A 56928-nucleotide genomic window follows, 5' to 3' on the forward strand; every position below is an offset into this window, starting at 1 on the left:
CCGAGGGGCGCAGCTGGACCCGGATGCCGTGCCGGTCGGACAGCCGGCCGACCACGAACAGGCCCATGCGCTGGGAGATCGCGGCGTCCACGGTCGGCGGGTTGGCCAGCTTGTGGTTGATGTCCGCGAAGTCCTCGGCGGTCAGGCCGATGCCCTTGTCGTGGATCTCGACCATGACACGGCCGTCGGGCAGTCGGGTCGCGGTGACCTTGACCTTGGTCTGCGGCGAGGAGAACGTGGTGGCGTTCTCCAGCAGCTCGGCCAGCAGGTGCACGAGGTCGGTGACCGCGCGGCCGTGGATCTCGGCGTCCGGGACACCGGACAGCTCGATGCGCTCGTACTGCTCCACCTCGGAGGAGGCGGCGCGCAGCACGTCGACCAGCGGCACCGGCTGGTCCCAGCGGCGGCCGGGCTCCTCGCCGGCGAGGACCAGGAGGTTCTCGCCGTTGCGGCGCATACGGGTGGCCAGGTGGTCCAGCTTGAAGAGGTTCTCCAGCTGGTCCGGGTCGGCCTCGTTGTTCTCCAGGTCGGTGATCAGGGTCAGCTGGCCCTCGATCAGCGACTGGTTGCGGCGCGACAGGTTGGTGAAGATCGCGTTGATGTTGCCTCGCAGCAGGGCCTGCTCGGCGGCGAGGCGGACGGCCTCGCGGTGCACCTGGTCGAAGGCGCGGGCTACCTCGCCGATCTCGTCCTTGGTGTGGATCGGGATCGGGGCCACCCGGGTGTCGACCCGGCCGGGGTCGGTGCGCGAGAGCTGGTCGACCAGCATCGGCAGGCGCTGCTCGGCGATACCGAAGGCCGCGTTGCGCAGCTGGCGCATCGAGCGGCTCATCTGCCGGGCGACCGCGCCGGCCAGGAGGAAGGCGAACAGCAGGGCGATGACCACGATGGTGCCGGTGATGATCGCGGAGGTGCGGGCGTCGTCGGCGATGCCGGACGCCTCGTTCACGGCCTTGTCGGCCATGTCCGCCTCGATCTTGCGGTACGCCTTGTACTTGAGGGTGTTGACCGCGAACCAGTTCTGGGCGCTGACACCGTTCGCGGCGAGCGCGTCACGGGTGGCCGGGCTGGTGTCCTTCATGGTGGCCAGCAACGAGACCATGGTGCTCGGGTTGCTCGGCGGCGGCACGTAGTTCGGGTCGTCCAGCTTGGCCTGCGCGGCCTCGGCCTTGGCGTCCTCCTGGACCTTCTTCTGCGCGGCGGCCAGGACCTGCGAGTCCTGCGCGGTGCCACCGCCCTGGTACTCCTCGATCGCGATGCGCTCAAGGTAGGCGTAGGAGGCCAGGGAGACCCGCTGGGTGGAGAGGTTGGGCGCGTCCGGACCCGGCTTGACCAGCAGGTGCATGCCGATGGAACGCTCCAGCGACAGCGCCGCCTTGGTCAGCGACATGGCGTAGACGGTACGGCCGTACGAGGTGATGTTGCCGGTGCCCAGACCGAGCTCGTTGGCGAACTCCATCAGCGGGTGGGCGACCTCGACGTACGCCTCCTCGGTCTGCACGCCGGTGAGCTTGGAGGTGTAGGCGGTCTTGCGCAGGACCTGGATCTCGGGCTCGGCCTTGCGGAACAGCTTCAGCCGACGCTCCAGACCGGGCGTGTGCGGCATGCTCTTCGTCGCCTCGGTGAAACCGGCGGCGGCCTCGTCGGTGGCCTTGCGCGCGTTCTCGATCGTCGCCTTGCTCTTGCTGTCCTTCTTGTTCAGCAGGAGCGGCTCGGCGGTGATGTCGCGCTCGTTCTCCACGGCGTCCGCGTAGACGAGGGCCGCGCGCACCAGCCGGGCGGTGTTCTCGGCGTCACGGGCCTGCTGCCAGGTGTCGATGGAGTTGTTCACCTGGAAGCCGCCCATGACCAGGCCGACGGCCGCGGGTATGAGCAGGATCGCGTTCAGCCTGGTGGGCACCCGCCAGTTGCGCGGGGAGAAACGGCCACCGCTCGGCGCGGGAGTCTCCGCCGGCTCCGCACCCTGCACCGGGGCGGGCGCCGCGGCTCGCGGCGGCGGGGTGAAGTTGCCCCGCGCCGACGGCTCGGGACCGTTCTTGCTTCGCCTCACTCGACCAACAACCTCTCGGCGGTCGGCACCTACGTCGTGCCGCAGTCTCTCAGAGCCCGCTCGGCCGACGACGACGCAGTACGTCAGGGACCATGGGGCAGTCCAGGCATTCCAGCACGTGGACCAGCGCACTTCCAAACAGTGGAAACCCTGTGACCGTTCAGTTGTAAACGAGAGATAAAACGGTCATAAAGAGCGAGCCCCGCCAAAAGGCGGGGCAGTCGTGCGCGCAGCGGCATCGGGCGACCGCGTCGCGTGGTGAACTCGGTTGATTCCTCTGCCGAACTGTTATGAACACCGCGGCCGACCGTGGCAAAGGCCACAGTCGGCCCCGCCGGGCCCCGTACGGCAACTGCCGTACGGGGCGTCGCACTTGAGTGCCGTCCCGGCCGGTTACCGCAGTCGCGCCATCAGCGCGTGCTCGACCAGCGTGATCAGCGCGCTCTTCGCGTCGGCGCGGTGCCGTGCGTCGGTGGTGATGATCGGGGTGTCGGGTCCGATCTGGAGCGCCTCGCGCACCTCGTCCGGCGTGTACGGCTGGTTGCCGTCGAAGCCGTTGAGGGCGATGACGAACGGCAGGCCGCTGTTCTCGAAGTAGTCCACGGCCGGGAAGCAGTCGGCGAGCCTGCGGGTGTCGACGAGGACCACGGCGCCGATCGCGCCGCGCACCAGGTCGTCCCACATGAACCAGAAGCGGTCCTGACCCGGCGTGCCGAACAGGTACAGGATGAGGTCCTGGTCGAGGGTGATACGGCCGAAGTCCATGGCCACCGTGGTGGTGGTCTTGTCCCCGGTGTGGGTGAGGTCGTCGATGCCGGCCGAGGCCGAGGTCATCACGGCCTCCGTGCGCAGCGGGTTGATCTCCGAGACGGCGCCGACGAACGTGGTCTTGCCCACGCCGAAGCCGCCCGCCACCACGATCTTCGCCGAGGTGGTGGCCCGTCCCGCGTCAGAGCTTGCGAAGTCCACTGAGCACCCTTTCGAGCAGCGTCACGTCCGGAGCGCCGCCGTTGTTCTCGTCCCCGCCCGGCTGGTGGATGGCGACCAGGCCGGCCTCGGCCAGGTCGGCGACCAGGATCCGGGCCACTCCCAGTGGCATGTTCAGCAGCGCCGAGACCTCGGCCACCGACTTGACCTCACGGCACAGGTGGCAGATCCGCTGGTGCTCGGGAAGCAGCCCCATGAGCGCGGCGGGGTCGGCCGTGGTGCTGATCAGCGCCTCGATGGCGAGCTGGTAGCGCGGCCGGGTCCGGCCGCCGGTCATGGCGTAAGGCCGCACCAGCGGCTGGTCGCCCTCGTCCCCGTACGGTTCCGCGTACGGATCGTGATGGGCGGTGGGCGGGGTCATGGATCCTCCGGGCGGGACAGCAAGTCGGTCAGTCAAGCCGTCTGACGGGGCCGGTGGGGGGTTTGTGGCGGCCGGACGGTGTTTTGGTGAGCTGGGTGGTGCCGGGGCCGGTCAGTGAAGCAGACTGCCCTGTAGTTCGGCGCGCAGGTCCGGGGTGAGCACCGCCCCCGCGCGGTCGACGAGCAGTGCCATCTCGTAGCCCACCAGGCCGATGTCGCACTCCGGGTGGGCCAGTACCGCGAGGGAAGACCCGTCCGAGATCGACATCAGGAAGAGGAACCCCCGCTCCATCTCCACGACCGTCTGGGCCACGGTGCCGCCCTCGAAGATCCGGGAGGCCCCGGCCGTCAGCGAGGTCAGACCGGAGGCGACGGCCGCCAGCTGGTCGGCGCGGTCCCGCGGGAAGCCCTCGGACATCGCCAGCAGCAGGCCGTCGGCGGAGACCACCACCGTGTGGGACACCCCGGGGGTGTTGTCCACGAAGTTGGTGATCAACCAGTTCAGGTTCTGTGCCGCCTGGCTCATCGGACTCAACTAACGCTCCTGCTGGTGAGTGGGGCTCGGGTAGCTGCCCGTCTGACCGGTACCGGCCTGACGACCCTGGGCGATGCCCCGACGGAGATTGGTCAGCCGGCCGCGTACGTCGTCGGGCGCACGCGAGACCTGCGGACCGGCTTGGTGCTGTTGCTGCTGAGCCGTGCCCGGCACGAGGTTCGCCCGGGGCACCCGGCGCGGCAGACCGGACGTGGTGATACCGCCCGCGGCGGGCTGGCGCACCCGCTCCGCCTGCCGTACGAGTTCGTCGTTCGGCGAGGCGCGCCACGAGCCGGTCGCGGCGGGCTCGTCGCGCTGCGCGGCCTGCGGCGGCTGCTGCTCGGCGGGCGCGCCCTGCGGCTGGCCGCCCTGCTGCTGGCCGGCCGCGCCGTGGAACCAGTTGGTCTCCAGCGTGTCGAACAGCGGGGTACGGCCGTCACCGGGACCGCTGGCCGGCGGCAGCGCCTCCGGCTCGCGCACCGGGCGCTCCTGGTGGGCCGGCACCTGCCGCGGGGCCGGCGGGCGCGGGGCGCCGAAGTCGTCACGGGCGGGCGGCTGCGGGCGCTCGAACTGCCCGGTGTGCGCCGGGTCGGCACGGCCGGGCAGCGCGTGCTGTCCGGTGCCACCGTTGTCGTAGGCCCCGGGGGCGTCGTACCGGCCGGTGTCCTGGGCGGGCGCGTCCGGCCGCGCCGGGGTTCCGAAGACGTCCGGGCGCACGAACGAGCCGTCGTCCTGCTGCCCGGCCGGAGCGTCGTACCCCACCGACTGCTGCGCCGCGTCGGGTCGCTGGAACTGCCCGGTCTGCTGCGGGAGTTCGGCCTGCGGGAACTGGCCGGTGTGCTGACCGGTCTGCCGGCCCGGGTCGGCCTGCGGGAACTGGCCGGTGTGCTGCGGCGCGTCCGGCCGCTGGAACTGTCCGGTGTTCCGGCCGGCGTCCGGGCGCTGGTACTGGCCGGTGGTGTCGGGCCGCGCGAACTGGCCGGTGTCCTGAGGGGATCCGGGCCGCTGGAACTGTCCGGTGTTCCGGCCGGCGTCCGGGCGCTGGTACTGGCCCGTGGTGTCCGGCCGGGCGAACTGGCCCGTCTGCTGCGTGGGTTCCGGGCGGCCGTACTGGTCCGCGCCCTGGGAACCGGGCAGCTCGGGCCGGCCGAAGTCGCCCGTGGGCACCGGACCGTGCGGATCGATGCGAGGCATCTCCGCGGTCGAACCCGGACCCTGCCGGTCGCCGATCGGCGGCATCTGCGCGGTCTGCGCCGGGTTCAGCTCGTCGTGTCCGCGCGGGGTGTCGAGGGACGCCCGGCCGTCGTTCCAGTCCTGGCCGCGCCGGGAGTCGCCGCCGGGCAGCTCGGCCCGCGGGCCGCCACGCGGCGGCAGCTGGGGCTGACGGCCCTGGTCGGCACCGCCGCCGGCGTCACGCTGCGAGCCGCGGCCGCCGAACAGGTCCTGCTGGGGCCCGGCCGGGTTGGCGGCCTGGAGGTTCTGCGGGGCGTTCGGCGCCTGGGCACCAAAGCCGGGAGCGCCGCGCTGCGGACCGCGCGCGCCGCCGGGAGCACCGCCCGGCGAGCCGGGACGGCCGCCCTGGCCCGTGCCGGGCAGCGCGGCCCGGGGACCCTGACCCGCGCCGACCTGGCCGCGCGAACCGCCACCGGAGCCGAGCGGACCACCGCCGGGACCGCCGGCGTTGCCGCCACCGCGGCGGGCCGCGGCCGCACCGGCTGCGGCCTGCGCGGCGGCCGGACCGCCGCCCGCGCCGGGACCGCCGGCCTTGCCGGGAGCCTTCTTGCCGCCCTGGGCGACGTCCACGGGCAGCATGACCAGCGCGGTCGTGCCGCCGGAGTCGGACGGGCGCAGCTGGATGCGGATGCCGTGGCGCTGCGAGAGCCGGCCGACCACGAAGAGGCCCATGCGGCGGGAGACGGAGACGTCCACGGTGGGCGGCGAGGCCAGCCGCTCGTTGATCGCCGCGAGGTCCTCGGGGGAGAGGCCGATGCCGGTGTCGTGGATCTCGATCAGCACCCGTCCGTCGGGCAGCGCGTGACCGGTGACCTTGACCTTGGTCTGCGGGGAGGAGAACGAGGTGGCGTTCTCCAGCAGCTCGGCGAGCAGGTGCACGAGGTCGTTGACGACCCGGCCGGCGACCTCGGTCGTCGGCACGGCGGCCAGCTCGATGCGCTCGTACTGCTCCACCTCGGAGGCGGCGGCGCGGAGCACGTCGACCAGCGGCACCGGACGGGTCCAGCGGCGGCCCGGCTCCTCACCGGCGAGGACGAGGAGGTTCTCGCCGTTACGGCGCATACGGGTGGCGAGGTGGTCCAGCTTGAACAGCGAGGACAGCTGGTCCGGGTCGGCCTCGCGGGACTCCAGTTCGGAGATGAGCGACAGCTGGCGCTGGATCAGACCTTGGGAGCGGCGCGAGAGGTTGGTGAACATCGCGTTGACGTTGCCCCGCAGCAGGGCCTGCTCGGCGGCGAGGCGGACCGCCTCGCGGTGCACGTCGTCGAAGGCCGCGGCCACCTGGCCGATCTCGTCCCGGGAGTGCACACCGACCGACTCGACGGAGGTGTCCACGTCCTGCGGGTCGGACTCCGACAGGTGCTTGACCAGCTCGGGCAGGCGTTCCTGGGCGACCTTGGTGGCGGTCTCCTGGAGCCGGCGCAGCGAGCGGATCATGGAGCGGGCCACGACGAAGGCGCCGACCAGTGAGACACCGAGCACCAGCAGGATCAGCACACCGGAGATGATGGCGTCGCGCTGGGTGGCGCTCTTGAGCTCGCGCGCCTTCTGCTCCATGTCCTCGAGCAGCGTGTGCTCGATCTTCTTCATCTGCTCGATCTTGGTCGAGCTGTCGTCCACCCAGTCCCGGTAGGAGCGCGCGGGCAGGTCGGACAGGCCGCCGCGCTGTGCGAAGGCGCGCTTGGCGTAGGTGTCCGCGGACTCGATCGTCGGGTTGTTGCCCCCGTCGATCGGCTTGAGCAGCTCCTCCGCGTTCTGGCTCGCGTAGATCTTGCGGAAGATCGCCAGCTCGGAGTTCTCGCTCTCGTACGCCGACTCGCCGTACAGGCGGTCGTTCTCCGAGAGGTTCGCCTTGCTGGAGGTGGTCGAGGGCAGCGCCGCGGCGATGGTCGCGCGCTGCACCGAGGCGTACTCCTTGGCGGTGGAGAACGCCGCCAGGGCGCGGGTGCGCGAGATCATCTCGGGGTTGCTGGACGCCTCGGCCATGTCCTGGGACAGCCCGATCAGCTGGGTGATCAGCCGGTGGTACGACTCGATGGTCTGGGTCGAGTTGCCCTTGGACTCGTAGGCGGACCGGCGGATCTTCGCCAGGTCGTCCAGCTGGTTGGCGAGACCGACGAGCGCGTCGCGCACGCCCTGGAGCTGGCCGTCCTTGCTGGCCTGGTCGATCTGCTCGGAGGCGTCGAGGAAGTTGGCGCGGGCCCGGTCGGTCTTCTGCTGGTAGCCCTTGACCGTGTAGTCGCTCGCGCTGAGCCCGTGCGACAGCGGACCGGCGGACTGGTCACGCTCCTCCTGGAGCGCGGCGGCCAGTTCGGTGGCCTGCTTGGTCATGTCCGTCAGCAGCTTCATGTTGTCGAGCTGCTGGATGTCGTTCAGGTTCTCGTCGATGCGCAGTGCGCCCAGCGAGGTCGCCGCGACCACGGGGAGCGCGAGCAGCGAGACCAGACGGGTCGAGATGCGCCAGTTGCGCAGCGCCAGGCGCGAGCCGGAACTGGGCGGCACTGACGCCGATTTCGCGGCCGCGGCGGGCTTCGCGGAGGCCGGGCCGCCCGCGGGCTTCGCGGAGCCCTTGCCGGAGGCGGAACCCTTGCCCGAGGCGGAGCCCTTGGCGGAGGGGGCCGACGCGCCGGGGCGTGCGCGGTCGGGGCCCTCACCGGGCGGGGTCGGGCCCGGGTTCTGGGCGTGCTGGGGAGAGGCGCTGCCCTTCATGGGGCCAGTCCCGTCGTGCGGCTCCGGCTCCGCCGAAGCGCTGCCATCCCTCTTGAAACGTCCCTGCACTAGCGTCGCAACCTCTGGACCAGGCGTTCCTCCGCGCGAGCGGCGGAACACGGTGTCGGCGTCGTGGAAGGCGCCCTGAAAACGCCCCCCGGTGGTCTTGAGTGACCGGCGCTGGTTCCCCCTTGTCTCGCCGCCACTCGGCGCTGCGTTGCGCCCCTGCGCGCCGGGTCGATCCTGCGGCGGTCCGTGGAATTCCAGCACAGTGGCGGATCTCCAACAAGGGCCGTGTGCCGAGCTGTGACAACCGTGACAGGTTGTGCATGTCGAGTCACCAGTCGTGGAAGTCGATCTCATCCATAACGGACGTATCCCTGCGAGTTGCCGCCCGGTGGCACGTGTCCCAGTCGCCATGATCAGCAGCGGAATGTGGCCTTCCGGCCGTCAATGTCCGTTTCGTTGAGGCGGTTTGTCGGCCGGAATTGACCTGTTTGTCCCTGAGTTGGTGAGCAAAATCACATAACCATCAAGGCAGGTTGGCGAGTTGGTCAGGGAATCGGATGTTTAGCCTGACGCTTTACATGAGGGACGTATCTGTCACCCCGCACCGTCACCCGCCGACACACGACTAGGACGCGTACAACCGTGAAGACGACGATGATGTTCCGCAAGATAGCCAACCCGCGGCGCACGACCCTGGTGCACCTCGAGGACGCCGGCGAGCTGCAGGCGCCCGCCCTGCCGGAGCAGTCCGTCGAGCTCCCCGCCCAGACGGCCAACCCCCGGCGCACCATCCTGATGGACCTCCCCGAGGCCGTGGCGGCCGCCGCCGGCGAGTGACCGCCGGCGCGGCCGCGGCACCCCGGGGCGCGGCCCGGAAGATCACCCGACGGCGGTGATCTTCCGGGCCGCGCTCGTCTTTTCGGCGCCCCACGGGGGCGCACACGTTTTCCCCCGCATTCGCGCCGCCGCGTTTATCGGCCGCGGCGGCGGTGGGCGCCGTAGCCCTCCAGGTCCCCGCCGGCCGACCCGGGTGGACATGATCTCCGCAGGTCAGAGGTGCGGAGTGCGCCCCAAGTCCCGCTGGCGACGCCCTCGAAAACGCCGGAAACGGGAATTCCCCTTAAGCGCATTACGGCCCCGGGAAAAGCCCTCGCCATGCCCGCCCGGCCGAACATCGTGCCGCCCGACCGGTTAACCTTGGGCGTCAGTACGCCGGTTCTCAGTGAGGGGCGCAAGCACCCGTGCGCATCGCCAGGTTCTCCATCGACGGGAACGTAGCCTTCGGCGCGGTCGAGGGCGACAAGGAGGACGAACTCGTCCTCGACATCATCAAGGGCATCCCCTTCGCCGACCACGAGCTGTCCGGCACGAAGGTGCCGCTGAGCAAGGTCAGGCTGCTCCCGCCGGTCCTCCCCAACAAGGTCGTGGCCTTCGGCCGCAACTACGCCGAGCACGCGCGGGAGCTGGGCAACGAGGTGCCCGAGGCCCCGTTCGCCTTCTTCAAGCCGTCCACCTCGGTGATCGGCCCCGGGGACGAGATCCGCTACCCCTCGTTCACCGAGGAACTGCACCACGAGGCCGAGCTGGCCGTCGTCATCGGCCGCATGTGCCGCGAGGTGCCCCGGGAGCGCGTCAAGGACGTGATCTTCGGCTACACCTGCGCCAACGACGTCACCGCCCGCGACGTCCAGCGCCGCGAGAAGCAGTGGGCGCGGGCCAAGGGCTTCGACAGCTCCTGCCCGCTCGGCCCCTGGGTGGAGACCGGCCTGGACCTCGCTCGGGCCAATGACCTCACGGTGCAGCTCACCGTCAACGGCGAGCAGCGCCAGCTGGGCCGCACCAGCGAGATGATCCACCCCATCGAGGACCTGATCGTCAACATCACCGAGGCCATGACGCTGCTGCCCGGCGACGTCATCCTCACCGGCACCCCGGCAGGGGTCGGCCCCCTGAACGTCGGCGACGACGTCGCCGTCACCATCGAAGGCATCGGCACTCTCACCAACAAGGTTGTCAAGCGTGGCTAGCGCACCCGCCTCCCCGTCTCCCGTCCGCGTCCGTTTCTGCCCCTCGCCCACCGGCAACCCGCACGTGGGCCTGGTCCGCACCGCCCTGTTCAACTGGGCGTTCGCCCGGCACCACCAGGGCACCCTGGTCTTCCGCATCGAGGACACCGACGCGGCCCGCGACTCGGAGGAGTCCTACGAGCAGCTGCTCGACTCGATGCGCTGGCTCGGCTTCGACTGGGACGAGGGCCCCGAGGTCGGCGGCCCGCACGCGCCGTACCGGCAGTCGCAGCGCATGGACATCTACGCCGACGTCGCGCACAAGCTCCTGGACGGCGGGTACGCCTACCACTGCTACTGCTCCCAGGAGGAGCTGGACTCCCGCCGCGAGGCCGCCCGTGCGGCCGGCAAGCCCTCCGGCTACGACGGCCACTGCCGCGACCTGTCCGCCGAGCAGGTCGAGCGGTACCGCGCCGAGGGCCGGCAGCCGATCGTCCGCTTCCGGATGCCGGACGAGACGATCACGTTCGACGACCTGGTGCGCGGCGAGCTGACCTTCACCCCGGAGAACGTGCCGGACTACGGCATCGTCCGCGCCAACGGCGCCCCGCTGTACACGCTGGTCAACCCCGTCGACGACGCGCTGATGGACATCACGCACGTGCTCCGCGGCGAGGACCTGCTCTCCTCCACCCCGCGCCAGATCGCGCTGTACAAGGCGCTGACGGAGCTGGGCATCGCCAAGCGGACCCCGGCCTTCGGCCACCTGCCGTACGTGATGGGCGAGGGCAACAAGAAGCTCTCCAAGCGCGACCCGCAGTCCTCGCTGAACCTCTACCGCGAGCGCGGCTTCCTGCCTGAGGGCCTGCTCAACTACCTCTCCCTGCTGGGCTGGTCGCTCTCCGCGGACCAGGACATCTTCACGGTCGAGGAGATGGTCGCGGCCTTCGAGATCTCCGACGTGAACCCCAACCCGGCGCGCTTCGACCTGAAGAAGTGCGAGGCGATCAACGCCGACCACATCCGCCTGCTGGATGTGCAGGAGTTCACCGAGCGCTGCCGCACCTGGCTGAAGGCCCCGTTCGCCCCCTGGGCGCCGGAGGCGTTCGACGAGGCAAAGTGGGAGGCCATCGCCCCGCACGCCCAGACCCGTCTGAAGGTGCTCTCCGAGATCACCGAGAACGTCGACTTCCTGTTCCTCCCGGAGCCGGTCTTCGACGAGGCGTCCTGGACCAAGGCGATGAAGGAGGGCAGCGACGCCCTGCTGCGCACGGCCCGCGAGAAGCTGGAGTCCGCGGACTGGACGTCGGCCGAGTCCCTCAAGGAGGCCGTCCTGGCCGCCGGCGAGGTCCACGGCCTCAAGCTCGGCAAGGCGCAGGCCCCGGTGCGCGTCGCCGTCACCGGCCGCACCGTCGGCCTCCCGCTCTTCGAGTCCCTGGAGGTCCTGGGCAAGGAGAAGACCCTGGCCCGTGTCGACGCGGCCCTGGCGAGGCTCGCCGCGTAAGGCCCACCGCGTGTGGACAGGGGGCGGCGCCCGGAACCCCGGGTGCCGCCCCTTCGCCGTACCCCCGCGTCCGCGGTGTGACGACACTCACCGCTCCCGCCCCCGGTGCCGCCGCCGTTCCCCGGACGCGCCCCGCCCCCGGCGTTACGGTCGAAGGCGTGAGCATCGAAGCCGTGGTCTGGGACGTGGACGACACGCTCTTCGACTACACCAGCGCCGACCGCAGCGGGATGCGGGCGCACCTCGTCGCCGAGGGGCTGCTCGGGCGGTACGGCACGGTGGAGGACGCGCTGGGCCGGTGGCGGGAGATCACCGACCGGCAGTGGGCGAGGTACGCGGCGGGGGAGTGCGGCTTCGAGGAGCAGCGCCGCGACCGGGTGCGGGCCTTCCTCGACACGGAGATGGCGGACGCCGAGGCGGAGGCCTGGTTCCAGCGCTACGTGGGGCACTACGAGGCCGCCTGGGGACTCTTCCCGGACGTGCTGCCCGCGCTGCGGGCGCTCGCGCCCACGCACCGCCTCGCGGTGCTGTCGAACTCCAGCATCACCGTCCAGGAGCGCAAGCTGCGCACCCTCGGCCTGCTGGACCGCTTCGAGGTCGTGCTGTGCGCCGCCGAGCTGGGCGTCTCCAAGCCCCGGCCCGGCGCCTTCCTGGCCGCCTGCGAGGCGCTGGGCCTCGCCCCGCGCGAGGTGGCGTACGTCGGCGATCATCCGGAGATCGACGGGCGGGGCGCCGCCGAGGCCGGGCTGCTGTCCGTGTGGATCGACCGCGGCACCACGTCCGTGCGAGGCGCCGGGGACGCCGTCGTGCACCGCATCGCCAGCCTGTCCGAACTCCCCGCGCTGCTCCGCTCGGATACTCGTTTTGGAGCCCCGTCCACCTTCGGGTAATGTTCTTCCTGCGCCGAGGGGAACGGGCCGAAAGGCCGGAACCCCGAGGAGCGAACTAGAACGAGAACCCCGCAGGGGGTTGAGTTCCAGTGGCCTATGGTGTAATTGGCAGCACGACTGATTCTGGTTCAGTTAGTCTTGGTTCGAGTCCAGGTAGGCCAGCTCGCAGAGCTTATCTGCAAAGCCCCCGTTGTGTAGCGGCCTAGCACGCTGCCCTCTCAAGGCAGTAGCGCCGGTTCGAATCCGGTCGGGGGTACTGATCCTGATCCTGTCGGGATCGCTAGGGCCCCCGTTGTGTAGCGGCCTAGCACGCCGCCCTCTCAAGGCGGTAGCGCCGGTTCGAATCCGGTCGGGGGTACGACTGGTCTAAACCATCATTGGTCTATGGTGTAATTGGCAGCACGACTGATTCTGGTTCAGTTAGTCTTGGTTCGAGTCCAGGTAGACCAGCTCGGACCTGCGGAAACGCAGCGTCCAGGCCCCCGTTGTGTAGCGGCCTAGCACGCCGCCCTCTCAAGGCGGTAGCGCCGGTTCGAATCCGGTCGGGGGTACAGAGGAAGGCCCTTCGCTTCGGCGGAGGGCCTTCGCGCATCTCCGGCGTCACTCATTCGAAGCCGTACCGCCGCGTCGCCTCCTCCTCCTGTGCGAGCCGGTGCAGCGCCCGCAGCACGGGCTCGTTGAGGATCGCCCCGAGGATCGCGAACTCGATCCGCTCCGCCCCCGGCGGCAGCGTCTCCATGTTGTCCAGGTCGAGTACGGCCGTGCGGTGCATCAACTCCGCGTACGGCGCGAGCTGTTCGGCCCCCCACTCGTAACCGAGCCGGCGGAACGCGGCCACCGTCACCACCAGTGAGCGGTACGCGGGGGAGAGGGTCGCGAGGCACTTGGCGTTCTCCCAGCCGAGCCGGTCCACGAGCGCCGCGACCTCCTCGTGCGCGGTCCGTACGCAGGCGTCGTCCTCGTCCGGCTCCGGCACCTGCGGCAGCGCCCACAGCGCGGCGCCCAGCCGGATCGAGCCGCCCAGGGACTCGTCGTCCACGTGCCCGAGCACCTCGCGCACCTTCGCCACCGGCAGCCGTCCGACCTGGATCATCGCCCGTACCAGGCGCAGCCGGCGCAGATGCTCCTCGTCGTACTCCGCCGTGGTCGCGTTCAGCTGCCGGCCCGGCGGCAGCAGGCCCTCGCGCAGGTAGTACTTGATCGTCGCGGTGGAGACCCCGCTGCGCCCGCTCAGTTCGGCCAGCCGCATGCCTTGCGCCCCTTCTTGGATAAGAGCACTATCCAAGCACGCGATGAAGGGGGAGGCCATGGTGTCCCGTACGACCGCCGACGCGAAGGGCGACGTCGTCGTCCTGCTCATAGGCATGCGCATCAACCGTTTCTGGGCGGTGCACCTGTGGGTGCCGGTGATGCTGGCGATGCTCCGCATGCTGCGAGAGCTGGCGAAGGACCCGGAGCGGGGGCTGCGGGAGAAAGTGCTGCTCACGGCATCGCCACGGACGTACTACGTCGTGCAGTACTGGGAGTCCAAGGAGAAGCTGTACGCCTACGCCACCGCGCCCGACGCCTTCCACCACGAGGTCTGGGCGCGGCTGAACCGCAAGGAGCGGGCGGGCAGGCTGCGGGGCGAGGTCGGCATCTGGCACGAGGCGTACGTGGTGCCCGAGGGGTCGTACGAGGCGATCTACGCGGACATGCCGGCGTTCGGGCTGGCGGGTGCGCACGGGCAGATTCCGCTCGCGGAGCGCGGGAGGTACGCGAAGGACCGGTTCGCCTACCGGTCGGGCGGGCCGGCCGAGCGGGACGCGAAGGACGCTCAGGCCGGCTGAGACCGGCCGCTCCGCTCCCCGATGGGTCCGCCGCGGCGTTGGGGCGGACCCACCTGAGAGTCGTCGGAGCATCCCGGAGGGGAAATCCGCGGGGCTCGCTCAGCCCGTGCGGCGCAGAGCCTCCGAGAGGCGGGTCGCGGCGTCGATGACGGCCTGGGCGTGCATCCGGCCCGGGTGCCGCGTCAGGCGTTCGATCGGGCCCGAGACGGAGACGGCGGCCACCACACGGTTGGAGGGGCCGCGCACCGGGGCCGAGACGGACGCGACGCCCGGCTCGCGCTCACCGATGGACTGCGCCCAGCCGCGGCGCCGCACGCCCGACAGGGCCGTCGCCGTGAAACGGGCGCCCTGCAGGCCCCGGTGCAGCCGCTCGGGCTCCTCCCAGGCGAGCAGGATCTGCGCCGAGGAGCCGGCCTTCATCGTGAGCGTGGAGCCGACCGGGACGGTGTCCCGGAGCCCGGACAGCCGTTCCGCCGCGGCCACGCAGATCCGCATGTCGCCCTGGCGCCGGTAGAGCTGCGCGCTCTCGCCGGTGACGTCCCGGAGGTGGGTGAGCACGGGGCCCGCCGTCGCGAGCAGGCGGTCCTCGCCCGCCGCCGCCGCGAGCTCCGCGAGACGCGGTCCGAGGATGAACCGGCCCTGCATGTCGCGTGCCACCATGCGGTGGTGTTCCAGGGCCACGGCCAGGCGGTGGGCCGTGGGTCGTGCCAGTCCGGTGGCCCCGACCAGACCCGCGAGGGTGGCCGGACCGGACTCCAGAGCGCTCAGGACGAGGGCCGCCTTGTCCAGAACGCCTACGCCGCTACTGTTGTCCATGCAACGATACTCGCGTCTCACTCTGTGAAACGCAAGTTCAATTTTCCTCGGAACGCGCCACTCTGGATGAACACGGCGGCCCGTCCATCGGCGGGCCCGGCGGCGGACGCCCGGAACCAGGGGCGCGGGCGCCGTCCTCAAGATCTCTAGTTGGGCCGGCGCACGCATGCCGGCCGGAGGGAAAGCGATGGGTAGGACACTGGCGGAAAAGGTCTGGGACGACCACGTCGTCCGGCGCGCCCAGGGCGAGCCCGACCTCCTCTACATCGATCTGCACCTGCTGCACGAGGTGACCAGCCCGCAGGCCTTCGACGGGCTGCGCCAGAACGGCCGCCAGGTGCGCCGCCTCGACCTCACCATCGCGACCGAGGACCACAACACCCCGACCCTCGACATCGACAAGCCGATCGCCGACCCGGTCTCGCGCGCCCAGCTGGAGACGCTGCGCAAGAACTGCGCCGAGTTCGGGGTGCGGCTGCACCCGCTGGGCGACGTCGAGCAGGGTGTCGTGCACGTGGTCGGCCCCCAGCTGGGCCTGACCCAGCCCGGTACCACCGTGGTGTGCGGCGACTCCCACACCTCCACGCACGGCGCTTTCGGCGCGCTGGCGTTCGGTATCGGCACCTCCCAGGTCGAGCACGTGCTGGCCACCCAGACGCTGCCGATGACCCGCCCCAGGACCATGGCGATCACCGTGGACGGCGAACTGCCCGAGGGCGTCAGCGCCAAGGACCTGATCCTGGCGATCATCGCGAGGATCGGCACCGGCGGCGGCCAGGGCTACGTCCTGGAGTACCGCGGCTCCGCCATCGAGAAGCTCTCGATGGAGGCCCGGATGACCATCTGCAACATGTCGATCGAGGCCGGCGCCCGCGCGGGCATGATCGCCCCCGACGAGACCACCTTCGAGTACCTCAAGGGCCGCCCGCACGCCCCGGAGGGCGCCGAGTGGGACGCCGCCGTCGCGTACTGGAAGACGCTGCGCACGGACGACGACGCGGAATTCGACGCCGAGGTCGTCATCGACGCCGCCGCGCTGTCCCCGTTCGTCACCTGGGGCACCAACCCCGGCCAGGGCGCGCCGCTTTCGGCCCACGTCCCCGATCCGGCTTCGTACGAAGACGCATCGGAGCGCCTGGCCGCCGAAAAGGCCCTGGAGTACATGGGGTTGGAGGCCGGAGCGCCGCTGCGCTCCATCAAGGTGGACACCGTCTTCGTAGGCTCCTGCACCAACGGCCGGATCGAGGACCTGCGGAATGTCGCCGCGATCCTGAAGGACCGCAAAGTCGCCGACGGCGTACGGATGCTGGTCGTGCCGGGCTCCGCGCGGGTCGGCCTCCAGGCGGCCGCCGAGGGCCTGGACGTCGTCTTCAAGGAAGCCGGCGCCGAGTGGCGGTACGCGGGCTGCTCGATGTGCCTGGGCATGAACCCGGACCAGCTGGCCCCGGGCGAGCGATCCGCCTCCACCTCCAACCGCAACTTCGAGGGCCGGCAGGGCAAGGGCGGTCGCACCCACCTGGTGTCGCCGCAGGTCGCGGCGGCCACCGCCGTCCTGGGCCATCTGGCCTCCCCGGCCGACCTGACCGACGACCGCACGCCCGCTGGAGTCTGAGAACGATGGAAGCCTTCACCACCCACACCGGCCGGGCCGTCCCGCTGCGCCGCGGCAACGTCGACACCGACCAGATCATCCCCGCCCACTGGCTCAAGAAGGTGACCCGGGACGGGTTCGAGGACGGGCTCTTCGAGGCCTGGCGCAAGGACCCCGACTTCATCCTCAACCGTCCCGAGCGGCAGGGCGCCACCGTGCTGGTCGCCGGACCCGACTTCGGCACCGGCTCCTCCCGCGAGCACGCCGTCTGGGCGCTCCAGAACTACGGCTTCAAGACCGTGATCTCGGCCCGCTTCGCGGATATCTTCCGTGGTAACTCGCTGAAGAACGGCCTGCTCACCGTGGTTCTGGAGCAGAAGGTCGTGGACGCGCTGTGGGAGCTGACCGAGGCCGACCCGACCGCCGAGATCACGGTGGACCTCGAAGCGCGCGAGGTGCGCGCCGAGGGCGTCACCGCCTCCTTCGAGCTGGACGAGAACTCCCGCTGGCGGCTGCTGAACGGCCTGGACGACATCTCCATCACCCTCCGGAACGAGGCCGACATCGCCGCGTACGAGCAGCGGCGGCCCGCCTACAAGCCGCAGACCCTCCGGGACTGACCCGGTAGCCTGTCCCGGCCCTCTCCGAGGGTCGGGTTTCGGCCACCCAACCAACCCTTCTGTACCCCCGATCGCCCCGATCGGGGGTACAGGCATGTCCGGGCCCTCAGGGACCCCCCTGGCGCCGGGGCCCCTCTCAACTTCCCATGTTATGAAGGGCGTTGGAAGGGTACTTGAGGCAGAGGATCGCGTCTTCCGCAAGGGCCTGGAAGGCCATTTGTGGCGGGAGTTGCCCCCTGGGCAGGCGACAACTCGCCCCAGATGGCACAATCTGTGCATGGAACACGACGGCCAACTCCAGCTCTATGCGGCGGTCGCGAACCAACTCAAGGAAGCGCACGCAAGAGTGCGCGCACTGCAAGTCCCGGAGGGCGTACGGATGGCGCTGACCCGGAAGCTGCTGGTCATTACGGCCGCGGCCAAGCACGATCTCGCCGGTGCGGCAAGGCGGCTTGAGCGGTTCACCGCGGACCTCGACGAGGGTCGGATCCCCGATGAGGACCGCTGAACGGCCCGAGCCCGCCGAGTCCGTTGCGGCACAAGGGTGATAAGCCCGTTTCGTGTTTGATTTGCGGTATATATCTGCCTAACGTGCGAAAAAGCTTGAACACATTCGTTCTGGCGATGTCTCCGAAGGGGAAGACGTGAACAAGGCGCAGCTCGTAGAAGCGATTGCCGAGAAGGTTGGCGGCCGCCAGCAGGCGGCGGAAGCCGTCGATCATGTTCTGGACGCCATCGTCCGCGCGGTCGTCGCGGGCGAGCGGGTCTCGGTCACCGGTTTCGGGTCCTTCGAGAAGGTGGACCGCCCCGCGCGGTACGCCCGTAACCCCCAGACGGGCGAGCGGGTTCGGGTCAAGAAGACCTCCGTTCCCCGCTTCCGCGCCGGTCAGGGCTTCAAGGACCTGGTGAGCGGGTCGAAGAAGCTCCCGCGCGGCGGCGAGGTCTCCGTGAAGAAGGCGCCCAAGGGCAGCCTGACCGGGGGCGCCGCGGCGACGGTGAAGAAGGCCGCCGCGAAGAAGACCGCCAAGGCGGCCGCGAAGAAGACCACCGCCAAGAAGACCGCGGCGAAGAAGACCACGGCGACCGCGGCGAAGAAGACCACCGCGAAGAAGGCGACCGCCAAGAAGACCACGGCGAAGAAGGCCACGGCGACCGCGGCGAAGAAGACCACCGCCAAGAAGGCCACGGCGAAGAAGGCCCCCGCGAAGAAGGTCACCGCGAAGAAGGCCCCGGCCAAGAAGTCGACGGCCCGCAAGACCACCGCGAAGAAGGCCACCGCGCGCAAGGCGTAAGTCATCGACCAGGGCACTCACGCGCCGGGCCGGACTCCCAGGGGAGTCCGGCCCGCGGCGTGTGTAAGGGGAGTTACAGGGTCTGGAGCGTTACGAGGGTGATCCGCAGGGTGCCTTCCGCCCCCTCCGTCTCGATCCGCACCCGCTGTCCGGGCCGCAGCAGCCGCAGGCCGCCCCTGTCGAACGCCGCGGCGTCGAAGGGCACGGGGGTGCCGTCGTCGAGGAGCACCTGCCCGCTCCGGGTGTCGCTGTCGTACGTGTACGCGGTGGCCTGCATGGGTTCAGATTAGTGCCCGGCGGCCGTCGGTCCGAAGGACGCGGGCGGCACCCGGTTCCCACGGGCGGGCGGGGGACCCGGGACCCGGCCCCGCCTCGCCCCGGCCGGATCAGGACCCGGGCGCCGGGAGGCCGGCGCACGCGGCGGTCGTGTACGGCCCGACCCCCAGTGCCAGCGCCGCCCGCAAGTCGTCCCCCGTGTCCACGTCCTGCCGCACCGAATCCACACCGCCGAGCAGAAGTTCCTCCGCGCCGGACGCCCGATGCCGCACCCGGGACCCGGGTCCGAAGCCCGGCCGCAATTCCCGGCCCGCCCCCGCCGCCAGCAATGTCGTACCGACCCCCGCCGCATCCGCGAGAAAGGCCCTGGGGAATTCCGCGGCAGCGCACAGCACCCGCTCCAGTTCCTCCGCCCGCAACGCCGGCAGATCGGCGTTCAGCGCGGCCACGGCGGCCCGCGGGCGTATCAGCCGCACCGCCTCCGCCCCGTGCGCCAGCGCCGCGTTCAGGCCCCGTGCCGGGGCGTCCGGGACGATCCGCGCGCCCAGCGCGGACAGCTCGCGCCCGGCACGTCGATCGTCCGTGACGACCACCACACCGACGACCCCCGGGCAGGCGAGGCCCGCGGCCACCGTGTCCTGGGCGAACGCCAGGACCAGCCCGGGGCGCACCCCGTCCGCCGCGGTGTCCGCGAGTCTGCTCTTGGCCCGGGACAGGGGCTTCAGGGGGATGACCAACGTCCACTGCACCGGCGTACCGCCCCTCTCTCGTCGCGATCATTGTCACCCGGGGCCGAAGAGGCGGGGCGCGCGGGCAGGCGCGCGGAGCCCCTCACGAGGGCGGGGGCGAGGCGTGTCGGGCGTACGGTGTTCTCGACAGACCGGCGCTCCGGGGCGACACTTGTGCGGCCCCCGCCGGGGTCAGTTCCCCGTGGGTCCCCCTAGAGGAAGGTGTCCTTGTGCCCCGCCGCAGAATCGGCTTCTGGTACCGCTTCGCCGCGGTGATCTGCAAACCGCCGCTGGTGGTTCTGATCAAGCGGGACTGGCGTGGAATGGAGCACATTCCGGCCGAGGGTGGATTTATCACCGTGGTGAACCACAATTCCCATGTGGACCCCTTCGCGTACGCGCACTATCAGTACAACACCGGACGGGTTCCGCGATTCCTGGCGAAGAGCGGTCTTTTCAGGAAGGGAATCGTGGGCGCCGCGATGCGCGGCACCGGACAGATTCCCGTCTACCGCGAGTCCACGGACGCGCTGAGCGCCTTCCGTGCCGCGATCGACGCCGTGGAGCGCGGTGAGTGCGTCGCCTTCTACCCCGAGGGCACCCTGACCCGCGACCCCGACGGCTGGCCCATGACCGGCAAGACCGGCGCCGCCCGCGTGGCCCTGCAGACCAGGTGCCCGGTGATCCCGGTCGCCCAGTGGGGCGCCAACGAACTGCTGCCGGCGTACGCGAAGAAGCCGAACATCTTCCCGCGCAAGACCCACCATGTGCTGGCGGGCCCGCCGGTGGACCTGTCGCGCTTCTACGACAAGGAGATGACCCCGGACCTCCAGAAGGAGGCCACCGAGGTCATCATGGCGGCGATCACCCGCCTCCTGGAGGAGATCCGCGGCGAGAAGGCGCCCGAGACCCCGTACGACCCGCGCCGCGAGCGGATCGAGCAGCGGCGCCGTACGCAGGCGCAGAACAAGGACAGGCAGGAAGAGGAGCACAGCAAGTGAGCACGCCCGTGCGGGTGGCCGTCATGGGCACCGGTTCCTGGGGCACCGCCTTCGGCATGGTGCTCGCCGACGCCGGCTGCGACGTGACCCTGTGGGCCCGTCGGCCCGAGCTGGCCGAGACGGTCAACTCCACCCGGACCAACCCCGACTACCTGGCCGGTGTGGAGCTCCCGGAGAACCTGCGCGCCACCGCGGACGCCGCCGAGGCGCTGCGCGACGCGGAGTTCACCGTCCTCGCCATCCCCTCCCAGACCCTCCGCCGGAACCTCGCCGAGTGGCTTCCGCTGCTGGCCCCGGACACCGTGCTCGTCTCCCTGATGAAGGGCGTCGAACTCGGCTCCGCGATGCGGATGAGCGAGGTCATCGAGGACGTCGCCAAGGTCGGCCCGGAGCGCGTCGCCGTCGTCACCGGGCCCAACCTGGCCCGCGAGGTCGCCGCCCGGATGCCCGCCGCCGCCGTGGTGGCCTGCGCCGACGAGGCCGTGGCCAGGCGGCTGCAGGCGGCCTGCCACACGCCGTACTTCCGGCCGTACACCGAGACCGACGTGGTCGGCTGCGAGCTGGGCGGCGCGGTGAAGAACGTCATCGGGCTCGCCGTCGGCATCGCGGACGGCATGGGGCTCGGCGACAACGCCAAGGGCTCGCTGATCACCCGGGGCCTCGCGGAGACCGCGCGGCTCGGTGTGGTGCTCGGCGCCGACCCGCTGACCTTCTCCGGTCTCGCGGGCCTCGGCGACCTGGTGGCCACCTGCTCCTCGCCGCTGTCGCGCAACCACACCTTCGGCACGAACCTCGGCAAGGGCATGACCCTGGAGGAGACCATCGCGGTCACCAGGCAGACCGCGGAGGGCGTCAAGTCCTGCGAGTCCGTGCTGGATCTGGCCCGCAGGCACGGCGTCGACATGCCGATCGCCGAGACGGTCGTCGGCATCGTGCACGAGGGCAAGCCGCCGGTCGTCGCGCTCAAGGAGCTGATGTCGCGCAGCGCGAAGTCCGAGCGACGCTGAGCGAGACCCCAGGGCCGCTGCGCGAAAACGTATGGACAGTGTGCGAAATCCGCCCGTTTTTGTGCGTTCCGGGGCGGAGCCGACGCTGTATCCGGGCTCTACCAACGGGTACTCTCAACGCGATATGAGCACCGAGAACCTTCCCCAGAGCCCTGAGCAGCCGTCGCGCAAGCCCCGCGTGGCCGTCGTGTTCGGTGGCCGCAGCTCCGAACACGGGATCTCCGTGGTCACCGCCGGCGCCGTCCTCAAGGCCATCGACCGGACGAAGTACGACGTCCTGCCGATCGGCATCACCCGGGACGGCCGTTGGGCGCTGACGGCCGACGAGCCGGAGCGGATGGCCATCACCGACCGCGCCCTGCCCGCCGTCGAGGACCTGGCGGAGTCGCACGAGGGCGACGTGGTGCTCCCCGTCGCCCCCGCCAACCGCGAGGTCGTCTACAGCGAGCCCGGCTCCGTGCCCAAGGCGCTCGGCGAGGTCGACGTCGTCTTCCCGGTGCTGCACGGTCCCTACGGCGAGGACGGCACCCTCCAGGGCCTGCTGGAGCTGTCCGGAGTGCCGTACGTGGGCGCGGGCGTGCTCGCCTCGGCCGTCGGCCAGGACAAGGAGTACATGAAGCGGGTCTTCACCTCCTTCGGGCTCAAGGTCGGCCCGTACGTCGTGATCCGCCCCCGCGAGTGGCGGCAGGACGAGGCCGCCGCGCGCAAGAAGATCGTGGACTTCGCCGGCGAGCACGGCTGGCCGCTGTTCGTGAAGCCCGCGCGGGCCGGTTCGTCCATCGGCATCACCAAGGTCGACGACCTGTCCGGCCTGGACGAGGCGATCGCCGAGGCGCAGTCCCACGACCCGAAGATCCTCGTCGAGGCGGCGATCACCGGCCGCGAGATCGAGTGCGGTGTCCTGGAGTTCGAGGACGGCCCGCGGGCCTCCCTCCCGGCGGAGATCCCGCCGCCGGACGCCCACGCGTACTACGACTTCGAGGCCAAGTACATCGACTCCACGCCCGGCATCGTCCCGGCGCCGCTCACCGACGAGGAGACCGCCGAGATCAGGCGGCTCGCGGTGGAGGCGTTCGAGGCGGCGTCCTGCGAGGGGCTGGTGCGCGCGGACTTCTTCCTCACCGGGGACGGGGAGTTCGTGATCAACGAGATCAACACGCTGCCCGGGTTCACCCCGATCTCGATGTACCCGCAGATGTGGCAGGCGACCGGGGTCGGCTACCCCGAGCTGATCGACCTGCTGGTCCAGGCCGCGCTGCGCAGGTCCACCGGACTGCGCTGAGGCGGCCGAGCGAGCGGTCAGCCGCGCATGGAGGCCATCCCCGTGGGGATGGCCTTCTTCACGGCCGCGGCCAGGTCCTCGAGCACCTGGGTGCTGTGGTCCGGCCCCGACAGCTTCTTCGGCAGGCTCACCTGCACGTACGCCTTGCGGCCCGCCGTCGTGAAGCGCCAGGTGCCGTCGCCCCGCTTCTCCATCAGCCAGTCCACGCCGTTGACCGCGCCGGCGATCGCGTCGGGGTCCTGGCCCTGGGCCACCTTGGGATCGATCATCTTCGGCGGCCGGACGATCCCGCAGCGCAGTATGATCGCCGGGTTTCCCCAGCCCGCCGTGTAGGCGGACCGGGGCTCGGGGTCGGCCCGGCGCCGCCCGTCCACCTCGGCGGGCAGCACCGCGCGCAGACTCCGGCACAGCGGGGCGGTCTTCGCGTCGGGACGGGGAGCCGCGACCGTGGCGCTGTCTTCCGAGGAGCAGCCCGCGACCGCGAGCAGCAGGACCGGCGCGGACAGGGCGGCGAGCAGGGCGGGGGGCCGGTGACGGAAGAAGTTCACCGGCCAAGCGTAGACGGGGGCTACAGGTGCACGACCGGACAGGTCAGGGTGCGGGTGATGCCGTCCACTTGCTGGACCTTGGCGACCACCATGCGACCGAGTTCGTCGACGGTCTCGGACTGGGCGCGCACGATGACGTCGTACGGGCCCGTGACGTCCTCGGCCTGGATCACTCCAGGGATCTTGCTGATGGTCTCGGCGACGGTCGACGCCTTGCCGACCTCCGTCTGGATCAGGATGTACGCCTGTACCACGGAACCTCCAGGGCGGCCACGAGGATCATGTGGGGAAAAGGAACGCCACGGTATCGCGTCGCCGCTCCCCGCGGGGAGACCTGCGGGGACCGGGCTTGCGCGCCAGGGTGCAGGCACGACGGAAGTTGACGGTCGTCCGGGACCGTATCGGCGGTCGTTTCCGACCGCGTCGGGGTCATCTCGACGGTATCGGGGACACTGATGGGGCGCGAGTCAGCACGGTCAGGCAGAGGCAGAGAAGGGGAGTCAGGGACATGAAGGGCACGGTTGGTGAGCTCGGGGAATTCGGGCTCATCAGGGAGCTCACCTCCCGTCTCACCACCACTCCGGCGGTCCGTATCGGCCCGGGGGACGACGCCGCCGTGGTGGCCGCGCCCGACCGGCGGGTGGTGGCGAGCACCGACGTCCTGCTGGAGGGGCGGCACTTCCGCCGCGACTGGTCCACGGCCTACGACGTGGGACGCAAGGCGGCCGCGCAGAACCTCGCGGACATCGCCGCGATGGGCGCCGTACCGACCGCCCTGCTGCTGGGCCTGGTGGTGCCGGCCGAACTCCCGGTCAGCTGGCCGACCGAGATGATGGACGGGCTGCGCGACGAGTGCCAGGTCGCGGGCGCCGCCGTGGTCGGCGGGGACGTCGTACGGGGCGACACCATCACGGTGTCGATCACCGCGCTCGGCGATCTGCGCAACCAGGAGCCGGTGACCCGGGCGGGCGCCCAGCCCGGCGACCTGGTGGCCGTCACGGGCTGGCTGGGCTGGTCCGCGGCCGGTTACGCGGTGCTCTCCCGCGGCTTCCGCTCGCCGCGCGCCTTCGTGGAGGCCCACCGGCGCCCCGAGCCGCCGTACCACGCGGGTCCGGCCGCCGCCTCGCTCGGCGCGACCGCGATGTGCGACGTGAGCGACGGGCTGATCGCCGACCTCGGCCACATCGCCGAGGCCAGCAAGGTCCGGATCGACATCCGCTCCGGCGCGATCGACGTGCCCACGCAGATGAACGACATCGGGCAGGCCGTCGGCGTGGACCCGCTCCAGTGGGTGCTGACCGGGGGAGAGGACCACGCGATCGTGGCGACCTTCCCGCCGGACACCAAGCTCCCGGCCCGCTGGAAGGTCATCGGGGAGGTCCTCAACCCCTCCGCGCTGCCGCAGGTGACGGTGGACGGGGCGCCCTGGACCAGCAGGGGCGGCTGGGACCACTTCGGGGACATAGAGCCGTGATCCCGCCCCGGGTGCTCACGGTGGCCGGCTCCGACTCCGGCGGCGGCGCCGGGATCCAGGCCGACCTCAAGACGATGCTCGCGCTCGGCGTGCACGGGATGAGCGTGCTCACCGCGGTGACCGCGCAGAACTCCCTCGGCGTGCAGGGCGTGTGGGAACTCCCGGCCGAGGCGGTACGGGCCCAGTACCGCAGCGTCGTGGACGACATCGGCGTCCAGGCCGTGAAGACCGGCATGCTGGGCTCGGCCGAACTGGTCGAGACCGTCGCCGAGTTGATCGCCGGCACGGACGCGCCCGCCGTGGTCGACCCGGTCGGCGTCTCCAAGCACGGCGACGCGCTGCTCGCCGACTCCGCCCTGGAAGCCGTGCGCACCAGGCTGCTCCCGGCGGCCACCGTGGCGACCCCCAACCTGGACGAGGTGCGACAGCTGACCGGAGTCCGCGTCGAGTCGGAGGACGATCTGCGACGGGCCGCGGACGCGGTGCTGGCCCACGGGCCGCGCTGGGTGCTGATCAAGGGCGGGCATCTGGCCGGTGACGCGGTGGACCTCCTGACGGACGGTACCGTGCGGCACGAGCACTGGCTGCGCGCGCCCCGCCACGAAAACCGGCACACCCACGGCACCGGCTGCACGCTCGCCTCCGCCGTCGCCTCCGGGCTGGCGCGGGGCCTCGCCGTCCCGGCGGCGGTCGCCGAGGCCAAGGAGTACGTCACCGGGGCGATCGCGGCGGGGTTCGCGCTGGGCGCCGGCATCGGGCCGGTGGATCACGGGTGGCGGTTCAGGGCCTGAGCCGGCTCTGCGTCCCGCGGGCTCGCTCGTACGGGTCCGGGCCCGTGCCCGGATACGGCAAAAAGCCGGTCCATCCTGAGATGGACCGGCTCAGTGCAGCGAACCGACAAGTGGCCGCGCGCTCAGCTGTAGCGTCAGCGCGAGACCTTGCCGGCCTTGATGCACGAGGTGCAAGCGTTCACGCGCTTCGGCGTCCCGCCCACCACGGTACGCACACGCTGGATGTTCGGGTTCCAGCGGCGGGACGTACGGCGGTGCGAGTGCGAGATGTTGTTGCCGAAGCCCGGCCCCTTGCCGCAGACGTCGCAGTTGGCAGCCACGGGTCACTCCAAAGACTTCAGATGCACTTACGGATAATCCCGGCATGCCGGGATCGAGATCGTGCGATCTGAGATCTGGTTGGCGGTGCCAGGGGGAGAGCCCGATCGGATCGGGCAACCGGAGCAGCATAGCAAGCCTGCGTCGGTAGAGCGAAACTACCATGACCGGGAGGAGGCCCGCCCCCGGCCCGCTTCCGGTGGGCACCGCCCCGGGGTCTACGCTGCGAGCACGTCAAGCCGGCTCAGGGAGGCGCAGGTGGCGCAGGTGCCGCAGACATTCCTCGATGGTCTCGCGGTGCGCACCTGGTGCGGTCTGGCCCTGCGCGCCCTGGGGCGGGCGCGCGAGGAGATCGACGCGATCAACGTCTATCCGGTGGCCGACGGCGACACCGGGACCAACCTCTATCTGACCCTGGAGTCCGCGGCGACGGCCGTGGAGGCCGTGTTCGCCGGATATGAGACGCAGCCCGCCGGTCCCACCCTCGCGGACGCGGTGCGCGCGATGGCCCACGGGGCGCTCATCGGCGCCCGGGGCAACTCCGGCACCATCCTCGCGCAGCTGCTGCGCGGCATGGCCCAGGTCCTCGCGGCGGACGGCGCGGAGCCCCGTTGCGACGGCCCCGCGCTGCGGCTCGCCCTGCGCCGGGCCGCCGACTCCGCCCGGCAGGCGGTGGCGCATCCCGTCGAGGGCACGGTGCTGACGGTCGCCTCGGCCGCCGCCGCCGCGGCCGAGCGCGCGGACGGCGACTGCGGGACGGTCGCCCGAGCCGCCCACGAGGGCGCCCGCGCGGCCCTGGCGGCGACCCCGGCCCAGCTGGACGTCCTGGCGCGGGCAGGGGTGGTCGACGCGGGGGGCAGCGGGCTGGTGGCGGTGCTCGGCGCGCTGGTGGAGGCGTGCACGGGGGAGGCGGCGCGGGACCTGGCGGAGGCGGTGGACGCCGCACCGGACCGGGCGGACCTCCTGCCGCGGGCCCTGCCCGGGACCGGAACCGGGGCCTGTGCCGGCGGGGCCGCCGAGGACGGTGGCCCCGCCTTCGAGGTGATCTACCTGCTGGAGGCCGACGACACCGCCGTGGCCAGGCTGCGCACCCGGCTCGACGCCCTCGGCGACTCCCTGGTCGTCGTCGGCGGCGACGGGCTGTGGAACGTCCATGTGCACGTGGACGACGCGGGCGCCGCCGTGGAGGCGGGCGTGGAGGCCGGGCGCCCGTACCGGATCAGGATCACGCACTTCGGGCTCGGCGACGTGCACACCGGCGGGCCCCGCCCCCCGCGCGAGCGGGCCCAGCGGGCCGTGGTGGCCGTCGTGCCGGGTCAGGGCCTCGCCGAGCTGTACACCGAGGCCGGCGCGACCACCGTGCTCGCGCGGCCCGGGGAGCCACCCGCCAGCGGGGAACTGCTGGCGGCGGTGCGCCGGGCCCACGCGCGCGAGGTCGTGCTGCTGCCCAACGACGCCGAACTGCGCGACACCGCGGCCGCGGCGGCCGAGCAGGCCCGTACCGAGGGGGCCCGGGTGGCGCTGATCCCGACTCGCTCGGCGGTCCAGGGCATCGCGGCGCTCGCGGTGTCCGAGCCGGGGCGCCGGTTCGACGAGGACGTCGTCCAGATGACCTCGGCCGCGGGCGCCACCCGGTACGCGGAGGTCGTCGTCGCCGAGCACCGGTCCTGGACGACGGCCGGGATCTGCCAGGCCGGGGACGTGCTCGGGCTGATCGACGGCGACGTGGCGGTGATCGGGGCGGACGTCACCACCGTCGCCGAGACCGTCCTGGACCGCATGCTCCAGGCCGGCGGCGAACTGGTCACCCTCGTCGTCGGCGACGAGGCGCCCGAGACCGTCGCCGGCCGTCTGGAGACCCGGGTACGGGAGTCCTACCTGGCCGTGGACACGGTGGTGTACCGGGGCGGCCGCCAGGGAGCGCTGCTGCTCATCGGCGTGGAGTGAGCGCGCCGCCCCGGCCCGCCGTGCCGCGCGCCGGGCGGACGGCCCCGGCTCACCCCGCCGTGCCGAGCATCCGGGCGGCCTCCGCGCGCCGTGCCCGGACGGTTTCGTCCGTGTCGTCGGCGTTCTCGTAGGCGGCCAGTACGGCGCGGGCACGGGCCGCCGCCTCCTCGGGGCGGCCCAGTTCGGCCGCCAGTCCGGCCGCCGCGAGTTCGGCGTCGGTGCGGTCGTGCAGCCCGGCCGCGCCGAGGGAGCCGAAGAGCGTGACCGCCCGCTCGAAGTGGGCCGCGCCCGGCCCCCCGGCCTGCGCCAGGAGGTCGCCGAACTGGCGGTGGGTCTGGGCCAGTTCATGGGTCAGTCCGTCCAGGGCGCGGGAGTCGGCGGCGTCCTGGCACGCGCGCTCGCACGCCTCCACGGCCTCGGCCATCAGCCCCTCGGCCGCCGGCGTCTCGCGCTCCTCGCGCAGCGCCAGCCACGCACGCGCCCGCAGGGAGCGGACGAGCAGCCGGGTGTCACCCAGGGCGCGCCACAGCTCGCCCGCGCGGGCGTAGGCCCGGTCGGCCTCCGCGGCCAGGCCCGCGCTGTCCAGGGAGTCGGCGGCGAGGTGGGCGAGCGTGGCGTGGTCGCGCTGTTCGGGCCAGTGCCGGGCGATGTCGGCGGCCAGCAGCCGCTGCTCGGCCGCCGCCCGGTGCTCGCCCAGTTCCTGCAGGCAGTCCCCGAGCCACCAGCGGGCCTGTACGACGGCCCCGTCGCCGTGCGTCTCGGCGCGCAGGTCGGCCAGCGCGGACTCCAGCACCTCGGCCGCCTCGGCGCACCGCCCCTGCCGCAGCAGGAATCCGCCCAGCCGCTGCCGCGCCCAGGCACCCGAGGTGCCGGACTCCCCGGCCTCGTCCGCCCAGTGCGTGGCCTGGAGCGCGTGCTCCGCCGCGGCGGCGGCGTCACCGCGTTCCGCCGTCAACTCGGATATCCGAAGGTGCAGTCGCGCCTGTCCGGTCGGTTCCACGTACGGGCCGCCGTGCTCCAGCGCCGCCCGCAGCGCCCGCTCGGCCCCCGCCCGGTCACCGGCCTCCTCGGCCAGCGCGGCGACCTGGACCTCGTACTCCACCGCGCACCACGGCACCCCCGCGCGCACGTACTCCCCGGCGGCCCGCCGCAGCAGTTCCGCCGCCCGCGCACCGTCCCCGCGGGCCCCGGCCAGCTCGGCCAGCATCCCCCAGGACTCGGCGACCCGTGCCGTCAGCCGCACGTCCCCCTCGTCCCGCGTGCCGTGCCGCTCGATCAGGGCCGGCACCTCGCGCACGGCGGCGTCCGCGTCCTCGGCGGGCCCCGCGCCGGTGCGCGCCCGGTGCATCAGGATCCGGGCCCTGCTCATCAGGACCGACGCGGTCTGCCGTATCCCGGTGGCCCCGTCGGCGTACAGCGCGAGGACCTCCTCGGACAGACCGGTCACCCGGGTCAGGGCCGCGTCCGGCTCACCCCGCAGCGCGCGGAAGTAGGCGCCCCGGGCCCGTGCCGCCAGGGCCTCGCCGGGGTCGTCCGCCGCCGCGTACAGCTCGGCCGCCCGCTCGAACAGCTCCGCGCCCTCCGGCCCCCGGGACATGGCCTCGTGATCGGCGACCGCCGCGCGGTCCGCCGGGGAGAGTCCGCCGTCACCGGCGGCCCGCGCCACCGCGGCCCAGGCCTCCGGCGCCTCCGGGCGCAGGGTGTCCGCCAGCCGGCGCGCCTCGCTGAGGAGAGCGGGCAGACCGGGCCGACCGGGCTCACCTGGGAGAGCTTCGGCACCGGGGAGAGCCTGGGCGTCGGGGAGCGCGCGCGGGCCGGACGGACCGGACGCGGCGGCGGGGGACGACGGGGGAGCGGCCGCCGGAACCGTGCGGGGGGTGCGGACGCCCAGCGGGAGCCGGTCCAGCAGCGGCCGCCGGGCCATCCGCGCCCGCGTCCGGTCGCCGACGTGCGACGTGCCGTTGCGCGCGTCGAAACGCGTCGCCAGGGCCAGTGCCTCGGTGCGGGCGTGGGCCGCGAGGTCCCGTGCCGTCCAGGCGCGCCCGGCGGGGCCCGGTACCCGTTCGTCGCCGAGGCCCAGCCCGGTCAGGCGGTCGGTCAGCAGGGCCACCACGGCCAGGAAGTCCAGCCGGCTGCGCGGATGCCCGCTGTCCGTGAAGTAGGCGGGCCGCTCGGCCAGCAGCTCCAGGGCGCGCGCCTCGTTGCCGGTCAGCGCGCAGAACTCCACGTGCTCGGCGTACGCGGCCCGCATGCTCTCCATGGGCCGCACCAGCCGCAGCCCCCGCAGATGGTGGGCACGGGCCTCCTCCGCGCGGCCCAGCCGCAGCAGCGGGACCAGGGACGCGGCGAGCACCGAGTGCGGCTCGTGCGCACAGCTGAACTCGCCCTCCAGCACGGGCCGCCACGCCGTGAGCGCCTCGGCGTCCCGGCCCCGCTCCACCTGCCACAGGCCCTGCCCGTACAGCTCGCAGGCATGGCAGTCGGCCATCCGGTCCCGGTCGGCGGCCAGCCACGCGGCGTACGCCCGCTCCGCCCGCGCCAGGTCCCCGACGTGCGCGGCCACGCTGAACTCGGCGCTGCGCACCGCCCGTTCGGAGTGCCCGGCGAGCCGGTAGCGGTGCTCCATCTCGCCCAGCCACTTCTCGATCGAGGCGAGCGGGACGTGCGGCTGGTCCAGCATGCCCGCCGACATCCACTTGAAGACCCAGTGCAGCGAATGCGTCTCGTACGCGTCGAAGTCCCCGGGCCGCTCGTCCCACATGCGCAGCAGGCGCGCGAAGGGGACGAACATCTTGTCCTTCTCGGAGCTGTAGTTGTAGACGCTCAGCTGGTGCCCGAGCGCCTCGATCACGGCCAGCGGAACGTCCAGCCCCTCGGCCGCGGCCAGCAGCCGCTCCGCGCGGGCGTTGCGGGCCGGGCCCTCGGGCTGCTCGGCGTTCTCCGCCATCGCCCGGCGCAGCGCCGGCAGGTCGGTGATCTCAGTCATGGTCCGTCCCCCGCGTCGCCCACTCCAGCAGATCGACGAACGCCCGGTTGAGCAGCGCGGAGTCCGCGGGCCGCAGCGGCCGCTGCGCCATCAGCAGCGCCTGCCCGTACAGCGACTCGACCGCGGTGCCGATCAGCTCCGGATCGTCCAGTGAACTCACCTTCCGGATCAGCGGGTTGAGATGGTTGAGCACCAGCCGGGCGCGGGGTGCGCCGCCGCGCAGCGAGCCCAGGATGCCCGCCCACAGATCGTCGGCCTGCTCCTCGGCCGCCGCGCGGGCCTGCTCGTGCCGGGCCGCCCGGTCGTCCAAATGCAGCGCCGGCACCGACAGCGGGTGGAAGGCGCGCAGCACGACGTCGCAGCCCAGCGGGTCCAGTTTCGCCCGCGCCGTCGCCAGGAACCCGGTGAGCAGCAGCTCCACGCCCGGCTCGACGCCGTCCAGATGCGCGGTCACGGTGTCCGCGTCCAGTTCGGCGACCACCGTCCCCGGCCGCACCGACGGCAGCGCCTCGATCAGCTCGCTGTCGTAGGTGTAACCGCCGTTGACCACGCCCACGCCCTGCGCCGAGGCGATCGCCGCGACCTGCCGGTACTCCTCGACGCTACGGGTGAAGTGCACCACCGGGTGCCGGCGCGCGAACTCCGCCAGCGACACCTGTCCGTCGGTCGTCTCGAACGGCAGCCACGGCAGCATCGTGCGCAGCATCTCGTGGTCGTGCCGCGCCAGCGACTTGACCCCGAGGTGGTGCACGGCGAGGAACGCCGCGAGCCGCTCCGGGTCACCGGCCGCGAGAGCGGTCAGCCAGCCGCGGATCCGCTCGCCGAGCGCGTCCCGCACGGCGGCCAGCGTCTCGTCCTCGTACAGCGACTCGCGCGAGGCGGTGGGCCGCAGGCTGTCGGTGTCCAGCACACAGCGCACGAAGAACGCCCAGTCGGGCAGCAGCTGTTCGGCCCGCTCGGTGAGCAGCATGCCCTTGAGGTGCACCCGGTGCGTCGCCCGTTGCGCCGGGCTCACCGCGGACGGCAGCACATAGGCCACCCCGCGGACCCCGGCCAGCGGCACGTCCAGGTCGATCGAGTCCAGCGGGGTGAACCCGAACAGCCCCCGGCAGTGCCCGGCCAGCGCCACCCGGCGTGCGCCGGGGCTCGGATACGACCGGTCCCAGGGCGCGGGCAGTTCGGTGACCGGTTCCTCGTCCACCCGGACGTCGTAGGGCAGCAGCGCGCCGAAGTCCCGGGCCAGTGCGCGCACCCGCTCGGGCGCAAGCCACTCGGCCGCCCCGGGCCGGGGCGTCAGCTGCACCGTCGTACCGGGCTCGGACCGGGCCGTGCCGGGCAGCGTCCGCACCGTGTACGAGCCGTCGTCGCGCGCCGTCCACTCCACCGGGGGCGCGTGCGGGGTGCGGGCGCTGCGGCTGACCACGCGGATCCGCTCGGCGACGACGAAGCAGGCGAGCAGGCCGATGCCGAACTGGCCGAGGAAACCGGAGCGGGCCTCCTGGAGCCCCTCGGCGCGCTTGGAGCTGCGCCCGATGGTCGCCAGCAGCTCGTGCACGTCCGACTCGGTGAGCCCGATGCCGCTGTCCGTCACGCTCAGGCCGCCGTCCGCGGTGTGCAGCCGGACCACCGCCGGGGCGCCGGGCGCGAGGGCCCGCCGGGCGGTGACGGCGTCCACCGCGTTCTGGAGCAGCTCGCGCAGATAGACCTTGGGGCTGGAGTAGAGGTGGTGGGAGAGGAGATCGACCAGACCGCGCAGATCGACCTGGAACGTGTGGGGGGGTAGGGGAGACTGCGAGGACTGGGATGACTGTGGGGTCTGGGAATCCATCGTCACTGCGCCGAAGGGGGAGGACGCGGCGCGGGGTCGGGCGGTCCCGCAGCAGGGGGCGGTGACCGCGAAGGACGGCCGGAACGCGTCATCCTAGGGCCGGAACCGCCGGGCCGACCAGGGGCTATCGGGACCGGTACGGCATCCCGCGACGAACCCGTGGGACAGGCGTGTACGGCATTGTCGGTGCGGTGGTGTGCAATGGATCTCGTGCCCGCACCGGAAGAACCACTGAAACAGCCGCTGAAGTCAGTGCTCGGCCCCGCCACCGCGAAGGTGATGGCCGAGCACCTGGGCCTGCACACCGTCGGCGACCTCCTGCACCACTACCCGCGCAGGTACGAGGAGCGCGGCCAGCTCACCCACCTCGCCGACCTCCCCATGGACGAGCACGTCACCGTCGTCGCCCAGGTCGCAGACGCCCGCCTGCACTCCTTCGCCTCCTCCCGGGCGCCCCGCGGCAAGGGCCAGCGCCTGGAGGTCACCATCACCGACGGCAGCGGCCGCCTCCAGCTGGTCTTCTTCGGCAACGGCGTGCACAAGCCGCACAAGGACCTGCTGCCGGGCACCCGCGCGATGTTCGCCGGCAAGGTCTCGGTCTTCAACCGCCGCCTCCAGCTCGCCCACCCCGCCTACGAGCTGCTGCACGGCGAGGGCGAGGGCGAGGAGGCCGTCGAGTCCTGGGCGGGCGCCCTGATCCCGCTCTACCCGGCCACCGCCAAACTGGAGTCCTGGAAGATCGGCAAGGCGGTGCAGACGGTCCTGCCCGCCGCCCAGGAGGCACTGGACCCGCTGCCGCCCGCCCTGCGCGAGGGCCGCGGCCTGCTCCCGCTCCCCGAGGCCCTGCTCAAGATCCACCGCCCGCACACCAAGGCCGACATCGCGGACGCCCGCGCCCGCCTCAAGTGGGACGAGGCGTTCGTCCTCCAGGTCGCCCTGGCCCGCCGCCGGTACGCCGACGCCCAGCTCCCGGCGGTCGCCCGCCGCCCTCGGGCGGACGGCCTCCTCACCGCCTTCGACGACCGGCTGCCGTTCACCCTCACCGAGGGCCAGCGGAAGGTCTCCCGCGAGATCTTCGCCGATCTCGCCACCGAACACCCCATGCACCGGCTCCTGCAGGGCGAGGTCGGCAGCGGCAAGACGCTGGTGGCCCTTCGCGCCATGCTCGCCGTGGTCGACGCGGGCGGGCAGGCCGCCATGCTCGCGCCGACCGAGGTGCTGGCACAGCAGCATCACCGGTCGATCACCGAGATGATGGGCGACCTGGCCGAGGGCGGCATGCTGGGCGGCACCGAACACGCCACCAAGGTGGTGCTGCTGACCGGTTCCATGGGCGCCGCGGCCCGCCGCAAGGCCCTGCTCGACCTGGCCACCGGCGAGGCCGGCGTCGTCGTCGGCACCCACGCCCTGATCGAGGACAAGGTCCGGTTCCACGACCTCGGGCTGGTCGTCGTGGACGAACAGCACCGCTTCGGTGTCGAACAGCGCGACGCGCTGCGCGGCAAGGGCAGCCGGCCCCCGCACCTCCTGGTCATGACGGCCACCCCGATCCCGCGCACGGTCGCCATGACCGTCTTCGGCGACCTGGAGACCTCCGTGCTCGACCAGCTCCCGGCGGGCCGCTCCCCGATCGCCAGCCATGTCGTCCCGGCCGCCGACAAACCCCACTTCCTGGCCCGCGCCTGGGAACGGGTGCGCGAGGAGGTGGAGAACGGCCATCAGGCGTACGTCGTCTGCCCCCGCATCGGGGACGAGGAGGACGACCCGAAGAAGGCGGCCGGCCGGAAGTCCCCCGAGGACGAGGCCGAGAAGCGGCCCCCGCTCGCGGTCCTCGACGTGGCCGGCCAACTGGCCGAGGGCCCTCTCCGGGGCCTGCGGGTCGAGGTGCTGCACGGCCGTATGCACCCCGACGACAAGGACGCCGTGATGCGCCGCTTCACCGCGGGCGAGACCGACGTACTGGTCGCCACCACGGTCATCGAGGTGGGCGTGAACGTCCCGAACGCCACCGCGATGGTCATCATGGACGCAGACCGCTTCGGCGTCTCGCAGCTCCACCAGCTGCGCGGCCGCGTGGGCCGCGGCTCCGCGCCCGGCCTGTGCCTCCTGGTCACCGAGATGCCCGAGGCGAGCGCCGCCCGCCAGCGGCTGAACGCGGTCGCCGCCACCCTCGACGGCTTCGAGCTCTCCCGCATCGACCTCGAACAGCGCCGCGAGGGCGACGTCCTCGGCCAGGCCCAGTCCGGCGCCCGCTCCAGCCTGCGCGTCCTGGAGGTCATCGAGGACGAGGAGGTCATCGCGGAGGCGAGGAGCGAGGCGATGGCCCTGGTGACGGCGGACCCGGACCTGGAGCGTCTGCCGGGCCTGCGGACGGCCCTGGACGCCCTGGTGGACGAGGAGCGGGAGCGGTACCTGGAGAAGGGCTGAGGCGTGCCCGGCCGGGGGTGCGGGGCCGCGCCGGACCTGCGGCTGCCGCCGCGGGCCGCGACCAGCCACAATGAACGCTGTAGCCGCCCACGACGAAGGACCACACATGACCCGCGTGATCGCCGGCGCAGCCGGCGGACGTCGCCTCGCAGTCCCACCGGGAACGGGCACCCGCCCGACATCCGACCGCGCACGCGAAGGTCTCTTCTCCACCTGGCAGTCCCTCCTCGGCGGCCCCCTGGAGGGCGAGCGCGTCCTCGACCTCTACGCCGGCTCCGGCGCCGTCGGCCTGGAAGCACTCTCCCGCGGCGCGGGCCACACCCTCCTCGTCGAGGCCGACGCCCGTGCCGCGCGGACCGTCCGCGAGAACGTGAAGAACCTGGGCCTTCCCGGCGCCGAGGTCAGAGCGGGCAAAGCCGAACAAGTCATCAGGACCGCTCCCCCTGCCGCCCCGTACGACCTGGTCTTCCTCGATCCCCCCTACGCCGTCACCGACGACGATCTTCGCGAGATTCTCCTCACACTCCGCACGGAGGGGTGGCTCGCGACGGACGCGCTGGTCACCGTGGAGCGCAGCACCAGAGGCGGCGAATTCCACTGGCCGGACGGCTTCGAGGCGATCCGGTCCCGTCGCTACGGCGAGGGAACGTTTTGGTACGGTCGCGCCGCCTCTACGTGCGAAGACGCACGATGACCGGACCGGAGAGCGAGGGATCACAAGTGCGCCGCGCCGTCTGTCCCGGGTCGTTCGACCCGATCACCAACGGACATCTCGACATCATCGCCCGAGCCTCCCGGCTGTACGACGAGGTCTACGTCGCGGTGATGATCAACCAGTCCAAGAAGGGCCTGTTCGAGGTCGAGGAGCGGATCGAGCTGATCCGTGAGGTCACCTCGGAGTTCGCCAACGTACGGGTCGAGACCCACCACGGCCTCCTCGTGGACTTCTGCAAGCAGCGCGACATCCCCGCCATCGTCAAGGGCCTGCGGGCCGTCAGCGACTTCGACTACGAACTCCAGATGGCCCAGATGAACAACGGCCTCACCGGGGTCGAGACGCTGTTCGTGCCGACCAACCCCACGTACAGCTTCCTGTCCTCCTCGCTCGTCAAGGAGGTCGCGGCCTGGGGCGGCGACGTCTCCCACCTGGTGCCGCCGCAGATCCTCGACGCCCTCAACAGACGGTTGCGCAAGGACTGATGGGACTTGGGACTACAGTCGTCCCGTCCGTCTCCGATCCGGCTGTAGGAAGTGGCGAGCACAGGTGGACGTGCAGAAGAAGCTCGACGAGATCGTCTCCGCGGTCGCCGGCGCACGGGCCATGCCCATGTCGGCGTCCTGCGTGATCAACCGCGCCGACCTGCTCGCGTTGCTGGAAGAGGTGCGCCAGGCACTGCCCGGCTCCCTCGCGCAGGCGCAGGAGCTGATCGGCGACCGGGAGCAGATGGTCGAGCAGGCCCGCCAGGAGGCCGAGCGGATCATCGAGACCGCGCACGCCGAGCGTGGCTCGCTGGTCTCCGGCACCGAGGTCGCCCGCCGCTCCCAGACCGAGGCGGACCGGATCCTCACCGAGGCCCGCCAGGAGGCCGAGGAGGTCCGCGCCGAGGCCGACGACTACGTCGACTCCAAGCTCGCCAACTTCGAGGTCGTGCTCACCAAGACCCTGGGCTCGGTCGGCCGCGGCCGCGAGAAGCTCCTCGGCACCGGCCCGGGGCTGGACGAGAACGGCTACGAGGACGAGGACGCCCCCGAGCGCAGCCTGGACCCCGAGACCCTGCGGCACAACGCCGACGCGTACGTGGACGCGAAGCTGGGCGCCTTCGAGGCGGTGCTCGCCAAGACCCTGGAGGCGGTCGGCCGCGGCCGGCAGAAGCTGCACGGCCGGATCGCCACCGACGACCTCGGCGCCCTCGCCGACGACACCACGACCTTCCAGCACTCCAGCGACGCCGACTACCTCGCCGACCTGGCCGCCCTCGCGGACACCCCGGCCGAGCGCCCGGCGGCCCGGCAGGAGCAGCCGTCGTACGAGCCCCGCCCCGAGCGGCCCTCGTACGAGCCGGGGGCCGAGCCCGCGTACGAGCCGGAGGCCGAGCCCGCGTACGACCAGCGGCCGGAGCGGTCGCCGTACGAGCAGCAGCCCGAGCGGCCCGCGTACGAGCCGCAGCCCGCCTACGGCGCCTACGACCAGCAGCAGGACCCCTACACCGGTTTTCCCCAGCAGGGCGGCTACGGCGGACAGGACTCCTACGGCTACCAGCAGGCCGACCCCTACGGGTACCAGGGCGGCTACGCCCAGCAGGGCGCGTACGACGCCCAGCAGCTGTCCCAGGCGCCGCAGCACTCCCAGCCGCAGCAGGACTACGCTCTGGACGAGACCAGCCTCTTCGACACCAGCATGATCAGCGCGGAGCAGCTGCGGGCGTACGAGCAGGGCCGCGGTACCCGCTGACGGGGCCGGATTGGGCCCTGAGCGCAAGGTCCAGTATCCTGGCTCTTCGGTCGCGCGTGCCCTGACGCTCGCGTACGGAATCGCCCGCGACCACCGCCGCCCGGAAACACCGACGGGCGGTGTCCCTCCGAGTTCGCAGATCGAAAGCAGGAATGGCTTCCAACGCCCGCCTCGACCACCGCAACCCCCTCGTGTTCGACACTCACGAGCTGGGTCGGCGTCCTGGTGCGCTGCAGCGCCTGACCCGCGAGATCGACGCCCCCGGGGATCTCGGCATCCCGGGAGTCATCGAAGTGCCGGAAGGCACCCCGGTGGAACTCGGGCTCCGGCTTGAGTCGGTCATGGAAGGGGTGCTCGTCACAGGCACCGCCCGTGCAACGGCCAAGGGGGAGTGCGTAAGGTGTCTGGAGCCGGTCGGGCTTGAGCTCGACGCGGACTTCCAGGAGATGTTCTCGTACCCTGACGCCGACGACCGGGGCCGTGTGATCGCGGAACCGGGCGACGACGCCGAGGACGACGAGGACAGGCTCTTCATCGAGGACGGTCTTTTCGACCTCGAACCCGTGCTGCGTGATGCGGTGGTGCTCGCACTGCCGATGCAGCCGGTGTGCCAGGAAGACTGCCCGGGTCTGTGCTCCGAGTGCGGAGCCCGGCTCGCGGACGACCCGGAACACCATCATGACGCCGTCGACATCCGTTGGGCGGCTTTGCAGGGACTCGCCGGCACCACGACGGACGGCGAGAAGGACGAGATGAGCGGCGCCGAAGCGGGCGTCGACGAGAAGCAGGAGAAGTAGCCGTGGCTGTTCCGAAGCGGAAGATGTCGCGCAGCAACACGCGCCACCGCCGGTCGCAGTGGAAGGCTGCGGTCCCCACCCTGGTTGCGTGCGAGCGCTGCCACGAGCCCAAGCAGCAGCACATCGCGTGCCCGTCTTGCGGCACCTACAACAAGCGCCAGGTCCTCGAAGTCTGAGCGGTTGGTGAGAGGCCCGATGACAGACGCGAAAGCCGCTAGTCCCCGCCAGCGCGGGGGCAGCTCACTGGCCTCGTCCCACACAGTTCTGGAAGGGCGGCTCGGCTACCAGGTCGAGTCCGCCCTTCTGGTGCGTGCGCTCACCCACCGTTCCTACGCGTACGAGAACGGCGGTCTGCCGACGAACGAGCGGCTGGAGTTCCTCGGGGACTCCGTGCTCGGCCTCGTCGTGACGGACACGCTGTACCGCACCCACCCCGACCTGCCCGAGGGCCAACTGGCCAAGCTGCGGGCCGCGGTGGTCAACTCGCGTGCGCTGGCGGAGGTGGGGCGCGGCCTCGACCTCGGCGCCTTCATCCGGCTCGGCCGGGGTGAAGAGGGCACGGGTGGCAGGGACAAGGCGTCCATCCTCGCCGACACCCTTGAAGCGGTGATCGGCGCGGTCTATCTCGACCAGGGCCTCGACGCGGCGTCCGAGCTGGTGCACCGGCTCTTCGACCCGCTGATCGAGAAGTCCTCCAACCTGGGCGCGGGCCTGGACTGGAAGACGTCGCTCCAGGAGCTGACCGCGATCGAGGGGCTCGGTGTGCCCGAGTACCTGGTCACGGAGACCGGCCCCGACCACGAGAAGACCTTCACTGCTGCCGCCCGCGTCGGAGGCGTCTCGTACGGCACCGGCACCGGCCGCAGCAAGAAGGAGGCGGAGCAGCAGGCCGCCGAGTCCGCATGGCGTGCCATCAAGGCCGCCGCGGACGAGCGCGCCAAGGCGGCGACGGAGGCCGAGCAGGCCGTCGCCCGAGCCGCCGCGGACGACGGCACGTCGTCCGCCACCGCCTGACGAAAGCAGCACCGAGCGCCCGCCCCACCGGTTCCGGACGGGGCGGGCGCTCTCTTCGCAGTGCCCTTCCGTTTCGTACAGCGCTTTCCACGGGGGTTTCGATGCCCGAGTTGCCCGAGGTCGAGGTCGTCCGGCGGGGGCTGGCGCGGTGGGTGGCCCACCGCACCGTCGCCGAGACCGAGGTGCTGCACCCGCGCGCCGTACGCCGTCATGTGGCCGGCGGCGAGGACTTCGCGCACCGGCTCAAGGGACATCACATCGGCGACCCCAGCCGGCGCGGCAAGTACCTGTGGCTACCGCTGGAGGAGACGAACCAGTCGGTCCTCGCGCATCTCGGGATGAGCGGGCAGCTGCTGGTGCAGCCGCGGGAGACGCCGGACGAGAAGCACCTGCGCATCCGGATCCGGTTCGCCGACTCGCTCGGCACCGAACTGCGCTTCGTGGACCAACGCACCTTCGGCGGGCTGTCGTTGCACGACAACACCCCGGACGGGCTGCCCGACGTCATCGCGCACATCGCCCGCGACCCCCTCGACGCGCTCTTCGACGACGAGGCCTTCCACCAGGCGCTGCGCCGCAAGCGCAGCACCGTCAAGCGGGCTCTGCTGGACCAGTCGCTGATCAGCGGCGTCGGCAACATCTACGCGGACGAGGCCCTGTGGCGCGCCCGCATCCACTACGAGCGTCCGACCGCGAACTTCACCCGCCCGGTCACGGCCGAACTCCTCGGCCACATCCGGGACGTGATGAACGCGGCCCTCGCCGTCGGCGGCACCAGCTTCGACAGCCTGTACGTCAACGTCAACGGCGAGTCGGGCTACTTCGACCGTTCGCTCGACGCCTACGGCCGCGAGGGCGAGCCCTGCCGCCGCTGCGGCACCCCCATGCGGCGCCGCCCCTGGATGAACCGCTCCAGCTACTTCTGCCCGAAGTGTCAGCGGGCGCCGCGCGCCTCGTCGTAACGCTCGCGCGAGGCCAGCACCTCGTCCATGGCGCCCTCCACGCACTCGATGAGGGAGAGCAGGCGCCCGGCGACCTCGCGGCCGAGCGGCGTCAGCTCGTAGTCGACGCGGGGCGGGTTGGTCGGCTGGGCCTCGCGGTGCACCAGGCCGTCGCGCTCCAGCGCGTGCAGGGTCTGGGAGAGCATCTTCTCGCTGACCCCGTCGACGCGGCGGCGCAGCTCGTTGAAGCGCAGTGAGCCCTCGGACAGCGCGCCGAGCGTCAGTCCGCCCCAGCGCCCCGTGACGTTCTCCAGCGTGCAGCGGGAGGGGCATGCCTTGGCGAAGACGTTGTAGGCGAGCTCGTCGGGCTCCTGGGCATGTGCGGTCATGACACAAGGGTACGCCCATGCAGCGCTAACCAAGGGGTTGCACTAACTCCTGGTTAGTGCTTTCCTTTTCTCGCCGTTACTGAGCTGCCCTTCCGAGGAGAGTCATGACCAGCCCCGTTGTTTCCATCGCCTACCACTCCGGCTACGGCCACACCGCCGTCCTCGCCGAGGCCGTACGAGCCGGTGCCGTCGAGGCGGGCGCCGAGGCGCACCTGATCAAGGTGGACGAGATCACCGAGGAGCAGTGGGGGATGCTCGACCGCTCCGACGCGATCGTCTTCGGCTCGCCCACCTACATGGGCACCGCCTCCGGCGCCTTCCACGTCTTCGGCGAGGCGACCTCCTCGCGCTGGGCCGGCCAGGACTGGCAGGACAAGCTGGCCGCCGGCTTCACCAACTCCGGCTCCAAGAGCGGCGACAAGCTGCACACGCTCCAGTTCTTCCAGACGCTCGCCGCGCAGCACGGCATGCACTGGGTGAACCTCGGCCTGCTCCCGGGCTGGAACAGCAGCACCGCCTCCGAGAACGACCTCAACCGTCTCGGCTTCTTCGCCGGCGCCGCCGCCCAGACCGACACGGACCAGGGTCCCGAGGGCGTGCACAAGGCGGACATCGCCACGGCCGAGCACCTCGGGCGCCGGGTGGCCCAGACCGCTCGGACGTTCGCGCGGGGCCGGATCGCCGCGTAACCGGCCTGACGGGCGGGGGAGTCCGGCTCAGTCGCCGAACTCCGCGGTCCACCAGGGGCCGCCCGCGCCGAAGTGCACGCCGACGCCGAGGGTGTGGAAGTCGGGGTCGAGGATGTTGGCGCGGTGCTGGGGGCTGGCCATCCACGCCTTCACCACGGCCGCCGGGTCCGCCGGGCCGCGCGCGATGTTCTCGGCGCCGAGTCCGGTGACACCGGCCGCCGCCGCCCGGTCCCACGGCGTCTTCCCGTCCGGGTCGGTGTCGGAGAAGAAGCCCCGCGCCGCCATGTCGTCGCTGAACGACTCGGCCAGGTTCGTCAGTGCCGAGTTCGCGGCCAGCGGGCCGCACCCCGCCTTGGCCCGCTCGTCGTTGACCAGCTTCAGCACCTGGGCCTCGGCGGCGGCTTGCGCGGAGACGGTCACGGGCGGGACGGACGGCCGGGGGGCCGCCGTCCTCGTCGGGGTCGGGGTGGGCTTCGTCCTGGTGGGGGAGGGCCTGGGCTTCGGAGGGGCGGGGGCGGCCGGTGGGCTCTTGCGGGCGCCGGGCTTCGCGGACGGGGTCGCCGCGGTGGACTTCGCGGGTTTCGGCGGGGCCGGCGAGGCGGAGGCGGATGCCGACGGCGGGGCCGACGCGGACGTCGTGGGCGCCGGCGACGACGACGGCGTCGGGGCGGCGGAGGAGGACGGCCGCGCGGTGTCCCGGCCGGACGCCGGACCGCCGGCACCGGTACCCGTGTCCGAGCGCCCGGTGTCCGAGCCGCCGGTGTTCGCGCTGCCGGACGTGCCGCCCTGCGCGTCGTCCGTGTTGCCGGGAGAGCCCGCCACCCGGATCCGGTCGTCACCGGTGGCGTGGGAGCCGCCGCCGAGGCGGTAGCCCTGGAAGCCCGGGACCACACCGGCGGCCACCGCCGCAGTGCCCAGGGCGACGGCCACGCACATCCCGAGCAGCGTCATGCTCACCGCGCGCCCGGCCTGCTTCTGCCGCCGCCGGCCACGGTCGGGGCCCTCACCGGGGTGCCGCCCGTGGCCGTCGCCCGCGTCCGCGCCGGGGGCTTCGCCGGGGCCTTCCGCCGCGGTGGAACCGCCCGCCGGACCGTCCGCCGCCCCCGGGCCCGCGTGCGACGGGATGCCGGGCCCGGCCGCGAAGAGATACGCGTCCGCCCTGGCCTTCGCCGCCGCGTACGTCTCGGGGTTCAGGTAGGGCGCGGTGCCCATCGGTATCGGCGCCGTGGGCGCGGCCGCCGGATCGTCGTTCCCGGCGGCGCGGGCGCGCGGGTCCTCGCCCTCCGCGGCGCGGCCGCCGTCCGAGCGTCGGTGGCGTCCCATGACCTTGCCCTCTTCCTCGTTCTTCCTTGGTGCTTCTGGCCAGCCCAACCCACTCGATCGAGTGAGTTTCCCCGGGGATGCGCCCGCGTGCGGACCGTACCTCATGCCCTCCGGGGGCGATGTGTCCCGAACGACACCGGCCGGTTAGGTTGCCCCCATGAGTGAGGATGTTCGACTGGTCGCCTGGGTGCGTGGACACGTGCAGGGCGTGGGATTCCGGTGGTTCACACGCGCCAAGGCGCTGGAGATCGGCGGTCTGAGTGGTTTTGCTCTCAATTTGGCGGACGGCCGGGTCCAGGTCGTCGCCGAGGGCGCGCGCGAGGGCTGCGAGGGGCTGCTCGGCTGGCTCCAGGGGGCCGACACGCCCGGCCGTGTCGACGGTGTCACCGAGATCTGGGACACACCCCGCGGCGGCTACGACGGCTTCGCGATCCGCTGAGCCGGAGCCGCCCCGATCCCGGCCGCCGGGCCCCTCGGACGGTGGTCCGGAGCGGAAACGGCCTGGTGGTTGCCAAGGAGGGCGCAGCGTGGCAGGCTCCGCAGGTACAGCTGATCGCTGCGCCCCAGGGCCTGGGCGACCCGCCGCTCCGCCGTGTCCTTCCGGCCGAGCGCCCCGGTCCCCCCGCCAATACGGGGTGTGATCGTGTTGACCGTCAAACTTTTTGGTGAGACGCTGAAAGCCCCGCGCACCCTAGCTGTTTGGCATGGAGCAACAGCAGAGCAACATTCGGATGTGCCAAGCACCGCGGGTGCGAATCCCTCACGACCCACACCGCATCGGTCGGTCACTCAGTGTGGAGGACCATCCATCATGGCAAAGGCGCTTCTCGGTTACGTCGGCGGCTCCGACCCTCGACTCCTCGCCGAGATGCGACGGCTGCAGCAGCGCGTACAGGACCTGGAGTCCGAGCTGGTCAGGATCCAGGCGGAGAACGACGCGCTGGCGGCTGCCGCCTCTCAGGACAGGATCATGGAGAGCATCGACGCACACCAGGCGGAGCCTGCGCTCACCTGATCGCCGCATCGCTTCACGGCAGCAGCGGTCGGGCGGCCCGTATCAACCGCTCTACAGACCGGACGGCCGGCATCCGAGGCCCGTCCATAGAATGGCAAGGGACGCTTCGGCGTCCCTTCTTTCTTCCCCCGCGCATCCTTTCACCCTCTTCAACATCTGGTGTGCCCCGCGTGTCCGGCGGTGAAACCGCGCGGTCGCGACGGTTCATGGACTGAGACGGCGGGCGGCGGCCGGTAGAGTCCGGCGGCGTGCACCTCAAGGCCCTGACCCTGCGCGGCTTCAAGTCGTTCGCCTCCGCGACCACCCTCCGGTTCGAACCCGGGATCACCTGCGTCGTCGGACCGAACGGTTCGGGCAAGTCCAATGTGGTGGACGCACTGAGCTGGGTCATGGGCGAGCAGGGCGCCAAGTCGCTGCGCGGCGGCAAGATGGAGGACGTCATCTTCGCCGGCACCACCGGGCGCCCCCCGCTGGGCCGTGCCGAGGTGTCCCTGACCATCGACAACTCCGACGGGGCGCTGCCCATCGAGTACGCCGAGGTCACCATCACGCGGATCATGTTCCGCAACGGCGGCAGCGAGTACCAGATCAACGGCGACACCTGCCGCCTCCTGGACATCCAGGAACTGCTCTCCGACTCCGGCATCGGCCGCGAGATGCACGTGATCGTCGGCCAGGGCCAGCTGGACTCCGTGCTGCACGCCGATCCGATGGGCCGCCGCGCCTTCATCGAGGAGGCGGCCGGCGTCCTCAAGCACCGCAGGCGCAAGGAGAAGGCGCTGCGGAAACTGGACGCGATGCAGGCCAACCTCGCCCGCGTCCAGGACCTCACCGACGAACTGCGCCGCCAGCTCAAACCCCTCGGCCGCCAGGCCGCCGTGGCACGCCGGGCCGCCGTCATCCAGGCCGATCTGCGCGACACCCGCCTGCGGCTGCTCGCCGACGACCTCGTACGGCTGCGTCGGGCGCTCGACGCCGAGATCGCCGACGAGGCCGCCCTCAAGGAGCGCAAGGAGGCCGCCGAGCAGGAGCTGAGGAAGGCCCTGCACCGCGAGTCCCTGCTGGAGGACGAGGTGCGGCAGCTCGCGCCCCGCCTCCAGAACGCCCAGCAGACCTGGTACGAGCTGTCCCAACTGGCCGAGCGGGTGCGCGGCACCATCTCGCTGGCCGACGCCCGGGTCAAGAGCGCCACCTCCGCGCCGCCCGAGGAGCGCCACGGCCGCGACCCCGAGGACCTGGAGCGCGAGGCCGCCCGCGTCCGCGAGCAGGAGGCCGAACTGGAGGCCGCCCTGGAGGCGGCCCGGCACGCCCTGGACGACACGGTCGCCCACCGTGCCGAACTGGAGCGGGAACTGGCCGTCGAGGAACGCCGGCTCAAGGACATGGCCCGCGCCATCGCCGACCGCCGCGAGGGCCTGGCCCGGCTGAACGGCCAGGTGGGCGCGGCCCGTTCACGCGCGGCCGCCGCCCAGGCCGAGATCGGCCGGCTGGCCACGGCCCGCGACGAGGCGCGGGACCGCGCGGTGCGCGCCCAGGAGGAGTACGAGGCGCTCAAGGCCGAGGTCGACGGACTCGACGAGGCCGACACCGAGCTGGCCGAACGGCACCGGACGGCCCGGGACCGGCTCGCCGACGCCGAGACCGCCCTGACCGCGGCCCGCCAGGCCGCCGCCACCACCGAGCGCCGCCGCGCCGCGACCCAGGCCCGCCACGAGGCACTGGCCCTGGGTCTGCGGCGCAAGGACGGCACCGGCATACTGCTGGACTCCGAGGCCCACCTCACCGGCCTCCTCGGCCCGGCGGCAGAACTCCTGACCATCACTCCGGGCTACGAGATCCCCCTGGCCGCCGCCTTCGGAGCCGCGGCCGACGCCCTCGCCGTGACGAACCCGGCCGCGGCCGCGGCCGCCATCCGCCTGCTGCGCAAACAGGACGGAGGCCGGGCGGCGCTGCTCGTCACGGGCTCACCGGAGGCGCCCTTCAGGAGCGCGACCGGCCACCACGTGCCCGCGGCCGACGGACGGCACCTGCTCGCCGAGACCTTCGTGCGCGCCCCGGCCGAGCTCATGCCAGCCATCCGCGCACTCCTCCACGACATCGTCGTGGTCGACACCCTGGACGCCGCCGAAGACCTCGTCCGCTCCCACCCCCACCTCACCGCCGTCACCGCCGAAGGCGACCTCCTGGGCGCCCACTTCGCCCACGGCGGCTCGGCCGGCGCCCCCAGCCTGCTGGAGGTCCAGGCCTCCGTGGACGAGGCCGCCGCCGAACTGGAGCAGCTCTCGGTCCGCTGTGCGGAGCTGGCCGAGGAGGAGGACGCGGCGACGGAACGCCGTACCGGGGCGGCGGCACTGGTGGAGGAGATGGGCGAACGGCGCCGGGTGGCCGACCGGGAGAAGTCCGCCGTCGCCCAGCGGCTCGGCCGCCTCGCGGGCGAGGCCCGCGCCGCCGCCGGCGAGGCCGAGCGCTCCGCCGCCGCTGCCGCGCGGGCGCAGGACGCGCTGGACAAGGCCGTGCGGGAAGCCGAGGAACTCGCGGAGCGGCTCGCCGTCGCCGAGGAGACGCCCGTGGAGGAGGAGCCCGACACTTCGGTGCGCGACCGGCTCTCCGCCGACGGCGCCAACGCGCGGCAGACCGAGATGGAGGCCCGTCTCCAGGTCCGTACCCACGAGGAGCGGGTCAAGGGGCTGGCCGGCCGGGCCGACTCCCTCGACCGTGCCGCCCGCGCGGAGCGCGAGGCGCGGACGCGGGCCGAGCAGCGCCGGGCCCGGCTGCGCCACGAGGCGGCCGTCGCCCGAGCGGTGGCCGACGGCGCCCGGCAGCTGCTGGCGCACGTAGAGGTCTCCCTCGTCCGAGCCGATCAGGAGCGCACCGCCGCCGACGCCGCCAAGGCCCGGCGCGAGCGAGAGCTGACCGCCGCCCGCACCACCGGACGTGAACTGAAGTCGGAACTCGACAAGTTGACGGATTCGGTCCACCGCGGCGAGGTACTCGGCGCCGAGAAGCGGCTGCGGATCGAGCAGCTGGAGACCAGGGCGCTGGAGGAGCTGGGTGTCGAACCGGCGGGGCTGGAGACGGAGTACGGGCCGCACCAGCCCGTGCCGCCCTCGCCCCCCGCCGACGGCGAGACGCTGCCGGAGGACCCGGATCACCCCCGTAACCAGCCGCGCCCCTTCGTACGAGCCGAGCAGGAGAAGCGGCTCAAGGCGGCCGAGCGGGCGTACCAGCAGCTCGGCAAGGTCAATCCGCTGGCGCTGGAGGAGTTCGCGGCGCTGGAGGAGCGGCACAAGTTCCTCAGCGAGCAGCTGGAGGACCTGAAGAAGACCCGCGCCGATCTGCTCCAGGTGGTGAAGGAGGTCGACGAGCGGGTCGAGCAGGTCTTCACCGAGGCCTACCGGGACACCGCGCGTGAGTTCGAGGGCGTCTTCGGCCGGCTGTTCCCGGGCGGCGAGGGCAGGCTCGTGCTCACCGACCCCGACAACATGCTCACCACGGGCGTCGACGTCGAGGCGCGGCCGCCGGGCAAGAAGGTCAAGCGGTTGTCCCTGCTCTCCGGCGGCGAACGGTCGCTGACGGCCGTCGCGCTGCTGGTGTCGATCTTCAAGGCCCGGCCTAGTCCCTTCTATGTGATGGACGAGGTCGAGGCGGCGCTGGACGACACCAACCTCCAGCGGCTGATCCGGATCATGCGGGAGCTGCAGGAGTCCTCGCAGCTGATCGTGATCACGCACCAGAAGCGCACCATGGAGGTTGCCGACGCGTTGTACGGCGTCTCCATGCAGGGCGACGGTGTGTCGAAGGTCATCTCGCAGCGATTGCGCTGACCCATTTCAAGACCGACTGGAGTCAACGAGCAAGATCATCTCACTCCCTGTTCATTTCTTGAACACAGGGTGCTGGACGGTATCTCCTAACTCACAGCATTCCACCTATTGACTTCGGAAGTTGAAGGCATAGTCTCTCCCACGTTGCTTTTTTCCTTCAGGTGTAAGTAGCGCAGGCGTATGCGCCACTGGAGACCTGGAAGGGCTCACCCCCACCCCGGCAGCGTTGCCGTGGCCCGAGGAGTTTCACGTGACCAGCACAGCGCAGGCACCTCAGTCAGGAGCCGGGACGGCTCATCCCGAACATCTCGGGCACGTCATCTTCATCGCCGCGGCCGCGGCCATGGGCGGCTTCCTCTTCGGCTACGACAGCTCCGTCATCAACGGCGCCGTCGAGGCCATCCGCGACCGCTACGACATCGGCTCCGCCGCGCTCGCGCAGGTCATCGCCATCGCCCTGATCGGCTGCGCCATCGGTGCCGCCACCGCGGGCCGGATAGCCGACCGGATCGGCCGTATCCGCTGCATGCAGATCGCGGCCACGCTGTTCACGATCAGCGCCGTCGGCTCCGCGCTGCCCTTCGCGCTGTGGGACCTCGCCTTCTGGCGCATCGTCGGCGGTTTCGCCATCGGCATGGCCTCCGTGATCGGCCCCGCCTACATCGCCGAGGTCGCCCCGCCCGCCTACCGCGGCCGGCTCGGCTCCTTCCAGCAGGCCGCGATCGTCGTCGGCATCGCCATCTCCCAGCTGGTCAACTGGGGTCTGCTGAACGCCGCCGGCGGCAACCAGCGCGGCCACCTGATGGGCCTGGAGGCCTGGCAGGTCATGCTGGGCGTCATGGTGATCCCGGCCGCCCTGTACGGCCTGCTGTCCTTCGCCATCCCCGAGTCCCCGCGCTTCCTGCTGTCCGTCGGCAAGCGTGAGCGCGCCAAGGAGATCCTGGTCGAGGTCGAGGGCAAGGGCACCGACCTGGACAAGCGCGTCGCCGAGATCGAGCACGCGATGAAGAGCGAGCACCGCTCCACCTTCAAGGACCTGCTGGGCGGCGGCTTCTTCTTCAAGCCGATCGTCTGGGTGGGCATCGGCCTGTCGGTCTTCCAGCAGTTCGTCGGCATCAACGTCGCGTTCTACTACTCCTCGACGCTGTGGCAGTCGGTCGGCGTCGACCCGACGGACTCGTTCTTCTACTCCTTCACCACGTCCATCATCAACATTCTCGGCACCGTGATCGCGATGATCTTCGTGGACCGGATCGGCCGCAAGCCGCTCGCGCTCATCGGCTCGGTCGGTATGGTCGTCGGCCTGGCGCTGGAGGCCTGGGCCTTCTCCTACCACCTGGTCGACGGCAAGCTGCCGGCCACGCAGGGCTGGGTCGCCCTGGTCGCGGCGCACATCTTCGTCCTCTTCTTCGCCCTGTCCTGGGGTGTGGTCGTCTGGGTCATGCTCGGCGAGATGTTCCCGAACCGGATCCGCGCCGCCGCCCTGGGTGTGGCCGCCGCCGCGCAGTGGATCGCCAACTGGGCGATCACCGCGAGCTTCCCGTCGCTGGCGGACTGGAACCTCTCCGGCACGTACGTCATCTACACGGTGTTCGCCGCCCTCTCCATCCCCTTCGTCCTGAGGTTCGTCAAGGAGACCAAGGGCAAGGCCCTGGAGGAGATGGGCTGAGCCTCCCCCGAGGCACCCTCGATCCCGGGGAGAAGGGCCTTCAGACCCCGCTGCCCCTCTCCTCGTTTCTCCCCTCGCCCCCGGACCGGCCACTGCCCGGTCCGGGGGCGAGGGCTTTCACGCGTCGACGGGTGGATGGGCGGGGAGCTGGTCGAGTGTCGCGGTAGGAGTGCGGAGGAGGGGGCGGCGCCGGGTTCCGGGCGGTCACATGCTCCCCGTCGTCGTGCCGGGCGGGGTCTCGACCCGGGAGTTCGGGCGGGGTGCCGGGTGTTTCCGCGTCGGCCTCCCCGGCGCCGCCGCCCGAACGGCTCGCCGTCCTCGGTGGCGCCGCCCGCGCGCCTCCCCGGCCGCGCTCGCTCCGCCTCCGTCCCCTTCGCCGGCGGGCCCCGCCCCTCGTCACCGACCGCCGCGCGGGTGCGCGAGGAGATTCCCGCGGCCCCGCTCTCGTACGTCCGGACAAGCAGGATCCCCCTCCTGCGCGAGGCGTCGGAGGGGGATCCGGGATGACGTGACGTCGGACGCGGCACCGGGGCCGTGCGATCGGGCCGGCGGACGACCCGGCCCGACTGCGGGCTCGGAGGGCCGGGGCCGGTCGCGGGCGCGTGCCGTTCCGGCACCGGCCGGGCACCGCACCGCCGCTGCCCGGCCGGTGCCGGAACGGAGACCGGGGACGGACCGCTGCGGGCGGCTGTGCGCTTCCCGGCACCGCGCGGCCCGCGCGGGAGCGGCCACCGAGCCCGGCGAACGCGGGATCAGACGGCGGCGGTCGCCTGCCCGCCGGTACGGCCGGAGACGGACTCGGCGGTCCCGTCGGCCCGCGCGGCCTCCTCGGCGCCCGCCGGAGCCTCGATCCGCGGCTTCGGCAGCACCATGTACAGCACGCCCGAGATCACGATCGTCGCGACCCAGCCGAGGCCGTACTCGCCGATGAGGTTGTTCTTGGCCAGCGGACCGGTGAACCAGTCCGAGGTGGTGAACATCAGGCCCGACACCAGGCCGATCGCCCACGCGGCCACGGCCGCGGGGGAGAAGCCACCCTTGTACCAGTAGGCGCTGGTGCGCGAGGTGTCGGCCATGGCCCGGCCGTCGTACTCCGTGCGGCGGAACATGTCCGCGCCGAACACGCCGACCCACGCGGAGAAGGCGACCGCGAGCAGGGACAGGAAGGCGATGAAGGAGCCCATGAAGCTCGTCGCCACCAGCATCAGCACCCCGCCGAACACCAGCGAGATCACGGCGTTGACGGACACCGCCCAGTGCCGGGGCACCTTGAAGCCGAGGGTCTGCGCGGTGAAGCCCGCGGAGTACATCGACATCGAGTTGATCAGCAGCATGCCGACCAGCGCGATGAACAGGTACGGCACCGCGATCCACGTCGGCAGGATCTTGCCCAGGAAGGACACCGGGTCGGTGGCCGAGGCCAGGTCCGGGGTGGCGACCGCCATCACCGCGCCCATCAGGACCATCGGCAGCACGACCACACCGGCGCCGCCGACCGCCGTACCCACGATCGCCTTCGAGGAGGCCGTGCGCGGCAGATAGCGGGTGAAGTCCGGGGCCGTCGGGATCCAGCTGACGCCACCGGCCGCGATCATGCCGATGCCGGTGATTACCGCGGCCGTGGAGCCGGCGCTGTGGTCCATCACCTTCGACCAGTCCGTCTTCACCGCCAGGTAGACGAGGACCAGCACCGAGAACGCGCCGAAGAAGTAGGTGGCGTACTTGTTGCACTTCTGCACGGCGTTGATGCCGAGCCCGGAGATCGCGAAGGTGGCCACCACGAAGACCAGCAGCGTCACCATGTCCAGGACGCTGTTCGCCTTGATGCCGAAGAGGATCTCCAGGATGGAGAGCATGGCGTAGGCGCCGGTCACCGCGTTGATCGTCTCCCAGCCCCAGCGGGCCACCCAGATCAGCGAACCCGGCAGCAGGTTGCCCCGCTGTCCGAACACCGCGCGGGACAGCGCCATGCCCGGCGCCCCGCCCCGCTTGCCGGCGATGCCGATCAGGCCGACGAGGCCGTACGACACCACGGGCGCCGCCACCGCGACGACCAGCGCCTGCCAGATGTTCAGGTGGTACGCCACGACGAGGCTCGCGCCCATCGTCAGCAGCAGCACGCTGATGTTCGCGCCGACCCAGGTCGGGAACAGCTCACGGGTCCGGCCGGTCCGCTCGTGGTCCGGGACCTGCTCGATGCCACGGGTCTCGAGAGCGCCTTCGGTCTCGACGGTTTTGCTCATGGGGAAGTGTGCCCTAGACGTGGGGGGAAGGGGACGGTCGGACTCTACGCGCGTCAACGCAGCCCGGACCATCGTACTTTGCTCCGACTCATCGCCAAACGTGGCGTTTGTCTCTCGGAGGAAGTCACAAGCCCGGTCCCGGGGTGGCCCATGGCCGATACTGGGGGCGTTATGGAAACCATCATCCTTGCTGTAGTCATCGCCGTGGTCGTGCTCGGCGCGCTCGGCGGGCTGATCGTGGGCACCCGACGCCGGAAGTCGCTGCCCCCGCCGCCCCCGAAGGCGCCCGACATCACCGCGCCCCCGGCCGAGCCGCACGTCGGCGAAGAGGCCGAGACGCCGCGCGACGAACCGCGCCGGACGATCGAGGAGGTGGATCTCCCGGGCGGCCCGCCGGTCGCCGTCGAAGAGCCTCCCGTCCCCGCCGTCGAGGCTCCGGAGATCGAGATCCCGGAGCCCACCGCAGGCCGGCTGGTCCGGCTCCGCACCCGGCTGTCCCGCTCCCAGAACGCCCTCGGCAAGGGCCTGCTCACGCTGCTCTCGCGCGAGCACCTGGACGACGACACCTGGGAGGAGATCGAGGACACCCTGCTCACCGCCGACGTCGGTGTGCAGCCCACCCAGGAACTGGTCGAGGGCCTGCGCGAGCGCGTCAAGGTGCTCGGCACCCGCACCCCCGAGGAGCTGCGCGGCCTGCTGCGCGAGGAGCTGCTCAAGCTGGTCGGCACCGATGTCGACCGCACCGTGAAGACCGAGCCCGCCGACCGCAGGCCCGGCATCGTGATGGTCGTCGGCGTCAACGGCACCGGCAAGACCACCACCACCGGCAAGCTCGCCCGCGTCCTGGTCGCCGACGGCCGCACCGTGGTGCTGGGCGCCGCCGACACCTTCCGCGCCGCCGCCGCCGACCAGCTCCAGACCTGGGGCGAGCGGGTCGGCGCCTACACCGTGCGCGGTCCCGAGGCCGGCGACCCCGCCTCCGTGGCCTTCGACGCGGTGAAGGAGGGCAAGGAGATGGGGGTCGACGTCGTCCTCATCGACACCGCCGGCCGGCTGCACACCAAGACCGGTCTCATGGACGAGCTGGGCAAGGTCAAGCGCGTGGTCGAGAAGCACGCGCCGCTGGACGAGGTGCTGCTGGTCCTGGACGCCACCACCGGGCAGAACGGGCTGGTGCAGGCCCGGGTGTTCGCCGAGGTCGTGGACATCACCGGCATCGTGCTGACCAAGCTGGACGGCACGGCCAAGGGCGGCATCGTGGTCGCGGTCCAGCGCGAGCTGGGCGTGCCGGTCAAGCTGATCGGGCTCGGCGAGGGCGCGGACGACCTCGCGCCGTTCGAGCCGGAGGCGTTCGTGGACGCGCTGATCGGAGACTGACCGTAGCCGGTCCGTCCCCCGTCACGGAGAAGTGCCCGCCCTCAAGGTGCAGTTGAGGACGGGCACTTCGCTCTTTCGGCCGCTCTCCCCGGCGGCCCTACGCCCGCCACCGCGACCGGTGCGCCACGTACGCCAGCGTCCCCAGCAGCAGCCGGGCCGCGGGAGGGCGGGTCGCGGAGTCGAGGGCGGGCGGGCGCAGCCAGCGCACCGGGCCCCGGCCGCCCCGGTCGCAGGGCGGCGCGGTGATGTACGCACCCGGTCCGAGGCCGCGCAGATCAAGGGCGCGCGGGTCGTCCCAGCCCATGCGGTACAGCAGCCGGGGCAGCTCGGCCGCGGCGCCCGGTGCCACGAAGAAGTGGACCCGGCCCTCGGGGGTCACGGCCACCGGACCCAGCGGAAGCCCCATCCGCTCCAGCCGGACCAGGGCGCGCCGGCCGGCCGCCTCGGAGACCTCCACGACGTCGAAGGCACGCCCCACCGGCAGCAGCACCGAGGCGCCCGGGTACTCCGCCCACGCCTTGGCCACGTCGTCCAGGGTGGCCCCGGCCGGCACCTCGGGCGCGAAGTCGAGCGGATGCGCGCCCGGCTCCGGGCAGTTCTCGAACCCGCAGGAGCAGGCGCCCGCCGCGGCCCGCGCGCCGGGCACCACGTCCCAGCCCCACAGCCCGGTGAACTCGGCGACCGTGGTGCACTCCGCGGACCGGCCGCGTCGACGCGTGCCGGAGCGGATCTCGCGAATGCCGCCGATCGTGAAGCCCATGCCCCCTCCAACGGGTCCAGCGCGCCGGTGGTTACGACACGGAACGAGACGGAAGCGGAACGTAACGCTACGTCTCCGGGCACCCCCGCCGTGACGGAACCACGGCGGCGCTTCGAAGCACGTCGGGTGGCGCACCGGGATTCACGCGCCCCTTTGTGCATCACTCCGCCTGCTTCCGTTCGTCCTGTGTCAAGTGAATCGCGTGCGACGGACCGGGAGTTCATTCGAAGGGGTGGCGAATGGTGGCGTTTCTCTGATCCGCGTGGCTGAGCCGGTGATCACGACGTTACTGTGAGTGTGCGGAATCCTCCGGGCACATGCGCCGGTGGGTATGCCGGGGGCAACCCGGAAGTGACTCGGCGGTAACCCGGAACAGGGCTCGAGAACGGCTCGGTATCGCGTTCGAAGGCTGGGAACCGGGGGACGCCGGACCGTTCTTACCGGCATTCTGATAGGGCTTGGCGCACTCGGGCGGCAAGAGGTCTCAGGGATGGGGGCGTTCCAGTGGGCGGCAATGGCGGAAGCGGGACAAACGCTGACAAGCGCCCCAATGAGCTGCTCGGCTCGTGGTTCGTGCGCAGCGGATGGTCCAAGGGCGAGCTGGCCCGCCAGGTGAACCGCAGGGCCCGCCAGTTAGGGGCCAACCACATCTCCACCGACACCTCCCGGGTGCGCCGCTGGCTGGACGGCGAGAACCCGCGCGAACCGATCCCGCGCATCCTCTCGGAGCTGTTCTCCGAGCGCTTCGGCTGCGTGGTCTCCATCGAGGACCTGGGCCTGCGCGCCGCCCGCCAGCCGACCGCCGCCTCCGGCGTCGACCTGCCCTGGACCGGTCCCCAGACCGTCGCCCAGCTCGGCGAGTTCTCCCGCAGCGACCTGATGCTCGCCCGGCGCGGCTTCCTCGGCACCTCCCTCGCGCTGTCCGCCGGCCCCTCCCTGATCGAGCCCATGCAGCGCTGGCTGGTGCCCACCCCCGGCGCCCCGGCCGCGTCCGCCCCCGAGTCCCCCCTCGACTCCCGCCGCCCCGGCCGGCTGTCCAAGCCGGAGCTGGAGCTGCTGGAGTCGACCACCCGGATGTTCCGCCAGTGGGACGCCCAGTGCGGCGGCGGACTGCGCCGCAAGGCCGTCGTCGGCCAGCTGCACGAGGTCACCGACCTGCTCCAGGAACCCCAGCCCGAGGCCACCACCCGCAAGCTCTTCAAGGTCGCCGCCGAGCTGGCCGAACTGGCCGGCTGGATGTCGTACGACGTCGGACTGCAGCCCACCGCGCAGAAGTACTTCGTCCTCGCGCTGCACGCCGCCAAGGAGGCCGGGGACCGGCCGCTCGGCTCGTACATCCTCTCCAGCATGAGCCGCCAGATGATCCACCTCGGCCGGCCCGACGACGCCCTGGAGCTGGTCCACCTGGCCCAGTACGGCAGCCGCGACTGCGCGGGACCGCGCACCCAGGCCATGCTGTATGCGATGGAGGCCCGCGCCTACGCCAACATGGGCCAGCCCGGCCGGACCAAGCGCGCGGTGCGCATGGCCGAGGACACCTTCTCCGAGGTGGACGAGTGGGACGAGCCGGACCCGGACTGGATCCGCTTCTTCTCCGAGGCCGAGCTGTACGCGGAGAACTCCCACTCCTTCCGCGACCTCGCCTACAGCGCGGGCCGCAGCCCCGCCTACGCCTCCCTCGCCGAGCCGCTGATGCGGCGGGCGGTGGACCTGTTCGCCAAGGACGGCGAGCACCAGCGGTCGTACGCGCTCAACCTGATCGGCATGGCCACCGTGCACCTGCTCCAGGACGAACCCGAGGCCGGCGCGGAGTTCGCCTCCCGGGCGATGACCGTGGCCAAGAAGGTCCGCTCCGAGCGCGTGAACACCCGTATCCGAAAGACGGTCGGCACGGCCGTGCGGGACCACGCCGAACTCGGTGCCGTGATCGACCTCGCCGAACAGCTCGCCGTGGACCTCCCCGAGTCCGAGGCCGTCTGACCCGGTCCCCGCCCCGGAACCCCGGCCGCGGCCGGACCTCCCGAACCGCCCGACTCGGCTCCCCCAACGCCAGGTCATCGAGAGGTCCGCGCCGCGGCCGGTTCATGCACGCGTAACACACAGGTCTTCTTCGTCACCCCGGTGAAACAACGTGTGGCTTCCGTGGAAACGGTGCTACGTCAGTCTCTGGCGCATACCCGGCCCCCCACACCACCCACCGGACCGCTGAGGCACCGCCCGCACGGGCCGTACCGATCGACGAGGAGACGCCGATGGCCCCAGCCATCATGCTTGCGGCGGACGCACCCAAACTGTCGTCCGCCAACACAGGCTTCATGCTCATTGCTTCCGCCCTGGTGCTGCTCATGACCCCGGGCCTGGCCTTCTTCTACGGAGGCATGGTCCGCGTCAAGAGCACCCTGAACATGCTGATGATGAGCTTCATCAGCATGGGCATCGTCACCATTCTGTGGGTGCTCTACGGCTTCTCGATGAGCTTCGGCACGGACCACGGCTCCCTGATCGGCTGGACCTCCGACTTCGTCGGCTGGACCGGTATCGGCAAGATGGACCTGTGGCCCGGTTACACCATTCCGGTCTTCGTCTTCGCCGTCTTCCAGATGATGTTCGCGATCATCACCCCGGCCCTCATCAGCGGCGCCCTCGCCGACCGGGTGAAATTCAGCGCCTGGGCCGTCTTCCTCGTGCTGTGGGTCACCATCGTCTACTTCCCGGTCGCCCACTGGGTCTGGGGCACCGGCGGCTGGGCCTACGAACTGGGCGTGATCGACTTCGCCGGCGGTACGGCGGTCCACATCAACGCCGGTGCCGCGGCCCTCGGCGTCATCCTCGTCATCGGCAAGCGCGTCGGCTTCAAGAAGGACCCGATGCGCCCGCACAGCCTGCCCCTGGTCATGCTCGGCGCCGGCCTGCTGTGGTTCGGCTGGTTCGGCTTCAACGCCGGCTCCTGGCTCGGCAACGACGACGGCGTCGGCCCCCTGATGTTCGTCAACACCCAGATCGCCACCGCCGCCGCCATGCTCGCCTGGCTCGGCTACGAGAAGATCCGGCACGGCGCCTGCACCACCCTCGGGGCCGCCTCCGGCGCGGTCGCCGGGCTCGTCGCCATCACCCCCTCCGGCGGCGCGGTCACCCCGCTCGGCGCGATCGCCGTCGGCGCCATCGCCGGTGTCGCCTGCGCCGCGGCCGTCGGACTGAAGTTCCGCCTCGGCTACGACGACTCCCTCGACGTCGTCGGCGTCCACATGGTCGGCGGCATCATCGGCTCGCTGCTGATCGGCTTCTTCGCCAGCGGCAAGGGCCAGTCCACCGCCACCGGTGTCTTCTACGGCGACCACTCCTTCACCCAGCTGTGGAAGCAGTGCGCCGGCGTCGGCGGCGTCCTCGCCTA

General features: G+C 71.8%; 49 protein-coding genes and 5 tRNA genes (2 of these 54 running past the window's edge). 36 read left to right on the forward strand and 18 right to left on the reverse strand.

Annotation, left to right across the window (positions count from 1 at the left end; translation table 11 throughout):
* The 5 genes from VT52_RS02820 to VT52_RS02840 form a co-directional block, all read right to left on the reverse strand.
* A protein-coding gene (locus VT52_RS02820) for a nitrate- and nitrite sensing domain-containing protein (RefSeq protein WP_206306422.1) crosses the window boundary here: on the reverse strand, positions 1 to 2050 show its 5' portion. The gene continues 1187 nt to the left of window position 1, outside the view; only the first 2050 of its 3237 coding nucleotides appear in the window; the start codon lies at positions 2048 to 2050; the stop codon falls past the left edge of the window.
* Between the two features lie 393 nt (positions 2051 to 2443).
* On the reverse strand, positions 2444 to 3019 hold the full coding sequence (locus tag VT52_RS02825) for a GTP-binding protein (protein WP_071387350.1): 576 nt from the start codon (positions 3017 to 3019) through the stop codon (positions 2444 to 2446).
* The gene (locus tag VT52_RS02830) at positions 3000 to 3398 is read right to left on the reverse strand and encodes a DUF742 domain-containing protein (RefSeq protein ID WP_037654659.1); all 399 of its coding nucleotides are present in this window, start codon (positions 3396 to 3398) and stop codon (positions 3000 to 3002) included. The genes VT52_RS02825 and VT52_RS02830 overlap by 20 nt, the downstream gene beginning before the upstream one ends.
* A 111-nt stretch (positions 3399 to 3509) precedes the next feature.
* Positions 3510 to 3923: a roadblock/LC7 domain-containing protein gene (locus tag VT52_RS02835; RefSeq protein ID WP_037654657.1), complete on the reverse strand. Its 414-nt coding sequence runs from the start codon at positions 3921 to 3923 to the stop codon at positions 3510 to 3512.
* A 9-nt stretch (positions 3924 to 3932) separates the two neighbouring features.
* Complete coding sequence (locus tag VT52_RS02840) at positions 3933 to 7943, reverse strand: sensor histidine kinase (protein WP_206306423.1); 4011 nt, start codon at positions 7941 to 7943, stop codon at positions 3933 to 3935.
* A 582-nt stretch (positions 7944 to 8525) separates the two neighbouring features.
* Here VT52_RS02840 and VT52_RS02845 point away from each other — a divergent pair.
* From VT52_RS02845 to VT52_RS02885, 9 genes are all read left to right on the forward strand, one after another.
* Positions 8526 to 8720, forward strand: a complete 195-nt coding sequence (locus VT52_RS02845; protein ID WP_046427383.1) for a hypothetical protein — start codon at positions 8526 to 8528, stop codon at positions 8718 to 8720.
* A 404-nt stretch (positions 8721 to 9124) separates the two neighbouring features.
* Entirely contained in the window at positions 9125 to 9910 is a 786-nt protein-coding gene (locus VT52_RS02850) for a fumarylacetoacetate hydrolase family protein (RefSeq protein ID WP_046427382.1), read from the forward strand.
* Complete coding sequence (gltX, locus tag VT52_RS02855; RefSeq protein WP_079174798.1) at positions 9903 to 11393, forward strand: glutamate--tRNA ligase; 1491 nt, start codon at positions 9903 to 9905, stop codon at positions 11391 to 11393. The genes VT52_RS02850 and gltX overlap by 8 nt, the downstream gene beginning before the upstream one ends.
* A gap of 158 nt (positions 11394 to 11551) precedes the next feature.
* On the forward strand, positions 11552 to 12283 hold the full coding sequence (locus VT52_RS02860) for an HAD family hydrolase (protein WP_206306424.1): 732 nt from the start codon (positions 11552 to 11554) through the stop codon (positions 12281 to 12283).
* Positions 12284 to 12373: 90 nt separating this feature from the next.
* Positions 12374 to 12445: transfer RNA gene (locus VT52_RS02865), tRNA-Gln, on the forward strand.
* A gap of 21 nt (positions 12446 to 12466) precedes the next feature.
* Positions 12467 to 12539 (forward strand) — tRNA-Glu (locus tag VT52_RS02870).
* Positions 12540 to 12568: 29 nt separating this feature from the next.
* Positions 12569 to 12641: transfer RNA gene (locus VT52_RS02875), tRNA-Glu, on the forward strand.
* Between the two features lie 20 nt (positions 12642 to 12661).
* A tRNA-Gln gene (locus VT52_RS02880) sits at positions 12662 to 12733 on the forward strand.
* A gap of 28 nt (positions 12734 to 12761) precedes the next feature.
* Positions 12762 to 12834, forward strand: a tRNA-Glu gene (locus tag VT52_RS02885).
* Positions 12835 to 12887: 53 nt separating this feature from the next.
* Here VT52_RS02885 and VT52_RS02890 read toward each other — a convergent pair.
* Positions 12888 to 13532 (reverse strand): MerR family transcriptional regulator, encoded by a 645-nt coding sequence (locus VT52_RS02890; RefSeq protein WP_046427379.1) that lies wholly within the window; start codon positions 13530 to 13532, stop codon positions 12888 to 12890.
* Between the two features lie 58 nt (positions 13533 to 13590).
* Between VT52_RS02890 and VT52_RS02895 the strand changes: the two genes are divergently transcribed.
* The gene (locus VT52_RS02895; protein ID WP_046427376.1) at positions 13591 to 14112 is read left to right on the forward strand and encodes a DUF4188 domain-containing protein; all 522 of its coding nucleotides are present in this window, start codon (positions 13591 to 13593) and stop codon (positions 14110 to 14112) included.
* 99 nt (positions 14113 to 14211) lie between these two features.
* Here the strand turns inward: VT52_RS02895 and ndgR are convergent, their stop codons facing one another.
* The gene (gene ndgR, locus VT52_RS02900; RefSeq protein WP_046427375.1) at positions 14212 to 14928 is read right to left on the reverse strand and encodes an IclR family transcriptional regulator NdgR; all 717 of its coding nucleotides are present in this window, start codon (positions 14926 to 14928) and stop codon (positions 14212 to 14214) included.
* Between the two features lie 187 nt (positions 14929 to 15115).
* On the opposite strand from ndgR, the gene leuC reads away from it, so the two are divergent.
* The 4 genes from leuC (at position 15116) to VT52_RS02920 (ending at position 18431) form a co-directional block, all read left to right on the forward strand.
* A complete protein-coding gene (gene leuC / locus VT52_RS02905; RefSeq protein ID WP_046427374.1) occupies positions 15116 to 16540 on the forward strand; it encodes a 3-isopropylmalate dehydratase large subunit in 1425 nt (474 codons plus the stop codon).
* A 5-nt stretch (positions 16541 to 16545) separates the two neighbouring features.
* Complete coding sequence (gene leuD, locus VT52_RS02910) at positions 16546 to 17139, forward strand: 3-isopropylmalate dehydratase small subunit (protein ID WP_046427372.1); 594 nt, start codon at positions 16546 to 16548, stop codon at positions 17137 to 17139.
* 277 nt (positions 17140 to 17416) lie between these two features.
* Positions 17417 to 17647, forward strand: coding sequence for an SCO5555 family protein (locus VT52_RS02915; protein ID WP_046427370.1), 231 nt, complete (start codon positions 17417 to 17419; stop codon positions 17645 to 17647).
* A gap of 136 nt (positions 17648 to 17783) precedes the next feature.
* Positions 17784 to 18431 (forward strand): HU family DNA-binding protein, encoded by a 648-nt coding sequence (locus VT52_RS02920; RefSeq protein WP_046427368.1) that lies wholly within the window; start codon positions 17784 to 17786, stop codon positions 18429 to 18431.
* Positions 18432 to 18504: 73 nt separating this feature from the next.
* On the opposite strand, the gene VT52_RS02925 is transcribed toward VT52_RS02920, so the two are convergent.
* Both VT52_RS02925 and cofC read right to left on the reverse strand, forming a co-directional pair.
* The gene (locus tag VT52_RS02925) at positions 18505 to 18708 is read right to left on the reverse strand and encodes a hypothetical protein (RefSeq protein ID WP_046427366.1); all 204 of its coding nucleotides are present in this window, start codon (positions 18706 to 18708) and stop codon (positions 18505 to 18507) included.
* Between the two features lie 109 nt (positions 18709 to 18817).
* Entirely contained in the window at positions 18818 to 19456 is a 639-nt protein-coding gene (gene cofC / locus VT52_RS02930; protein WP_046427365.1) for a 2-phospho-L-lactate guanylyltransferase, read from the reverse strand.
* 209 nt (positions 19457 to 19665) lie between these two features.
* Between cofC and VT52_RS02935 the strand changes: the two genes are divergently transcribed.
* The 3 genes from VT52_RS02935 (at position 19666) to VT52_RS02945 (ending at position 22725) form a co-directional block, all read left to right on the forward strand.
* A complete protein-coding gene (locus VT52_RS02935; protein WP_046427364.1) occupies positions 19666 to 20436 on the forward strand; it encodes a lysophospholipid acyltransferase family protein in 771 nt (256 codons plus the stop codon).
* On the forward strand, positions 20433 to 21443 hold the full coding sequence (locus VT52_RS02940; protein ID WP_046427362.1) for an NAD(P)H-dependent glycerol-3-phosphate dehydrogenase: 1011 nt from the start codon (positions 20433 to 20435) through the stop codon (positions 21441 to 21443). The genes VT52_RS02935 and VT52_RS02940 overlap by 4 nt, the downstream gene beginning before the upstream one ends.
* Positions 21444 to 21567: 124 nt before the next feature.
* Complete coding sequence (locus tag VT52_RS02945; protein WP_046427360.1) at positions 21568 to 22725, forward strand: D-alanine--D-alanine ligase family protein; 1158 nt, start codon at positions 21568 to 21570, stop codon at positions 22723 to 22725.
* Between the two features lie 17 nt (positions 22726 to 22742).
* On the opposite strand, the gene VT52_RS02950 is transcribed toward VT52_RS02945, so the two are convergent.
* Positions 22743 to 23273, reverse strand: a complete 531-nt coding sequence (locus VT52_RS02950) for a DUF3515 domain-containing protein (RefSeq protein WP_046427358.1) — start codon at positions 23271 to 23273, stop codon at positions 22743 to 22745.
* A 20-nt stretch (positions 23274 to 23293) separates the two neighbouring features.
* Positions 23294 to 23527, reverse strand: coding sequence for an Lrp/AsnC family transcriptional regulator (locus VT52_RS02955; RefSeq protein WP_037654619.1), 234 nt, complete (start codon positions 23525 to 23527; stop codon positions 23294 to 23296).
* A gap of 254 nt (positions 23528 to 23781) precedes the next feature.
* On the opposite strand from VT52_RS02955, the gene VT52_RS02960 reads away from it, so the two are divergent.
* Together VT52_RS02960 and thiD are read left to right on the forward strand one after the other, a co-directional pair.
* A complete protein-coding gene (locus VT52_RS02960; RefSeq protein WP_046427356.1) occupies positions 23782 to 24747 on the forward strand; it encodes a thiamine-phosphate kinase in 966 nt (321 codons plus the stop codon).
* A complete protein-coding gene (thiD, locus tag VT52_RS02965) occupies positions 24747 to 25538 on the forward strand; it encodes a bifunctional hydroxymethylpyrimidine kinase/phosphomethylpyrimidine kinase (protein ID WP_046427390.1) in 792 nt (263 codons plus the stop codon). Before VT52_RS02960 ends, thiD begins: the two co-directional genes overlap by 1 nt.
* Positions 25539 to 25672: 134 nt before the next feature.
* Here the strand turns inward: thiD and rpmB are convergent, their stop codons facing one another.
* Positions 25673 to 25858 carry a 50S ribosomal protein L28 gene (gene rpmB, locus VT52_RS02970; protein WP_003993230.1) on the reverse strand — a complete coding sequence of 62 codons (186 nt, stop codon included), beginning with the start codon at positions 25856 to 25858 and terminating at the stop codon, positions 25673 to 25675.
* Positions 25859 to 26114: 256 nt separating this feature from the next.
* Here rpmB and VT52_RS02975 point away from each other — a divergent pair, with 256 nt between their 5' ends.
* Complete coding sequence (locus tag VT52_RS02975) at positions 26115 to 27803, forward strand: DAK2 domain-containing protein (RefSeq protein WP_046427353.1); 1689 nt, start codon at positions 26115 to 26117, stop codon at positions 27801 to 27803.
* 49 nt (positions 27804 to 27852) lie between these two features.
* Here VT52_RS02975 and VT52_RS02980 read toward each other — a convergent pair whose 3' ends face one another.
* Together VT52_RS02980 and VT52_RS02985 are read right to left on the reverse strand one after the other, a co-directional pair.
* Positions 27853 to 30789 carry a hypothetical protein gene (locus VT52_RS02980; RefSeq protein WP_046427351.1) on the reverse strand — a complete coding sequence of 979 codons (2937 nt, stop codon included), beginning with the start codon at positions 30787 to 30789 and terminating at the stop codon, positions 27853 to 27855.
* Positions 30782 to 32617 carry an HSP90 family protein gene (locus VT52_RS02985; RefSeq protein ID WP_046427350.1) on the reverse strand — a complete coding sequence of 612 codons (1836 nt, stop codon included), beginning with the start codon at positions 32615 to 32617 and terminating at the stop codon, positions 30782 to 30784. The genes VT52_RS02980 and VT52_RS02985 overlap by 8 nt, the downstream gene beginning before the upstream one ends.
* A 201-nt stretch (positions 32618 to 32818) precedes the next feature.
* Between VT52_RS02985 and recG the strand changes: the two genes are divergently transcribed.
* The 8 genes from recG to mutM all read left to right on the forward strand — a co-directional run bounded on the left by recG (position 32819) and on the right by mutM (position 40269).
* A complete protein-coding gene (recG, locus tag VT52_RS02990; RefSeq protein WP_046427348.1) occupies positions 32819 to 35044 on the forward strand; it encodes an ATP-dependent DNA helicase RecG in 2226 nt (741 codons plus the stop codon).
* Positions 35045 to 35150: 106 nt separating this feature from the next.
* A complete protein-coding gene (gene rsmD, locus VT52_RS02995; RefSeq protein ID WP_046427346.1) occupies positions 35151 to 35738 on the forward strand; it encodes a 16S rRNA (guanine(966)-N(2))-methyltransferase RsmD in 588 nt (195 codons plus the stop codon).
* 26 nt (positions 35739 to 35764) lie between these two features.
* Positions 35765 to 36244, forward strand: a complete 480-nt coding sequence (gene coaD / locus VT52_RS03000) for a pantetheine-phosphate adenylyltransferase (RefSeq protein WP_046427344.1) — start codon at positions 35765 to 35767, stop codon at positions 36242 to 36244.
* Between the two features lie 64 nt (positions 36245 to 36308).
* Entirely contained in the window at positions 36309 to 37496 is a 1188-nt protein-coding gene (locus tag VT52_RS03005; RefSeq protein WP_046427342.1) for a cell division initiation protein, read from the forward strand.
* A 152-nt stretch (positions 37497 to 37648) separates the two neighbouring features.
* The gene (locus VT52_RS03010) at positions 37649 to 38293 is read left to right on the forward strand and encodes a YceD family protein (RefSeq protein ID WP_046427340.1); all 645 of its coding nucleotides are present in this window, start codon (positions 37649 to 37651) and stop codon (positions 38291 to 38293) included.
* Positions 38294 to 38295: 2 nt separating this feature from the next.
* On the forward strand, positions 38296 to 38469 hold the full coding sequence (gene rpmF / locus VT52_RS03015; RefSeq protein WP_003951102.1) for a 50S ribosomal protein L32: 174 nt from the start codon (positions 38296 to 38298) through the stop codon (positions 38467 to 38469).
* A 19-nt stretch (positions 38470 to 38488) separates the two neighbouring features.
* Positions 38489 to 39307 (forward strand): ribonuclease III, encoded by an 819-nt coding sequence (gene rnc, locus VT52_RS03020; RefSeq protein ID WP_046427338.1) that lies wholly within the window; start codon positions 38489 to 38491, stop codon positions 39305 to 39307.
* A 101-nt stretch (positions 39308 to 39408) separates the two neighbouring features.
* Entirely contained in the window at positions 39409 to 40269 is an 861-nt protein-coding gene (mutM, locus tag VT52_RS03025) for a bifunctional DNA-formamidopyrimidine glycosylase/DNA-(apurinic or apyrimidinic site) lyase (RefSeq protein WP_046427337.1), read from the forward strand.
* On the opposite strand, the gene VT52_RS03030 is transcribed toward mutM, so the two are convergent.
* Positions 40242 to 40637: a winged helix-turn-helix transcriptional regulator gene (locus VT52_RS03030; RefSeq protein WP_046427336.1), complete on the reverse strand. Its 396-nt coding sequence runs from the start codon at positions 40635 to 40637 to the stop codon at positions 40242 to 40244. The genes mutM and VT52_RS03030 overlap by 28 nt on opposite strands.
* A gap of 104 nt (positions 40638 to 40741) precedes the next feature.
* Between VT52_RS03030 and VT52_RS03035 the strand changes: the two genes are divergently transcribed.
* The gene (locus VT52_RS03035; RefSeq protein WP_046427335.1) at positions 40742 to 41326 is read left to right on the forward strand and encodes a flavodoxin family protein; all 585 of its coding nucleotides are present in this window, start codon (positions 40742 to 40744) and stop codon (positions 41324 to 41326) included.
* Between the two features lie 27 nt (positions 41327 to 41353).
* Here the strand turns inward: VT52_RS03035 and VT52_RS03040 are convergent, their stop codons facing one another.
* Positions 41354 to 42649: a CAP domain-containing protein gene (locus tag VT52_RS03040; RefSeq protein ID WP_046427333.1), complete on the reverse strand. Its 1296-nt coding sequence runs from the start codon at positions 42647 to 42649 to the stop codon at positions 41354 to 41356.
* Positions 42650 to 42806: 157 nt separating this feature from the next.
* Here VT52_RS03040 and VT52_RS03045 point away from each other — a divergent pair, with 157 nt between their 5' ends.
* The 4 genes from VT52_RS03045 to VT52_RS03060 all read left to right on the forward strand — a co-directional run bounded on the left by VT52_RS03045 (position 42807) and on the right by VT52_RS03060 (position 49157).
* On the forward strand, positions 42807 to 43088 hold the full coding sequence (locus VT52_RS03045) for an acylphosphatase (RefSeq protein ID WP_037654594.1): 282 nt from the start codon (positions 42807 to 42809) through the stop codon (positions 43086 to 43088).
* Between the two features lie 372 nt (positions 43089 to 43460).
* The gene (locus tag VT52_RS03050; protein WP_018544743.1) at positions 43461 to 43664 is read left to right on the forward strand and encodes a hypothetical protein; all 204 of its coding nucleotides are present in this window, start codon (positions 43461 to 43463) and stop codon (positions 43662 to 43664) included.
* 248 nt (positions 43665 to 43912) lie between these two features.
* Complete coding sequence (gene smc / locus VT52_RS03055; RefSeq protein WP_046427329.1) at positions 43913 to 47488, forward strand: chromosome segregation protein SMC; 3576 nt, start codon at positions 43913 to 43915, stop codon at positions 47486 to 47488.
* Between the two features lie 250 nt (positions 47489 to 47738).
* Positions 47739 to 49157, forward strand: coding sequence for a sugar porter family MFS transporter (locus VT52_RS03060; protein ID WP_046427327.1), 1419 nt, complete (start codon positions 47739 to 47741; stop codon positions 49155 to 49157).
* 752 nt (positions 49158 to 49909) lie between these two features.
* Here the strand turns inward: VT52_RS03060 and VT52_RS03065 are convergent.
* Complete coding sequence (locus VT52_RS03065) at positions 49910 to 51400, reverse strand: cytosine permease (RefSeq protein WP_046427325.1); 1491 nt, start codon at positions 51398 to 51400, stop codon at positions 49910 to 49912.
* 171 nt (positions 51401 to 51571) lie between these two features.
* On the opposite strand from VT52_RS03065, the gene ftsY reads away from it, so the two are divergent.
* The gene (gene ftsY, locus VT52_RS03070) at positions 51572 to 52777 is read left to right on the forward strand and encodes a signal recognition particle-docking protein FtsY (protein WP_046427323.1); all 1206 of its coding nucleotides are present in this window, start codon (positions 51572 to 51574) and stop codon (positions 52775 to 52777) included.
* Positions 52778 to 52874: 97 nt separating this feature from the next.
* Here ftsY and VT52_RS03075 read toward each other — a convergent pair whose 3' ends face one another.
* Positions 52875 to 53537, reverse strand: coding sequence for a bifunctional DNA primase/polymerase (locus VT52_RS03075; RefSeq protein WP_046427322.1), 663 nt, complete (start codon positions 53535 to 53537; stop codon positions 52875 to 52877).
* Positions 53538 to 54041: 504 nt separating this feature from the next.
* Here VT52_RS03075 and nsdA point away from each other — a divergent pair.
* Together nsdA and VT52_RS03085 are read left to right on the forward strand one after the other, a co-directional pair.
* Positions 54042 to 55517 (forward strand): transcriptional repressor NsdA, encoded by a 1476-nt coding sequence (nsdA, locus tag VT52_RS03080; RefSeq protein WP_046427320.1) that lies wholly within the window; start codon positions 54042 to 54044, stop codon positions 55515 to 55517.
* Positions 55518 to 55789: 272 nt separating this feature from the next.
* Positions 55790 to 56928 carry the 5' portion of an ammonium transporter gene (locus VT52_RS03085; protein ID WP_046427319.1) on the forward strand. Its footprint extends 250 nt past the window's final position, so only the first 1139 of its 1389 coding nucleotides appear in the window; it begins with the start codon at positions 55790 to 55792; its stop codon lies off the right edge, out of view.

It is taken from the genome of Streptomyces malaysiense (assembly GCF_000980885.2).
In the GTDB taxonomy this organism is placed as follows: Bacteria; Actinomycetota; Actinomycetes; order Streptomycetales; family Streptomycetaceae; genus Streptomyces; species Streptomyces malaysiense.

Bases quoted from the DNA above. Each gene is read 5' to 3' on its own strand.
- VT52_RS02830 (WP_037654659.1), bottom strand. From the start codon at position 3,398: ATGACCCCGCCCACCGCCCATCACGATCCGTACGCGGAACCGTACGGG.
- VT52_RS02835 (WP_037654657.1), bottom strand. From the start codon at position 3,923: ATGAGCCAGGCGGCACAGAACCTGAACTGGTTGATCACCAACTTCGTG.
- VT52_RS02890 (WP_046427379.1), bottom strand. From the start codon at position 13,532: ATGCGGCTGGCCGAACTGAGCGGGCGCAGCGGGGTCTCCACCGCGACG.
- VT52_RS02895 (WP_046427376.1), top strand. From the start codon at position 13,591: ATGGTGTCCCGTACGACCGCCGACGCGAAGGGCGACGTCGTCGTCCTG.
- ndgR (WP_046427375.1), bottom strand. From the start codon at position 14,928: ATGGACAACAGTAGCGGCGTAGGCGTTCTGGACAAGGCGGCCCTCGTC.
- leuC (WP_046427374.1), top strand. From the start codon at position 15,116: ATGGGTAGGACACTGGCGGAAAAGGTCTGGGACGACCACGTCGTCCGG.
- leuD (WP_046427372.1), top strand. From the start codon at position 16,546: ATGGAAGCCTTCACCACCCACACCGGCCGGGCCGTCCCGCTGCGCCGC.
- VT52_RS02915 (WP_046427370.1), top strand. From the start codon at position 17,417: ATGGAACACGACGGCCAACTCCAGCTCTATGCGGCGGTCGCGAACCAA.
- VT52_RS02925 (WP_046427366.1), bottom strand. From the start codon at position 18,708: ATGCAGGCCACCGCGTACACGTACGACAGCGACACCCGGAGCGGGCAG.
- VT52_RS02945 (WP_046427360.1), top strand. From the start codon at position 21,568: ATGAGCACCGAGAACCTTCCCCAGAGCCCTGAGCAGCCGTCGCGCAAG.
- VT52_RS02960 (WP_046427356.1), top strand. From the start codon at position 23,782: ATGAAGGGCACGGTTGGTGAGCTCGGGGAATTCGGGCTCATCAGGGAG.
- VT52_RS02980 (WP_046427351.1), bottom strand. From the start codon at position 30,789: ATGACTGAGATCACCGACCTGCCGGCGCTGCGCCGGGCGATGGCGGAG.
- VT52_RS02985 (WP_046427350.1), bottom strand. From the start codon at position 32,617: ATGGATTCCCAGACCCCACAGTCATCCCAGTCCTCGCAGTCTCCCCTA.
- recG (WP_046427348.1), top strand. From the start codon at position 32,819: ATGGATCTCGTGCCCGCACCGGAAGAACCACTGAAACAGCCGCTGAAG.
- rsmD (WP_046427346.1), top strand. From the start codon at position 35,151: ATGACCCGCGTGATCGCCGGCGCAGCCGGCGGACGTCGCCTCGCAGTC.
- VT52_RS03010 (WP_046427340.1), top strand. From the start codon at position 37,649: ATGGCTTCCAACGCCCGCCTCGACCACCGCAACCCCCTCGTGTTCGAC.
- rnc (WP_046427338.1), top strand. From the start codon at position 38,489: ATGACAGACGCGAAAGCCGCTAGTCCCCGCCAGCGCGGGGGCAGCTCA.
- mutM (WP_046427337.1), top strand. From the start codon at position 39,409: ATGCCCGAGTTGCCCGAGGTCGAGGTCGTCCGGCGGGGGCTGGCGCGG.
- VT52_RS03030 (WP_046427336.1), bottom strand. From the start codon at position 40,637: ATGACCGCACATGCCCAGGAGCCCGACGAGCTCGCCTACAACGTCTTC.
- VT52_RS03035 (WP_046427335.1), top strand. From the start codon at position 40,742: ATGACCAGCCCCGTTGTTTCCATCGCCTACCACTCCGGCTACGGCCAC.
- VT52_RS03040 (WP_046427333.1), bottom strand. From the start codon at position 42,649: ATGGGACGCCACCGACGCTCGGACGGCGGCCGCGCCGCGGAGGGCGAG.
- VT52_RS03045 (WP_037654594.1), top strand. From the start codon at position 42,807: ATGAGTGAGGATGTTCGACTGGTCGCCTGGGTGCGTGGACACGTGCAG.
- VT52_RS03050 (WP_018544743.1), top strand. From the start codon at position 43,461: ATGGCAAAGGCGCTTCTCGGTTACGTCGGCGGCTCCGACCCTCGACTC.
- VT52_RS03065 (WP_046427325.1), bottom strand. From the start codon at position 51,400: ATGAGCAAAACCGTCGAGACCGAAGGCGCTCTCGAGACCCGTGGCATC.
- ftsY (WP_046427323.1), top strand. From the start codon at position 51,572: ATGGAAACCATCATCCTTGCTGTAGTCATCGCCGTGGTCGTGCTCGGC.
- VT52_RS03075 (WP_046427322.1), bottom strand. From the start codon at position 53,537: ATGGGCTTCACGATCGGCGGCATTCGCGAGATCCGCTCCGGCACGCGT.